The organism is Acinetobacter sp. R933-2, from assembly GCF_030325485.1.
GTDB classification, from domain to species: domain Bacteria; phylum Pseudomonadota; class Gammaproteobacteria; order Pseudomonadales; family Moraxellaceae; genus Acinetobacter; species Acinetobacter sichuanensis.
The window spans coordinates 115,344-165,340 of record NZ_JACAIJ010000001.1 but is presented as its reverse complement, the minus strand read 5'-3'; the positions used below and the strand labels follow the sequence as shown (position 1 = coordinate 165,340).

55 protein-coding genes (1 of these 55 only partly in view) are annotated in these 49,997 nt (G+C 37.6%); 22 read left to right on the top strand and 33 right to left on the bottom strand.

Annotated features, from left to right (window positions below; all coding sequences use genetic code 11):
- On the top strand, positions 1-266 hold a 266-nt coding region (locus tag HX005_RS00790; protein WP_286375953.1), incomplete at its 5' end, for a hypothetical protein.
- A gap of 3 nt (positions 267-269) precedes the next feature.
- Here HX005_RS00790 and HX005_RS00785 read toward each other — a convergent pair.
- On the bottom strand, positions 270-1,172 hold the full coding sequence (locus tag HX005_RS00785) for a hypothetical protein (protein WP_286375952.1): 903 nt from the start codon (positions 1,170-1,172) through the stop codon (positions 270-272).
- Between the two features lie 375 nt (positions 1,173-1,547).
- On the opposite strand from HX005_RS00785, the gene HX005_RS00780 reads away from it, so the two are divergent.
- The 5 genes from HX005_RS00780 to HX005_RS00760 all read left to right on the top strand — a co-directional run bounded on the left by HX005_RS00780 (position 1,548) and on the right by HX005_RS00760 (position 6,850).
- On the top strand, positions 1,548-1,997 hold the full coding sequence (locus HX005_RS00780) for a hypothetical protein (RefSeq protein WP_107006807.1): 450 nt from the start codon (positions 1,548-1,550) through the stop codon (positions 1,995-1,997).
- A gap of 29 nt (positions 1,998-2,026) precedes the next feature.
- The gene (gene topA, locus HX005_RS00775; protein WP_107006806.1) at positions 2,027-4,672 is read left to right on the top strand and encodes a type I DNA topoisomerase; all 2,646 of its coding nucleotides are present in this window, start codon (positions 2,027-2,029) and stop codon (positions 4,670-4,672) included.
- Positions 4,673-4,760: 88 nt separating this feature from the next.
- The gene (locus HX005_RS00770; protein WP_286375951.1) at positions 4,761-5,207 is read left to right on the top strand and encodes an NUDIX hydrolase; all 447 of its coding nucleotides are present in this window, start codon (positions 4,761-4,763) and stop codon (positions 5,205-5,207) included.
- Positions 5,208-5,309: 102 nt separating this feature from the next.
- Complete coding sequence (locus tag HX005_RS00765) at positions 5,310-6,068, top strand: hypothetical protein (protein WP_107006804.1); 759 nt, start codon at positions 5,310-5,312, stop codon at positions 6,066-6,068.
- Between the two features lie 218 nt (positions 6,069-6,286).
- Positions 6,287-6,850, top strand: a complete 564-nt coding sequence (locus HX005_RS00760) for an HdeD family acid-resistance protein (RefSeq protein ID WP_286375950.1) — start codon at positions 6,287-6,289, stop codon at positions 6,848-6,850.
- A 128-nt stretch (positions 6,851-6,978) separates the two neighbouring features.
- Here the strand turns inward: HX005_RS00760 and HX005_RS00755 are convergent, their stop codons facing one another.
- On the bottom strand, positions 6,979-7,428 hold the full coding sequence (locus HX005_RS00755) for a carboxymuconolactone decarboxylase family protein (protein WP_286375949.1): 450 nt from the start codon (positions 7,426-7,428) through the stop codon (positions 6,979-6,981).
- A gap of 93 nt (positions 7,429-7,521) precedes the next feature.
- Between HX005_RS00755 and HX005_RS00750 the strand changes: the two genes are divergently transcribed.
- The 3 genes from HX005_RS00750 to HX005_RS00740 all read left to right on the top strand — a co-directional run bounded on the left by HX005_RS00750 (position 7,522) and on the right by HX005_RS00740 (position 11,437).
- Positions 7,522-8,670, top strand: coding sequence for a glycerate kinase family protein (locus tag HX005_RS00750; protein WP_286376172.1), 1,149 nt, complete (start codon positions 7,522-7,524; stop codon positions 8,668-8,670).
- Positions 8,671-8,694: 24 nt separating this feature from the next.
- Positions 8,695-9,336, top strand: coding sequence for a hypothetical protein (locus HX005_RS00745; protein ID WP_286375948.1), 642 nt, complete (start codon positions 8,695-8,697; stop codon positions 9,334-9,336).
- Positions 9,337-9,445: 109 nt separating this feature from the next.
- Entirely contained in the window at positions 9,446-11,437 is a 1,992-nt protein-coding gene (locus HX005_RS00740) for an ATP-dependent helicase (RefSeq protein ID WP_286375947.1), read from the top strand.
- A gap of 53 nt (positions 11,438-11,490) precedes the next feature.
- Here HX005_RS00740 and HX005_RS00735 read toward each other — a convergent pair whose 3' ends face one another.
- Genes HX005_RS00735 through HX005_RS00715 form a run of 5 tightly spaced genes read right to left on the bottom strand, consistent with a single transcriptional unit; the run spans position 11,491 to position 15,523 of the window.
- Positions 11,491-13,515: a hypothetical protein gene (locus HX005_RS00735; RefSeq protein ID WP_286375946.1), complete on the bottom strand. Its 2,025-nt coding sequence runs from the start codon at positions 13,513-13,515 to the stop codon at positions 11,491-11,493.
- Between the two features lie 11 nt (positions 13,516-13,526).
- Positions 13,527-14,195: a PilW family protein gene (locus HX005_RS00730; protein WP_286375945.1), complete on the bottom strand. Its 669-nt coding sequence runs from the start codon at positions 14,193-14,195 to the stop codon at positions 13,527-13,529.
- The gene (locus HX005_RS00725) at positions 14,192-14,617 is read right to left on the bottom strand and encodes a PilW family protein (RefSeq protein ID WP_286375944.1); all 426 of its coding nucleotides are present in this window, start codon (positions 14,615-14,617) and stop codon (positions 14,192-14,194) included. Before HX005_RS00725 ends, HX005_RS00730 begins: the two co-directional genes overlap by 4 nt.
- Positions 14,595-15,086 carry a pilus assembly FimT family protein gene (locus HX005_RS00720; RefSeq protein WP_286375943.1) on the bottom strand — a complete coding sequence of 164 codons (492 nt, stop codon included), beginning with the start codon at positions 15,084-15,086 and terminating at the stop codon, positions 14,595-14,597. The genes HX005_RS00725 and HX005_RS00720 overlap by 23 nt, the downstream gene beginning before the upstream one ends.
- A complete protein-coding gene (locus tag HX005_RS00715) occupies positions 15,080-15,523 on the bottom strand; it encodes a type IV pilin protein (protein ID WP_107006793.1) in 444 nt (147 codons plus the stop codon). Before HX005_RS00715 ends, HX005_RS00720 begins: the two co-directional genes overlap by 7 nt.
- A 391-nt stretch (positions 15,524-15,914) precedes the next feature.
- Between HX005_RS00715 and HX005_RS00710 the strand changes: the two genes are divergently transcribed.
- The 3 genes from HX005_RS00710 (at position 15,915) to HX005_RS00700 (ending at position 17,256) form a co-directional block, all read left to right on the top strand.
- Positions 15,915-16,169 carry an RNA recognition motif domain-containing protein gene (locus HX005_RS00710; protein ID WP_107006792.1) on the top strand — a complete coding sequence of 85 codons (255 nt, stop codon included), beginning with the start codon at positions 15,915-15,917 and terminating at the stop codon, positions 16,167-16,169.
- A gap of 193 nt (positions 16,170-16,362) precedes the next feature.
- Positions 16,363-16,866: a DUF6586 family protein gene (locus HX005_RS00705; protein ID WP_107006790.1), complete on the top strand. Its 504-nt coding sequence runs from the start codon at positions 16,363-16,365 to the stop codon at positions 16,864-16,866.
- Between the two features lie 111 nt (positions 16,867-16,977).
- A complete protein-coding gene (locus tag HX005_RS00700) occupies positions 16,978-17,256 on the top strand; it encodes a hypothetical protein (RefSeq protein ID WP_107006789.1) in 279 nt (92 codons plus the stop codon).
- Positions 17,257-17,331: 75 nt separating this feature from the next.
- On the opposite strand, the gene HX005_RS00695 is transcribed toward HX005_RS00700, so the two are convergent.
- From HX005_RS00695 to HX005_RS00675, 5 genes are all read right to left on the bottom strand, one after another.
- A complete protein-coding gene (locus HX005_RS00695; protein WP_286375942.1) occupies positions 17,332-17,574 on the bottom strand; it encodes a hypothetical protein in 243 nt (80 codons plus the stop codon).
- Between the two features lie 150 nt (positions 17,575-17,724).
- Positions 17,725-19,443 (bottom strand): cation:proton antiporter, encoded by a 1,719-nt coding sequence (locus HX005_RS00690; RefSeq protein ID WP_286375941.1) that lies wholly within the window; start codon positions 19,441-19,443, stop codon positions 17,725-17,727.
- 147 nt (positions 19,444-19,590) lie between these two features.
- A complete protein-coding gene (gene rpmG, locus HX005_RS00685; RefSeq protein WP_003654787.1) occupies positions 19,591-19,746 on the bottom strand; it encodes a 50S ribosomal protein L33 in 156 nt (51 codons plus the stop codon).
- Positions 19,747-19,758: 12 nt separating this feature from the next.
- Entirely contained in the window at positions 19,759-19,995 is a 237-nt protein-coding gene (rpmB, locus tag HX005_RS00680; protein WP_000048256.1) for a 50S ribosomal protein L28, read from the bottom strand.
- 165 nt (positions 19,996-20,160) lie between these two features.
- Entirely contained in the window at positions 20,161-21,609 is a 1,449-nt protein-coding gene (locus HX005_RS00675; protein WP_286375940.1) for a coniferyl aldehyde dehydrogenase, read from the bottom strand.
- 112 nt (positions 21,610-21,721) lie between these two features.
- On the opposite strand from HX005_RS00675, the gene HX005_RS00670 reads away from it, so the two are divergent.
- The 5 genes from HX005_RS00670 (at position 21,722) to HX005_RS00650 (ending at position 25,492) form a co-directional block, all read left to right on the top strand.
- Entirely contained in the window at positions 21,722-22,414 is a 693-nt protein-coding gene (locus HX005_RS00670; protein ID WP_107006785.1) for a TetR/AcrR family transcriptional regulator, read from the top strand.
- A gap of 85 nt (positions 22,415-22,499) precedes the next feature.
- The gene (gene purU / locus HX005_RS00665; protein ID WP_107006784.1) at positions 22,500-23,366 is read left to right on the top strand and encodes a formyltetrahydrofolate deformylase; all 867 of its coding nucleotides are present in this window, start codon (positions 22,500-22,502) and stop codon (positions 23,364-23,366) included.
- A 214-nt stretch (positions 23,367-23,580) separates the two neighbouring features.
- Positions 23,581-24,435, top strand: a complete 855-nt coding sequence (locus HX005_RS00660; RefSeq protein ID WP_286375939.1) for an energy transducer TonB — start codon at positions 23,581-23,583, stop codon at positions 24,433-24,435.
- A gap of 32 nt (positions 24,436-24,467) precedes the next feature.
- Positions 24,468-25,088 (top strand): MotA/TolQ/ExbB proton channel family protein, encoded by a 621-nt coding sequence (locus tag HX005_RS00655; protein ID WP_107006782.1) that lies wholly within the window; start codon positions 24,468-24,470, stop codon positions 25,086-25,088.
- The gene (locus HX005_RS00650) at positions 25,088-25,492 is read left to right on the top strand and encodes an ExbD/TolR family protein (protein WP_107006781.1); all 405 of its coding nucleotides are present in this window, start codon (positions 25,088-25,090) and stop codon (positions 25,490-25,492) included. The genes HX005_RS00655 and HX005_RS00650 overlap by 1 nt, the downstream gene beginning before the upstream one ends.
- Before the next feature lie 104 nt (positions 25,493-25,596).
- On the opposite strand, the gene msrA is transcribed toward HX005_RS00650, so the two are convergent.
- The 5 genes from msrA to thyA form a co-directional block, all read right to left on the bottom strand.
- Positions 25,597-26,115, bottom strand: a complete 519-nt coding sequence (gene msrA, locus HX005_RS00645; protein WP_286375938.1) for a peptide-methionine (S)-S-oxide reductase MsrA — start codon at positions 26,113-26,115, stop codon at positions 25,597-25,599.
- 119 nt (positions 26,116-26,234) lie between these two features.
- Positions 26,235-26,663 (bottom strand): META domain-containing protein, encoded by a 429-nt coding sequence (locus tag HX005_RS00640; RefSeq protein WP_286375937.1) that lies wholly within the window; start codon positions 26,661-26,663, stop codon positions 26,235-26,237.
- A gap of 95 nt (positions 26,664-26,758) precedes the next feature.
- Positions 26,759-27,823, bottom strand: a complete 1,065-nt coding sequence (locus HX005_RS00635) for an Lnb N-terminal periplasmic domain-containing protein (RefSeq protein WP_286375936.1) — start codon at positions 27,821-27,823, stop codon at positions 26,759-26,761.
- Positions 27,824-27,851: 28 nt separating this feature from the next.
- Complete coding sequence (locus tag HX005_RS00630) at positions 27,852-28,364, bottom strand: dihydrofolate reductase (RefSeq protein WP_286375935.1); 513 nt, start codon at positions 28,362-28,364, stop codon at positions 27,852-27,854.
- 102 nt (positions 28,365-28,466) lie between these two features.
- Positions 28,467-29,309, bottom strand: coding sequence for a thymidylate synthase (thyA, locus tag HX005_RS00625; RefSeq protein WP_107006776.1), 843 nt, complete (start codon positions 29,307-29,309; stop codon positions 28,467-28,469).
- A 157-nt stretch (positions 29,310-29,466) separates the two neighbouring features.
- Between thyA and HX005_RS00620 the strand changes: the two genes are divergently transcribed.
- Both HX005_RS00620 and HX005_RS00615 read left to right on the top strand, forming a co-directional pair.
- Complete coding sequence (locus HX005_RS00620) at positions 29,467-30,267, top strand: YwqG family protein (protein ID WP_286375934.1); 801 nt, start codon at positions 29,467-29,469, stop codon at positions 30,265-30,267.
- A 306-nt stretch (positions 30,268-30,573) separates the two neighbouring features.
- Positions 30,574-31,116 (top strand): CHAP domain-containing protein, encoded by a 543-nt coding sequence (locus tag HX005_RS00615; RefSeq protein WP_286375933.1) that lies wholly within the window; start codon positions 30,574-30,576, stop codon positions 31,114-31,116.
- Positions 31,117-31,178: 62 nt separating this feature from the next.
- Here HX005_RS00615 and HX005_RS00610 read toward each other — a convergent pair whose 3' ends face one another.
- A complete protein-coding gene (locus HX005_RS00610) occupies positions 31,179-31,553 on the bottom strand; it encodes a hypothetical protein (RefSeq protein WP_286375932.1) in 375 nt (124 codons plus the stop codon).
- 2 nt (positions 31,554-31,555) lie between these two features.
- Positions 31,556-31,939, bottom strand: a complete 384-nt coding sequence (locus HX005_RS00605) for a hypothetical protein (RefSeq protein ID WP_286375931.1) — start codon at positions 31,937-31,939, stop codon at positions 31,556-31,558.
- Positions 31,940-32,040: 101 nt separating this feature from the next.
- Here HX005_RS00605 and HX005_RS00600 point away from each other — a divergent pair, with 101 nt between their 5' ends.
- Positions 32,041-32,871, top strand: a complete 831-nt coding sequence (locus HX005_RS00600) for a YwqG family protein (protein WP_286375930.1) — start codon at positions 32,041-32,043, stop codon at positions 32,869-32,871.
- Between the two features lie 62 nt (positions 32,872-32,933).
- Here HX005_RS00600 and lgt read toward each other — a convergent pair whose 3' ends face one another.
- Positions 32,934-33,752 carry a prolipoprotein diacylglyceryl transferase gene (gene lgt / locus HX005_RS00595; RefSeq protein WP_107006770.1) on the bottom strand — a complete coding sequence of 273 codons (819 nt, stop codon included), beginning with the start codon at positions 33,750-33,752 and terminating at the stop codon, positions 32,934-32,936.
- Positions 33,753-33,857: 105 nt separating this feature from the next.
- Here lgt and HX005_RS00590 point away from each other — a divergent pair, with 105 nt between their 5' ends.
- On the top strand, positions 33,858-34,622 hold the full coding sequence (locus tag HX005_RS00590; RefSeq protein WP_286375929.1) for an NRDE family protein: 765 nt from the start codon (positions 33,858-33,860) through the stop codon (positions 34,620-34,622).
- An 85-nt stretch (positions 34,623-34,707) separates the two neighbouring features.
- Here HX005_RS00590 and HX005_RS00585 read toward each other — a convergent pair whose 3' ends face one another.
- The 4 genes from HX005_RS00585 to tatA all read right to left on the bottom strand — a co-directional run bounded on the left by HX005_RS00585 (position 34,708) and on the right by tatA (position 38,537).
- Entirely contained in the window at positions 34,708-36,903 is a 2,196-nt protein-coding gene (locus HX005_RS00585; RefSeq protein WP_286375928.1) for a PhoX family protein, read from the bottom strand.
- A gap of 153 nt (positions 36,904-37,056) precedes the next feature.
- Positions 37,057-37,836 (bottom strand): twin-arginine translocase subunit TatC, encoded by a 780-nt coding sequence (tatC, locus tag HX005_RS00580; RefSeq protein WP_286375927.1) that lies wholly within the window; start codon positions 37,834-37,836, stop codon positions 37,057-37,059.
- Positions 37,833-38,297, bottom strand: a complete 465-nt coding sequence (gene tatB / locus HX005_RS00575; RefSeq protein ID WP_286375926.1) for a Sec-independent protein translocase protein TatB — start codon at positions 38,295-38,297, stop codon at positions 37,833-37,835. Before tatB ends, tatC begins: the two co-directional genes overlap by 4 nt.
- Positions 38,298-38,315: 18 nt before the next feature.
- Complete coding sequence (gene tatA, locus HX005_RS00570) at positions 38,316-38,537, bottom strand: Sec-independent protein translocase subunit TatA (RefSeq protein ID WP_107006765.1); 222 nt, start codon at positions 38,535-38,537, stop codon at positions 38,316-38,318.
- A 163-nt stretch (positions 38,538-38,700) separates the two neighbouring features.
- On the opposite strand from tatA, the gene HX005_RS00565 reads away from it, so the two are divergent.
- Positions 38,701-39,576, top strand: a complete 876-nt coding sequence (locus HX005_RS00565) for an AEC family transporter (RefSeq protein ID WP_286375925.1) — start codon at positions 38,701-38,703, stop codon at positions 39,574-39,576.
- Between the two features lie 110 nt (positions 39,577-39,686).
- Here HX005_RS00565 and rdgB read toward each other — a convergent pair whose 3' ends face one another.
- The 9 genes from rdgB to HX005_RS00520 all read right to left on the bottom strand — a co-directional run.
- Positions 39,687-40,313: an RdgB/HAM1 family non-canonical purine NTP pyrophosphatase gene (rdgB, locus tag HX005_RS00560; protein WP_107006764.1), complete on the bottom strand. Its 627-nt coding sequence runs from the start codon at positions 40,311-40,313 to the stop codon at positions 39,687-39,689.
- A gap of 163 nt (positions 40,314-40,476) precedes the next feature.
- A complete protein-coding gene (locus HX005_RS00555) occupies positions 40,477-41,652 on the bottom strand; it encodes a zinc-binding dehydrogenase (RefSeq protein ID WP_286375924.1) in 1,176 nt (391 codons plus the stop codon).
- Between the two features lie 219 nt (positions 41,653-41,871).
- Entirely contained in the window at positions 41,872-42,465 is a 594-nt protein-coding gene (locus tag HX005_RS00550; RefSeq protein WP_107006762.1) for a tetratricopeptide repeat protein, read from the bottom strand.
- Positions 42,462-43,055, bottom strand: a complete 594-nt coding sequence (metW, locus tag HX005_RS00545) for a methionine biosynthesis protein MetW (protein ID WP_107006761.1) — start codon at positions 43,053-43,055, stop codon at positions 42,462-42,464. Before metW ends, HX005_RS00550 begins: the two co-directional genes overlap by 4 nt.
- Positions 43,055-44,215 carry a homoserine O-succinyltransferase MetX gene (gene metX / locus HX005_RS00540; RefSeq protein ID WP_286375923.1) on the bottom strand — a complete coding sequence of 387 codons (1,161 nt, stop codon included), beginning with the start codon at positions 44,213-44,215 and terminating at the stop codon, positions 43,055-43,057. Before metX ends, metW begins: the two co-directional genes overlap by 1 nt.
- 379 nt (positions 44,216-44,594) lie before the next feature.
- Positions 44,595-46,292, bottom strand: a complete 1,698-nt coding sequence (leuA, locus tag HX005_RS00535) for a 2-isopropylmalate synthase (protein WP_286375922.1) — start codon at positions 46,290-46,292, stop codon at positions 44,595-44,597.
- 279 nt (positions 46,293-46,571) lie between these two features.
- On the bottom strand, positions 46,572-47,675 hold the full coding sequence (locus HX005_RS00530; protein WP_286375921.1) for an alpha-hydroxy acid oxidase: 1,104 nt from the start codon (positions 47,673-47,675) through the stop codon (positions 46,572-46,574).
- On the bottom strand, positions 47,672-48,355 hold the full coding sequence (locus tag HX005_RS00525) for a Fe2+-dependent dioxygenase (protein ID WP_286375920.1): 684 nt from the start codon (positions 48,353-48,355) through the stop codon (positions 47,672-47,674). Before HX005_RS00525 ends, HX005_RS00530 begins: the two co-directional genes overlap by 4 nt.
- A gap of 81 nt (positions 48,356-48,436) precedes the next feature.
- Positions 48,437-49,997 carry the 3' portion of a catecholate siderophore receptor Fiu gene (locus HX005_RS00520; protein WP_286375919.1) on the bottom strand. The gene runs 755 nt beyond the window's last position, so the window shows 1,561 of its 2,316 coding nt (coding positions 756-2,316); its start codon lies off the right edge, out of view — the gene reads right to left on this strand; the stop codon is at positions 48,437-48,439.

Sequence of the window (49,997 nt, the reverse complement as noted above, 5' to 3'; positions counted from 1 at the left end):
AAACTGCTGAAACTGCTGAAACTGCTGAAACTGCTGAAACTGCTGAAACTGCTGAAACTGCTGAAACTGCTGAAACTGCTGAAACTCAACAATTACTTCATAGTTACTTACAGAAAATGGGAAAGAATCGCCCTCAATATGTTTTAGGATTTAGTATGTATTTAGAACGATTTTTACCTCGCAGTCAAATTTATGAAACTATAAAATTATTAGAAAAATATCAATTCATTGAGGTTAATGATCGAAAAATTATTTATAAAAACTAGACATCAACTGCCCAGTTTTCCATAGTTTTGTCGGTCGGTAAAATACAAAACAATGGTCTTGTTTTGATAGCGGTATGGATAAAACAATTCATATTGACCATCATGCGCTTCAAAGTGAATTTGTTTTGAATTGTGCTGAAAAACTTGGTTAAGATATTCTTTTTGAGCTAAAGTTAATTGTTTTACATAGCTCTTTTTATTGACACTGATTTTGTTCCATACATTGGCTTGAGCAGAATTTTTATTTTTTATTTCAAAGGCTTGATCTTTATCAGTTTGTTCACTCTGATTGAGCTTATTTACTTGTTCCTGTGTCAAAATCATCTCATTTGAACTAAAAGTATTATATTGGTTAATACTTAAATAAACAGGGTTTTTGTCAATGGTGTCAGGAACAATCACCTGAACTTCATTAAATGAGCGGTCTAATAATGCTAAGAAATCTAAATTTTTTTGAGCTTGGGAAAGGTATGGAATAGAAAATTGATATTGACTCAATTGTTGTAAGCGTCCGTTTTGTGTTGAGATCATATTTTCAGCAGATTTTACAAAAATGTCTTGTTTTTTCTTAGAGCTTAAGTAGTCACCTGTAAATAAAATACCTGCGAGTAAAGGAAAAATCGAAATCAAACCTACAATGATTTTTTTGGTATTTTTATTATATTTTACTTCCGCTCCACGTTCAGCAATTCGAGTGAGATTTAACATGATATTTAATATTAATGCGCCTCCCATGAGTGCCAAAATACCTAAAATGCTAAATAAAAAAGTTTCTGTCATTTGTTGACGAAATACTTTTAAACCAAAGACTTCAATCAAAACAAAACTAAAAACCCAATACATTAATAAAATGATCGAAATTAAACCAATAATATTACTTATTTTTACGAGTAATTTTGTATCCATAATTTTTATAAAAAAGTAAAACGATGGGATGATTTTGCTGATGAAATTACCCCTTTACAAGGCTGAAAATGTCGCAATTTAGTCATAAAAAAGTATTTTTTAAATATGATTGTCATGGTTTTGTTATAGGTTAAATTTTTATATTTGTGGAAGTTGATTTGAATGAAATATAGAAAATCTGGGTATATTTTCCTTTATTATCTATTTCAATAATACTAAATTGTTCATGTAAAAAGGTTATCGATAATAAATAAATTATTTAACATGAATGATATAAAGAGAAAAAAAGCCCCTTTTCAATAGACAAATTAAATTTTAATCTTGCGTTTTATATTCAGCTTATGCAACTCTAATATAGGAATAAAAAGGTGAACTATGGAACACATTGGTCTTTGGGTTGCGCTCCTTATCGTTATTTTCATAATGGGTTCAATTTTGGGCTTGCGCGTCAGTCCTCGAGAAAAAGCTTTAGGTTTGATGCGTGAGAAAGCACGAAAAATGGGATTACATCCACGTTTGGTGGCAGCACCAGATTGGACAAAAGTCCCAATGGCAACAGAAAAACGTGCCAGTATGGTGGCTTACTATAGTGTGTTAATACCAGAAGCTCGCTTACCTTTAATGCGTGCCAGAGTAGAAGATCAAAAACTGAAACCTATTCAAGGTGATCAGAAATTTAATGATTTTCCCATTGCATTAAAAGGGATTTATGCTATTGATATGCAAGCCAACTGTGTAGGGCTTTATTGGGATGAAGAAACAGATCTCAGAGCAACGCAGTTAGATGAAATGAAAGCATTTTTACTTTCTTTGGCTGAAATTTAATTTATAAAGAATAGGATAAACGATTCATTATGGCGAAAGCTCCTCGGTCCACAACAAACCAAAGTACGACAGCAGACTCTCCTGATGCTGGAAAAAAACGTGCCTTAGTGATTGTGGAGTCGCCTGCAAAAGCGAAAACCATCAATAAATACTTAGGCTCAAATTACATTGTGAAGTCATCGGTAGGTCATGTACGTGATTTGCCAACAGGTGGCTCAAGCAAAACAGCAGAAAAAAAACCTGTTACACGTACTAAATTAACAGATGCGCAGAAGGCTGAAAAAGCACAAACAGCATTGGTTAATCGTATGGGTGTCGATCCAGAGCATGACTGGAAGGCACAGTATGAGGTACTTCCTGGAAAAGAACATGTTGTTGCTGAACTCAAAAAACTAGCCTCTCAGGTTGACGAAATTTATCTTGCAACGGATATGGATAGAGAAGGGGAAGCGATTGCTTGGCATTTAAAAGAAGTGATAGGCGGTGATGATTCACGTTATCAACGTGTAGTCTTCAATGAAATCACTAAAAATGCCATTCAGGATGCATTTAAACACCCTTCTCGCTTAGATACGAATAAAGTTAATGCTCAACAAGCACGTCGCTTCCTTGATCGTGTAGTGGGCTTTATGGTGTCACCATTACTTTGGGAAAAAATTGCACGTGGTTTGTCAGCAGGTCGTGTACAGTCGGTTGCAGTCAAACTGGTTGTTGAGCGTGAGCGTGAGATTCGTGCCTTTATTCCTGAAGAATATTGGCAAGTTTTTGCAGACACGAAATCTTCGAGCGATGACATTCGTTTAGAGGCAGTTAAACAAAACGGTAAAACCTTAAAATTAAAAAATAAAGTACAAACAGATGCTTTATTAAGTATTTTAAAACAAGCTGAATACAAAGTTGCAACACGTGAAGACAAGCCAACGAAGGTAAATCCAAGCGCGCCTTATATTACGTCGACATTGCAACAAGCAGCGAGCACACGTTTAGGTTTTTCTGTGAAGAAAACCATGATGTTGGCACAGCGTTTGTATGAGGCAGGTTTTATTACTTATATGCGTACAGACTCGACTTTTTTAAGTGATGATGCTGTGAGCATGGTGCGTGATCATATTCAAACTGAATATGGTGAAAAATACTTACCTGCAAAAGCCAATCGTTATGGCAATAAAGCAGGTGCTCAAGAAGCGCATGAAGCCATTCGACCATCTACTGTGAGTTTATCAGGTGATCAGCTTGTGGGTGTAGAGCGTGATGCTCAGCGCCTTTATGATTTGATTTGGCGTCAATTCGTTGCTTGTCAGATGACACCAGCAGAATATTTGTCTTCGACCATTTTAGTCGATGCCAATGGCGTTGAACTCAAAGCCAAAGGTCGTACTTTAGTTTTTGATGGTTTTACCAAAGTTCGTGGTCAAAACAAATCAGATGATGATGTATTACTTCCTGCTGTAAAAGTTGGGGAAATTCTCAAGTTAGAAAAACTTGATCCATCACAACATTTTACCAAGCCACCAGCACGTTTTACTGAAGCTTCTTTAGTGAAAGAGTTAGAAAAACGTGGGATTGGTCGTCCATCGACTTATGCTGCAATTATTTCAACCATTCAAGATCGTGGTTATGTTAAGTTAGATAACCGTCGTCTATTCGCTGAAAAGATGGGGGAAATTGTCACTGATCGTTTGGATGAGAATTTTAACAACCTCATGAATTACGCATTTACAGCGGATTTAGAAGGGCAGTTAGATAAGGTTGCAGATGGTGAAAGTAATTGGAAAGAACTATTAGACAGTTTCTATAGCGATTTCAAAAAACGATTAACGACTGCACAAGGTGAAAACGGCATGCGCCGTAATTTACCTGTGGAAGTGGAAGCGGTGCACTGTAAAGAGTGTGAGCGTCCTATGCAGATCCGCACAGGAACGACAGGCGTATTTCTTGGTTGTTCAGGCTATAACTTGCCACCAAAAGAACGCTGCAAAGGTACTCTAAATCTCACACCAGTTGAATCACTCGCAGTTTTATCTGATGATGATGGTGCTGAAACAGCTGATTTAATGTCGAAAAAACGCTGTCCTGTCTGTAGTACAGCAATGGATAGCTACGTGATTGATGGTGGTCGTAAGCTACATATTTGTGGTAATAACCCTGACTGTAACGGCTATGAACTCGAAGAAGGCGAGTTCAAAATCAAGGGTTATGATGGTCCAACCATTCCGTGTGACAAGTGCGATGGTGAAATGCAGTTGAAAACAGGACGTTTTGGTCCTTATTTCGCATGTACAAGCTGTGACAATACCCGCAAAATGTTGAAAAATGGTCAACCTGCACCACCACGTGTAGATCCGATTAAAATGGAACATTTACGCTCAACCAAGCATGATGATTATTTTGTATTACGTGATGGTGCAGCGGGTCTGTTCTTAGCAGCAAGTAAGTTTCCGAAAGTTCGTGAAACACGTGCACCTAAAGTTGCTGAGTTGCGTACAGTTGCAGATCAAATTGATCCAAAGTATCAGTTTATTTTACAGGCACCTGATCAAGACCCAGAGGGTAATCCAACGCTGGTGAAATTTAGCCGTAAAAACCAAGCGCAATATATTGGTTCAGAAACGCCAGAAGGCAAGCAAACCAAATGGTCATTGGTTTATCAAGATGGAAAATGGGTTGAAGCTTAAGTTTTAATTCATTTGAAAATGCTAACTTCGGTTAGCATTTTTTATGTTCGAAAAACTTAAATATTTTAAATATAAATAGAGATTTTCAATGATTCCAATTCGTTCTGTTGTTGTATCGTCAGTCTTACTTTCAAAAATTGAAGGTGAGTTTAAAATTTTATTGATGAAACGTGTGAAAGGCGGTTTTTGGTGTCATGTCGCAGGAAAAGTTAAACTAGATGAAACAGCAAGCCAAGCCATTCTCCGAGAAATAAGAGAGGAAACCAATATTCAGCCAAAACATTTATTTAGTGCCGATTATATTGAACAGTTTTATGAAGCCAGTCTTAATGTTATTGAAATGATCCCTGCCTTTGTAGCCATTTGTCAGGATGAGCAAACCGTTGTTTTAAATGAAGAGCATACTGAATATCGTTGGTGTAGCTTGCCAGAAGCGAAAGCTTTAGTGGTATTTTCAAACCAAAGAAAGCTTTATGATTTTGTGTGGGAAAATTTTGTTGAAAATAAACCTGAACTATTATTACAAATTTATTGAAATGAAAAATAAAAGAAATATTCATCAGATAGACATGTTTAATATAAAAGCAGAAATATTTAAAAATGCAGTGTGATATCAAAATTTGAGGGGAATAAAACGATGTGGAAAAAAATCCGAGTGGTCATTTTATTATTTGTTTTATTGGTTGTTGGAGTGAATACTTGGCGTGATATGAATCAAAACTGGAATAAAGCCATTATTGTGCTACTTCATCCGATTAATGCGGATGGGCAAACGGCAACTGAGCATTATATTCAGCAACTTTCGATTGATGATTTAGATGAATCAAAACAATATTTAATGGAACAGTCGAAACAATTTCGTGGACAGCCTATTCAAGTCTATTTTCAACTCGGACGAGAACTTAAAAATATTCCACCTAAAGTTCCAGAAAATCCAAGTCTGTTCAATAGTATTTTATGGAGTCTAAAGTTTAGGTTTTATGCTTGGAAACAACATGAAAATGGTGATGGTGCGCCTGCTGTAACGCTCTATTTAAATTATTATGATCCCCAAAATATACAAAGTTTAAAACACTCCACAGCACTAGAAAAAGGTCGTATTGGCTCAGTCAATTTATTTGCTTCCAAAAAGCAGAGCGAAAGCAATAAAGTCGTTTTAGTGCATGAACTCTTACATACCTTTGGTGCAAAGGATAAATATGATCTGAACACAGGACAGCCGATTTTTCCATTGGGATATGCACATCCTGAGCAAAATCCAAGATATCCGCAACAATATGCTGAAATCATGGGTGGCTATATTCCACTGAGCGCAACGAAAAGTAAAACTCCTGATAATTTGGAAGATACTATGATCAGTGATTTAACCGCTCAGGAAATTGGTTGGGTGAAATAAAAGTTATTCATTGCTCTTCAATTCTGGATAAGCTTTTGCTTTTTATCACTATGTTTGTTTTGCGCTTCGAATAAAGTAATGCATTTTTTTATTGCTACGCTAGTCTTACGCTTCGAACAAAGCGATGCTTTGTTCTCGCTCAAGATGCAGATTTTATACAGACAAAAAACTGAATTAGATCAACAATCAAATGAATGAATAACAACCAAGAGAAGATTATGCGTACAGTGGGTAATGATTTAGTCCGGCATCAGTTACATGAAAATCGTAAATGGTATTTGTTGTTGGGGGCGTTACTGGTCATTTTTGGTTTAATTTTACTCGCCTCTTTGGGGATGGCAACGCTAACGGTTGTGGTTTTATTTGGCGTACTGATGATGATCGGTGGTGTTCTGCATCTGATTGCTGCATTTAAAATCTTTGATGGTGGTTTGAGATGGCTATGGGCATTATTTGGTATTTTATATCTAATCGCAGGTTACTATGCTTTTAAATCACCCATCACGACAGCAGTAGTCTTAACCAATTTACTTGCAATTGCTTTGTTGATTGGTGGCTTTATTCGTATCTTTAATGCCTTTATGTTGAAACCCATGTCAGGTTGGGGCTGGACGTTATTTTCAGGGATTTTAACGTTAGTGACAGGTGCAATTATTCTTGCTTCACCTGATTCACCATTTTGGGTGTTAGGGTTATTTTTAGGTGTGGATATTCTATTTCAAGGGGTGAACTATCTGACTTTTGCAGCAGCGATTAAAAAGATTCCACCTGCGAGTTCTTGATGATTGAAATAAAAGAGAAGAATATATTTTCCCTCTCTCTAACTCTCTCCCATTGGGAGAGAGGATTTTAGGCTCTACACCACTTCGTTACGTCTTGCGCTTCACTTAAAGCAGTGCTTTAAACTCACTCAAGGCGCGACTTTATATTGGCTTGAAATGGCAATTCGGTTCCATGTATTAATCACAATCGCAATCCATTCAATCGCAGTTATTTCATCACTCGACAAAACTTTTGCTGCTTGTTCATAAGCTGCATCTGGGAAATGCTGCTGTGCAATCAGGGTGATTTCTTCAATCAAAGTCAAAGCAGCACGTTCTTTTGCAGAGAAATATTCACTTTCACGCCATGCACTAATCAACGCAATCCGATCAATAGATTCACCGACTTTAATGGCGTCTTGCGTATGCATACGTACACAAAAAGCACATTGGTTAATTTGCGAAGCTCTTAATTTCAGTAGATGTGAAAAACCAATTTCGATTCCTGCCTGTTGAACTTTTTGCATAGATAAATTTTCAAGCTCAATCACGGTTTTATAGAGCTCAGGTGCTGTTTTACTAAGGTTGATACGTTGCATAGTGATCACTTCTTTATTTTTTAAAGAAATAGTTTAATGCATAGATAAAAATGGTTATGTTAGATTTCAGAAAAGATGAATAAAAGTAAAGTGATGGTAAAAACCTTTGTACTCGCCCCTGACTCATTTAAAGAAAGTATGACGGCTGAACAAGCATGTCTAGCCATGCAACGTGGCATTCAAAAAATCATGCCCGATGCTATTTGCATACATGTGCCCATGGCGGATGGTGGTGAGGGAACTGTAGATGCTTTGATTTCAGCTCGACAGGGGCGTAAAGTCGAAATTGAAGTTTCAGGATCGCTGATTCATCAAAAAGTGAAAAGCTATTTTGGTCTGATTGAAAATGATCAAACTGCTGTGATTGAAATGGCACTCGCCAACGGTATTCATCTGCTTGAAAAGTCGCAACGAAATCCAATGCTCACTTCAACTTTGGGCACAGGGGAAATGATTCGTGCGGCATTGGATTTTGGGGTATCTAAAATCATCATTGGGCTTGGTGGTAGTGTCACCAATGATGCGGGTGCAAGTATGGCACAGGCGTTGGGGGTAAGGTTTTTAGATGAACATGATCAAGTTGTTGCTATAGGCGGTGGTCAGCTTAATCAAATCCAAAGTATTGATCTTTCACAACTGGATACTCGTTTAAAACAGACTGAAATCATCATCGCGAGTGATGTGAATAATCCTTTGTGTGGTGAAAATGGTGCGTCGTATGTATTTGCACCGCAGAAAGGCGCAAGTGCTGAAATGGTGGAAATATTGGATCAAAATCTGAGTCATTTTGCTGATTTGGTTGAACAGCAAGTTGGTGGGGATTTTCGAAATATTGCAGGTGCGGGTGCAGCAGGTGGTTTGGGTTTTGGCTTAATGGCATTTGCAGGGGCAACGATTCGTTCAGGTGTGGAGATCATCATCGAAGAAACCCAACTTGCTGAAAAAATTGCACAGGCGGATTATGTATTTACAGGTGAGGGCGGAATTGATTTTCAAACCAAGTTTGGTAAAACCCCGTATGGCGTGGCACAAGTGGCGAAGCATTTGAATAAACCTGTGATTGCTTTTGCAGGCTATGTTGGAGATGGTATTGAAGAACTTTATGAAGAGGGTTTTACTGCAATTTTTGGTATTATGGATGGTGCATGTGATTTGCCAACAGCTTTAAAAAATGGTGAGAAGAATTTGCAAAGAACGTGTGAAAATGTGGTGAGATTGATTTGTAATAATTCAGCATATTGAAAATTTATTAGAATGAGAAAGGCTGTGATTAACAAAACTGATTTAACTAATTTTTTAATAATAAATTGTTTAGAATCTCAAGGTGTTAATTGTGATGAGGTTGATTACTTTTTAAAGCAATATGATATAAATTTGAGATCAGATCATCGCAATTTTTTGATAAAATATGCAAACAATACATCGTTGTTAACAAGTATGTTTGCAGACTGTACTTTTGAACAATTTAAGAAATATTATTCAGCCTATTTATTTTCTGATGAATTACATGATGACGAAAAGATTCCATTCGGCACTTCTTATTTTGGTCATGACTTTAACGATGAGTTTTTATGTATAGATCATAATACAGGAGAAATTTTTGTTTATGGTTATGAGGAAAAATCATCGCCAGCTTATTATAAAAATATTGATAGTTTTTTGGTTTATAGTTTTTTTTGGCATCAAGAAAATGAACAATATTTTGAAATAGTTGAAAAAGAAATTCAGATCCAAGAGCAAAATAAGTTTAAAAGTAATTATGGAAAAAATGAAGTTAAAGATTTATATGGTTATTGTTTTCAGTGTTATATAAAAGATCAGGAGCTATATATTGCTGATTTTTCACGAGGATATTATAACTTATACAAAGGGGGCATTTTGAATTTATTGAATAGAGCTATCATTTAAGAAGTATAATAAATTGAACGTCATTTCATGACTTGATTCTAAGTCAAAGACACATAATTTATCTATAGCTCTGCTAAACTACCCATCATCCACCAAACGATGAGTACCCATGAGTTTAGCCAACCTGATCAATGAATTAAACCCTCAACAAAAACAAGCTGCTACGACTGAAACAAAGCATAGTCTGGTACTTGCAGGGGCAGGTTGTGGCAAAACCAAAACCATTGTGGCACGAGCAGCTTATCTTATAGATCAAGGTGTGCCTGCCAATCAAATTCAGATTTTGACTTTTACCCGCCGTTCAGCAAGTGAAATTGTGGCGCGTGTGGAGTTGGCTTTAGGTGATCAAGCCAAAGGTTTACGCGCATCAACATTTCATACATTTTGTATGTACCTCCTGCGCCGTGTGCCAAAAGCGTTTGGATTAGAACAATTCTCTATTATTGATCGTGATGATCAACTCATGTTGTTCCGCTTGATTCGGGGTAAAGATGATAAGAAAAATCCAAATGCATTACCAAAACCGCAACAACTCTGTGATCTATATTCTTTCGCTCGAAATACTCGTCAAAAACTCAGCTTGGCTTTAGAAAAACAATTGCCTGAGTTTTTAGAATATAAAGATCAAATTGCAGAAATCATGAAAGAGTACGAGACACGCAAACAGGCACGTCATTTTCTTGATTATGATGATATTTTGGCGGTGGTGGCTTCAGGCTTGGCGCAATCAGAAGGCTTGACGGACTATGTTGCAAGCTTGTGTCAGCATATGTTAGTGGATGAAATGCAGGATACCAATCCACTGCAATGGGCAATTCTCGAACCACTCAAAGACAAAACTTCATTGTTTTGTGTGGGGGATGATGCACAGTCAATTTACGGCTTCCGTGGCGCAGATTTTGAAAATATTCACCATTTTAAACAACGTGTGCCTGATGCACAGATTTTTAAACTCGAAAAAAACTATCGTTCAACCCAAGAAATTTTAGACTTGTCCAATTGGTTGCTCGATCAAAGTGCCATCAAATACGATAAAAAACTTGAAGCTTATCGCGGCGATGGCATAAAACCACGCATGCATGTCTTTCCCAATGAGTTTGATGAAGCCAAATGGATTGCCATCGATATTAAAGAGCGTCATTTACTTGAAGCCGCAGCGTGGAATGATCACATGGTCTTGGTACGTTCAGCTTTTGCGGCTCGTCATATTGAAGCCGCATTTATTCAAGCCAATGTGCCGTATCGTTTTATTGGTGGAATGAAACTACTGGAAACAGCGCATGTAAAAGATTTGCTGAGTTTACTGCGTGTGATCGCCAATCCATTGGATGATATTGCATGGATGCGCTTTTTAACGCTGTGGAATGGTGTCGGTGATGTCGGTGCAAGTAAACTCGCACAGCAACTTTTAACCGATCCTGCTATAGATAAAATTGTAGAAAAACTGGAAAAGTTTGGACGTATTCCTGACAACACCTTGCTGATCATGAAGCAAATGGCAGTCTTGAAAACTGAAGTTGAAGCCTGTGTTAAATTGGGCCTCGAAGCGATTATCAATCAACTCGAAGAAAACTATGCCAAGAAAGACTGGCATAAACGCGTAGGTGATTTTGATCTGGTAAAACAGTTGGCGTCTAAGCATTCTCAACTGAGTGAATTTTTAGAAGAATATGTACTTGATCCTGTCTCTATTTCCGAAATTGAGCGTCAGTCACAAGATGATGTGGTGACGCTGATTACCATTCACTCAGCAAAAGGCACAGAACAAAAAGTCTGTTATGTTGCCAATGTATCGGCAGGGCAATATCCACATGCCCGTGCGCAAGGCAATTTTGATGAAGTTGAGGAAGAACGTCGAGTACTTTATGTGGCGCTGACTCGTGCACAAAATGAACTGATTTTGACCAAACAAAATCTAAGTTTCTGGGCACAGAGCCAAATTGATGAACGAGGACGTAAAGTAGAAAGTTATTTTTTGAATGATTTAACACGCAATTTATGTACTACTGAAACGCATTATCGTCAGCGTGAACAAACAGTGAAAAGTGCTTTGATTGAACGTAAGTCGATTCATTTAGATTTTGGCATTGATCTGGATTAGTTAAAAAATTGCATATAAAAAAGGGTAGAAAACTACCCTTGATTTAATCTAGATTAAATATATCGTGACCATTTGATTTTAGCTTTTTCTGTATTGCTGGTGGTTGGTGGTTGTTCAACTTCATCACCTGGCAGCGTAATGGTTGTGTCATCCTCATCTTTGCCATCAAAATCAATATTGGTTGAACCCCCTAAAGATGATTTTTTATCAGATGTATGAGCAGCAGCCAGAATCGAGCCTTTAATATTAGTTGAGCCACCTGTAATGAGTTTATTTCCTGCAATAATATTCCCGTTAATTGTTGCAGAACCTCCCAGTGTGATATTGCCGCCAAAATAAGATGACTCACATGTTGTTAAAGAAGATGAGTCACTACAAGAGCCTGAAAGTAATGCAATATTGCCAATATTTGCAGGTATTAATTCTGATTTTGAACGGCATAAGTTTGTTGGCATTTTAAAGTAATTTGCACTACATACTTGAGCTGCACCCGCAGGATTTGGCGCATTTAATATAACACTACCACCATAATTGATGTTGCCTGTTGCAATGATCGTGTTGCTATATTTACCTTGAGGAATGCTCACATGCCCTTTAAATAAGATAACACCAGGTGCAATAGAAGAAATCTGCGTTTGATAGTCTTCTAATTTCCATGTTCCTGATTCATAGGAAATAATTTTTTTAAACCATGTCAAATTTTGATGTTGTAAGTTTGTAATACTTTCTGAAGAACACGTCACTTCAGTTTGTTTTTTACCAGAATCAGCCTCAACACTTTGACATAATGCTCCCCAACGATCATTTTTCTTTGCTAAAAAATATTGCCCATCTGCAATGCCATCAACATGACGTACATAGACGGTAATTCGATTTTGATTGTCTACATCAAATACATAGTTAGCTTGTTGCTCATAAACGTAAGCATTGACCAGCGGTTTACCTGTCATAGTAACAGTTGCTAAAGCTCCAGATGGAAAAGCGACTTGAGTACCTGTAGGAAGAAATTTCATTTTTTCAGGTAGGTTTGGGCAGTTAGAAAAACCAGTTGCTGAAAGCATTGAAAACTTATTCCAACTTGTACCGACACAGCTAAATACTCCACCACTTTGGGCGCTATTTAACTCATTCCAGACACTATATTTAATATCTGAATTTGCTACAGATTTTTGAATAGAACCATTGGTCACCGTAATTTTTTGCCCTACAGTGGCATTGTTAATGGTTGAATTTCCACTGACGGAGAGCGACATTTTTGTATCAATACTTTTGAAATTATTACTACTACCAATCGTAACATCTTGATCAGCATAGATATTGTCGGCTGCCCATGCACCGCTTGTGGTCACTTTTCCTTTTGCAGAAATGAGTTTGACTGTTCCGCTACCTGTTAAGTTGACATTACTATTGGTGAAAATGTTTTCTAAACCTTGAATACCTGCACCATTAATATTGACATCACCAATAACATTGAGTGTTTTGATGCCTGTAATAGAATTCGCTGTAAAATTTCCTGCAACGTTAATGACAGCACGTTCATTATCACCATTAGATAAGTAAATGCCTCCTTTGGCATCTAAGTCTCCATAAAAGTTCATTGCTTCTGGAAAGGATGTACTGCCATTGGGTTTATCTTCTCCAGGCGTTGCTGCGCCATCTGGTGTCACTTCATAGACTATACCAATGGTTGAGGATGCTTCAGATGTTGTACTCATATTTTGAATTTGAGCCGCAACTTGATAAGTTTCAGGATGTGTACTAACACGTGCTGTTTGAATTTGACTGACTGTTAATTCACGTCCTGCTTGAACATTTAAGTGTAAGGTCTGATTGTTTAAACTTAGAATTGTTTCACCATCTAAATCATTCAGATATTTCCGAAAAACTTCTACACCTGTCCATGCACCTGATTGAGCATTGGTTAAAGCATGACTTGCAACCAAACTTTTTTGTGAACTTTTTAGATAATAGGCAGTTCCAAGCACTGAAGCACCCAAAGCCAGCCCAACCAAGAGTACAACCAAAATGGTGGCAAAACCTCGTTGTGATGAGGCAAAATATTGTGAGGTCGAATTCATAAAATTTGCCTTTATGACGTAGAGATATTTAATAAACACACAGCAACATTTACAGGGCTTAAATTCGCACTGTGTTGTGTACTGGTTTTTGCAGATAGGGTGATGACAGCATGCGCTGTAGATTCATCAATTTTGCCTGAACCATAAGGTGTACATGGCGCGCTACTTTGAAGCCATGTAATTTGTACAGGGTTGGATTGATCTAATGAATAATCTTGTAAATTGGCAAGGCTACTCTGTACCGTCCATGTCAAGTTACTTAAATTTTGTGTTGCATCACAATGACTTCCATCTGTTGTACCTTTGAGTAATGCAAATTGACGTTGTTTATGGTTTGGATGTTCAAGATCAGCTAAGCCTTGGCATACAACTTCATTATCATCTTGATAACGCCAAACTATGGCTTTAATGGATTGTGTTTTGCCATCACTTTGCACGCGAATTGTCGCATTTGCATTAAAATGAGTATTGCCTTCTAAGCCAAAACTCGCACTTTGTAATAACATTTGTGCATTGGTTAAGCCCATTTGTAACTGAGTGTCATGGCTTGAAGCAACTCTAGACTCAGCACCTGTTTTTGCAACTGTTCGATAGGTCGTCAGTACCGCAATCATACATAACATTGCGATGACCAAACCAATCAATAAACTGATTAAAGTTACACCTGCTTGATGTTTCATTTTAATGCTTCACCTACAGTCAGTTTTCCACCTAAAAGAGGACTATTCACTTCAAATTTCACAGGTTGGCTTTCTAAAATAGTACGGTTATGCGTGGCATTGGCACTATTATTGATTGTCACATTGACGTCGTCACAACTGACCTCAATCTTTGTGACATCTTTTTCTTTTGGCAGCAAAATAGTGGGAATTTCTGTTTTGTTACACCAAGATTTTTTCTGTTCAACAGTGGCATTTTGTAAGCGAGCTTGCAGTTCATTAATGACAATGTATTGCAAATTTGATTGTTGCTGACTGGTGAGCATTTTCCCAGTGGCATAAGCAGCCCCTAAAATAACAATACTCGAGAGCGCAACAGAGACTAAGGCTTCGACTAATCCAACCCCACGTTGATTGTGACTAATTGAAGCTAAGCTTTTCATTTAATGTTCCATTGCTGATGGTTACAGCTACATGTGTTTTACAATTGCCCGTAATTTCAGAAATGACTTGACCATAATTGTTTAAGGCAAAACATTTAAATGGTGAACTTGTCAAACTATGCTGAATTTCAATTGAGCTTTTTAAAAATGCACTAAAAATTACTGGACTATTACAGCTTGCAGAACCTGTGCTTGAGGCTTTACGAACGGTGAGTTCACTGGTATTGGCATCGAAACAAAGCTGACTAATCGGTAAATCATGCTGTGTTGCATATTCATTACGAAGCGCAGTTGATTTGGCTAAAGCAATGGCACTTTTAAAGGACATTGTTGCTTTATCGAGTTCTGCTTGTTTTGCCCATTGCGCTGTAAAGGCAGAACCTGTAGTCGCTAAAATGGCAAGTAGGGCAATCGTAATCATCAGTTCAATGAGACTTATGCCTGTTTGAAACTGTTGCACTTTTACCATGTCACACCATGACAGTTATTGATGGTTCTTATGTTCTTTTCATTGATGCTAAAAGAACAACCATTTAAGTTACTTGAACTTTTTGCTGTCGCTGTGAGCGTGTAGCCTTTGTTATTTTCAGTATGCGCTGCTGAAAACTCAAAAACATCTTGCTTTGTTGGAGACCATTGTGGAAACCCTGTTGTTGCATTTGTTAATGCACTGGTAGAGCTATAGTCTGTACTTGGATAGCTTAAATTTCGTTGATAGAAATTTTCATAGACCAAGCCGAGTGCAACAAGGTCAGATTGAGCCGCTTTGATATTGGCGCGTTGGATATAATGGGTGTACGAAGGCATTGCAATTGCCGCTAAAATTGCGACAATCACCACCGTAACCATGACTTCAATAAGGGTGAAACCTGATTGAAAAATAAAAGGTTTTTTAACGGAGTACATATTACTTTGGGAGAATTTAAAAAAATTAAATAATAAGACTGAATTTTAACATGTACTAAACAAAGCAATGTTTTTCGTCTCTCAAAACTGGATTATATCGGTGAATTATTTGGCATTTTAAAGATTAAAATGAGGTATGAAATCCGACAAAAGGCGGATTATCAAGGATGAGTTGCTGATCAATAAACTGCTAAATAAAGTTCAAAACAGTATAAATTGACCGATTTTTAGAGAGAGTTAGTAAGATAAAAACCACAGCTTGATATGGATTTTAGAATAAAAAATTCAGTAAATGATTTGATGAAATGACTTGAATTAAAGATCACACGATTAATTTAGATTTTGAACTTGATCTAGATTAAACTATAAGGAAGATATTAAAGGTTTGATCATGAAAATTTTAGTGCGTAACTTAGAGCGTTCAGTAACTGAAGCAGAATTACTTGAATTGTTTAAACCTTATGGCACAGTAGAATCCGCTGTTGTGGTGATGGATGCTGAAACCAAAAAATCTAAAGGTTTTGGTTTTGTTGAAATGCCAAATGCACGTGAAGCCATCAAAGCGATCAAAGGTTTAAATACACTGAAAGTCAAAGGTGCTGGTATCCGTGTCAAAGCCGCGGAAGATAAGCCAAAAGCTGAGTAAAAGTGAAGAAGGAGCAAATAGATTGCTCCTTTTTTATGGGTCAATATGAAAAAACTATATCCTGCTTTATCTATTGTGAAGACGAAAAATCTATTTTATTGAGCTAGATCATTTATAAATATTGTTGTGCAGAAGGCAAAAGAAAGTTTACTCTTAGTCTCATAAAAGACGCCAAAATTTAGGAAATTATATCATGTCACGAGTTGCTCGCTTTCATGCAGATCGCACTAATCAAAAACTGTATTTCGCACGACTTTCATGCCAACAAGCAGAGCAAACTGAACATGTGCAGCAAGCACAAGCACATCGTGAAGCAGCCGTTTTTCATTTGCATGGAACTATTTTGGCATTTCTACAAGAATTAGTACGTTATTACCGTTTAAATGATTTAGCGCCAACACTTAAGTCTATTGAAGAACATATGGCTGCAAAAGGACAAGTTTCACCTGAAGTATTGGTGATGCAAAAGCTTGCTAAAGATGGATTTATTGCAGAGTTAAAAAGAGCCTATCGTTTATGCCAATACGCACCAGAACCAAGTACACCAGAGCCTGAAGCAGAAACATCGTCAAATTTAATTATTAAAGTCACTCAAACACCACAAGCTTGGCTGCCTGATACCAAAATTTTACGTGAATGGCATCGTGATTTAACGCAGCTTATTGATGGTTTTCGTAACGAAATGGTTGAATTCTGATCAATTTGATTGGTTTTACTTGAAATTTATTTTTAAATGACTATATACAATAGTTACAAGATGCAAAATGCATTCGGCATTTTGCCCCATGGTTGAGCATGGAGGGTTTTTATGTCTATTGAACAGTTAAAAGCATTATTTGGAAATCAAGAAGCCATTTTAGAGTTGGTTCAACTTGAGGGTGGGGAGTTAGCATTGCGTAATGCAGGATCTGAAAAAGAACCATTAGTCACAATTCAATTTAATGAAGAAGTGAAAGCATTATTAGGAGATCAAACGCCTGCAATTGCTCAACAAATGATTCAAGCTGCTCTATTTGCTTTATTAGAAAAACAAGCAGATGAATGGCATGCTGAAGTTGTTGATGAACAACCTAAATTTATGAGTTAAATGATTATATTTGTCAGTTTAATCTAGAATAAAACGCACTTTTAAGTGCGTTTTTTATACATGAGTTTTGAGGTTTTAATGCGTTGGTAGAGGCTGTGGTGCAAAAAAGTATCCACCTGCAAACATAATGGCTAAGCCAATCAGTTGTAGAAAAAATGGATTTTTAGCTTGATGCCAATGCAAGATGAGAAAAATCAGAGAAACTGGAGAAAGCAATAAACAGCCTAAGCCCCACCAAATACTTTCTTTGAATGCAGAGATGAGAAAGCCAATCGAAGCAATGACGAGAATGAGTAGCCCAAAATAAAGTAAAAACATGTTGTCCTCTTATTAATCTTTTATATTTCAATTACATTTATCATTAAAGTGTGCAGAGTAAAGCGTATTTTATGAAGTTGTGATTTCTGTTTATCATGGCTTTAATCAAGCAAAAACAGACTACCATATTTGATAGTCTGTTGGAATGAATCAATGTGTTGGTTCGTGATGATGCGCAATTTGAATCTGATTTAAAATATGATTACTCATATTTTTCGCCATTTCTTCTTTAGCAAAATAAACCTGACCAATCTGATCTCGACGAATAATTTCAGCTTCTTCTTTGCTTTCAGCACAAACTAAAACCTGAATTTGAGGGTTGAGTAGTTTGGCAGTATCGACAATTTTATGAATATCTAAGATATCCATTGGAGAAATAACCAACAAACGAGCATGTTGAATATGAGCTTGAATGAGTACACTGGGTTCAGTGGCGCGACCAGAAACAGCAGCAATACCTTTTTCACGCAGATTTTCAACAATTTCACGGTTTTCTTCAGCAATAACGACTTTAATACCATCATCCATTAAGGTTTTAGTAATACGACGTCCAACTTCACCATGCCCAACGATAACAACTTGATCACGTAGATAATCTTGATCTACTTCATCAGGTAACATCGCTAGAGGGTCGCCACTACGTTCTAGTAAACGAGCAAGATGCGAATGTTCTCGAATCCAAACTTGTACAGGTTCAATTGCTGAAAATAAAAATGAATTTAAAGTAATTGAAAATAAAGCCCCTGCTAAAATTAAATTTTGTGCTTCAGGAGTAAGCAAACCCAGTGACAATCCCAATGTTGCCAAAATAAAAGAGAATTCCCCGATTTGCGCTAAACTTGCACCGACGGTCAAGGCTGTATTCATTGGATAACGAAAGAATAAAACCAATGCCATTGCAGCGACGGTTTTACCAATCATGATGATGGCAATCACAGCTAAAATATGTAAAGGTTGCTCAATAATAATATGAGGATCAAACAACATCCCGACAGAGACAAAGAATAAAATAGAGAAAATTTCTCTTAAAGGTAGCGTTTCTTCTTCTGCTCGATGACTAAAATCAGACTCTTTAACAACCATGCCTGCAAAGAAAGCGCCAAGTGCCATAGATACGCCAAAAATCGCATATGAGCCATAAGCAATTGAAACGGCTGCTGCCACGACTGTTAGCGTAAAAAGCTCTCTAGAGCCCAAACGAGCAACGTATTGCATGATCAGTGGAACCAGACGTTTCCCAATGATGAGCATGAAAGCAATAAAGCCTGAAACTTTTAATAACGTGATGCCAAGGGTGAGCCAAATATTTTCATCTGATGCTTGTCCTGCAAGCGCATGTCCACCTAATAAAACCGCTGTCGCAGGTAAAAGTACCAAGACTAAAACCATTACAAGGTCTTCAACAAGTAACCAACCTACTGCGATTTTACCGTTGACGGAGTCAAGTAAGCCTTTATCTCCAAGTGCTTTAAGCAAAACGACAGTACTGGCACAAGATAAACTTAAACCAAAAACGAGAGATGAACCCCAACTCCAGCCCCAAAAATGCGATACGATCATGCCTAAGCATGTGGCAACAGTAATTTGTAAGATTGCACCCGGTAAGGCAATGCGGCGTACTTGCATTAAATCATTTAATGAAAAATGCATCCCAACACCAAACATCAAAAACATGACACCAAGTTCAGCAAGTTGGTTAGCAAGTGCCAGATCTGCCACTATGCCTGGCGTATTTGGACTAATAATAATGCCAGCAATCAGATAACCAATCAGAGGGGGGAGGCGTAATCGAGCAGCGATATAGCCAAAAATGAGGGCAATACCAAAACCCACGGCGAGTAAAATAATCAAGTCTACATCATGAGGCACTAAACACTCCTTGAAAGATGGGATAACGTGAATGAAAAAGAAAAGCACAAAGAGTGCCAAAAATAAAGTGAGACAATTTTAACAATTTGCATAAAAAAAAGGCAAAAAAAACGACCCAAAAGGGTCGTATTTTTTAGAAAACTAAAATTATTTAATTTTAGCTTCTTTGAAAATTACGTGTTGACGGATTTTTGGATCAAATTTTTTGATTTCCATTTTTTCCGGCATAGTACGTTTGTTTTTAGTTGTGGTATAGAAATAACCTGTACCAGCAGTAGAAACTAGGCGAATTTTATCACGCATGGTTCGGACTCCTTAGATCTTTTGACCTTGAGCACGTAGGTCAGCAACAACCTTTTCGATACCCAATTTGTCGATAATACGCATACCTTTAGTGGTTAAACGAAGACGTACAAAACGTTTTTCGCTTTCTAACCAGAAACGGTGGTGGTGCAGGTTCGGCTCGAACCGGCGTTTAGTTTTGTTGTTGGCGTGTGAGACGTTGTTACCAACGACTGGACGCTTGCCGGTAACTTGGCAAACCTTAGACATGGTGTAACTCCATTGATTTAGCCAACAGCAAATCTGTATGGCCAGTCAAAATAAAACGGATTGAATTCTTTCAAGGGGCGTTTTATACCAAAATTCCGCTTAAAAGACAAGCGGAATCGGTGAAAACACTGCATGATCTTTGACGATAGATCATGCCTTGATCATTTAGCGGATAAAAGTTTTCTCTAAAATTTTATGAACAGCGCCGCCAAATGGCGGTAGGATGAATTTTATGCTAAATAGTTTTGGCATAGACATCATAGAGCGTTCATGCGACAAGTTGAAAAAACCTTCTGGACCATGATATTTCCCCATACCTGATGCACCAACACCACCAAATGGTAGGTCATCTTGTGCAACATGGGTCAATAATGCATTTTGACCAAAGTGCCCTGAATGGGTACGCTGAGCGACATATTGTGCTCGCGCATCGTCAAAGTCGAAATAGTATAATGCAAGTGGGCGAGGTCTGCTATTAATAAAGTCAATCACATCATCAATTTGATCATATTCCATAATCGGTAATACAGGACCAAAAATTTCATTTTTCATAATGTCCATTTCAGTCGTTACACCTGTGACTAATGTTGGTGCAATTTTACGGACTTGGTTGAGGTCTTCATGTTTAGGATTGATTTCTACCAGTTGAGCACCTTGTGCTTGAGCATCTTCTAAGTAGCTTTGCACACGATTAAATTGTTTATCATTAATGATAGATGTGTAATCTTGATTGTGTGCAAGATGAGGATACATTGAACTGACAATAGTTTTGAATTGTTCAACAAACTCAGCAGTTGTGCCTTTAGGTAAGAATAAATGGTCAGGAGCCACACATGTTTGTCCAGCATTCCATAGCTTTCCAAAAGCTAAACGCTGAGCAACGTCTTTAAGATCGGTAGATGGATGAACAATAGCAGGTGATTTACCTCCAAGTTCTAAAATGACAGGCACTAGGTTTTCTGACGCAGCCGCCATCACAGTTTTACCGATATTGGTTGAACCTGTGAAAATAATTTTATCAAAAGCTAAATGTGAAAAGGCATCAGAAATAACGCCACCGCCTGTAACAACAGAAACCAATTCACGTGGAAATGCTTCTGAAAGTGCATTTTCCAACACATAACCAAAATGCATTGATGAACTTGAAATTTTGATCATGGCATGGTTACCCGCAGCCAAGGCACAAATGAGCGGACCAACGGAAAGAACTAATGGGTAATTCCATGGTGCAATAATACCAATGACCCCTAAAGGTTGGTATTGTACCCACGCTTTTGAAGGTTGATGCATGATGCCAACATGACGTTTAGATGGCTTCATCCATGTACTTAGATTTTTACTATAATATTTGATTTGTTCTAAACAGGTGATGAGTTCACCGATTTTTGTTTCAGTAATAGAGCGATTACCATAATCTTGATTAATTGCTTCTGCAATTTGATCTTGATATTTTAGTAACACTTTTTTTAGACGTGCTAAACGTTCAATGCGTTCTTTCGCAGTTGGAACGGGATAACGTTGATACGCTTGTTTTTGCTGAGTGAGCGTATCATGTAAATGTTGAACTTCAGGGGAATAAGAAGTCATTGAATTTGTTTTTGTTTGACTGTTCATCTCGAACACCTTTAGAGAGGAGCTGATTTATGATAATTTTTAGAGTAAAAGCTCTAATTAGTCAAGTCACTTTATATGTTAGCCTATGTTAACGCTGAAAGATGGTATTAGGATGTCGCACTCCAAAACGGTAAAAACCAAAGATCGAATTTTGCAAATCAGCTTGCAGTTGTTCAATGAACGTGGCGAGCGTTCAATCACGACCAATCATATCGCTGCTGAGCTTGGGATCAGTCCTGGGAATTTGTATTATCACTTTCGAAACAAACAAGAGATCATTAAAGAGCTCATGGAGCGTTATCAAAAAGAAACGCTAGACATGCTCGCATTACCCGATGACCGTGTAGTCAATGCCAACGATAAAATTCGTTATTTTCAAGTTTTGAGCAGTCAACTTTGGGAATATCGCTTTTTACACCGTGATGTTTACCATTTAATTGAAAATAATGGTGACTTTAGAAAAGTGTATCCACGTTTTGCAGGAAAAGTGATGCAACAAGGGCAAAAAATTTATCATGCCTTTGTCGACGCAGGTTTAATGCAAATGACAGCCTCAGAAATTGAAGCTTTAATTATTAATATTTGGATTGTTTTAACCAACTGGACAAATTTTTTATATATGTCAGGGCATTTGAGTAATTCAAATCATTTAGATGAAAAATGGATCTGGCAAGCATTACGTCAAATGGTATTTTTAGAAGGTCCATATTTACGGGGTGAAAGTCGAGAAACTTATGAGCGCTTATTAGAAAGTTTTGGTTCTTCTGAGCTATTTGCGAGTTTATCGACATTAAAACATGATTGAATAGCGCACAATCATTGAAAGCTTTTTAAAAAGCGTTAGAATATTTGGCTGTTTTTCAATTTAACGTATAAGTGATATCAATTAAATGAACATGACCACTGCCAACACAGCACGTCTCCTGATTACTTGTGAAGATAAACCAGGCATTGTGCAAGCTGTATCGAGCTTTTTGTATCATCAAGGAGCAAATATTACTGCGCTTGATCAATATGCAACTGAAGCTCAGGGCGGACGTTATTTCATGCGTGTTGAGTTTGAACTTGAAAATTTGCAAAGCCGTAAAGAAACGTTATTGCAAACTTTTTCGCAAAATGTCGCTGAACGTTATGAGATGCATTGGCGTCTTGCTTTTGTAAGTGATTTGAAAAAAGTCGGTATTTTGGTTTCAAAAGTCGACCATGCTTTACTTGAATTGCTTTGGCGTCATGCGCGAGGTGGTTTGGCTTGCCAAATTACACAAGTCGTTTCGAACCATGAAGATTTACGCAGCGCAGTTGAAAATTTTGGTATTCCATTCCATGTTGTACCTGTAAATAAAGAAAATAAACGTGAAGCTTATGCAAAAATTGATGAGTTAGTTCAAGGTGATGATTTACTTGTTCTTGCGCGTTATATGCAGATTTTAGATGAAGAATTTGTTTCTAAATGGGAAATGAAGATTATTAATATTCATCATTCTTTCTTACCTGCATTTGTGGGTGCAAATCCATACAAACAAGCACATGAAAAAGGTGTGAAATTGATTGGTGCAACGGCACACTATGTGACTGCTGACTTAGACCAAGGTCCGATTATTGAGCAAGATGTAGAGCGTGTAAGCCATGACTTTACAGTTGAACAATTGCGTGAATTAGGTCAAGACGTGGAACGTAATGTCTTAGCGCGTGCAGTAAAATGGCATTTGGAAGATCGTATTATTGTGGATGGAAATAAAACGGTTGTTTTCCAATAAATTGTCTTTGCTTTAATCAGTAAAAAGGATGCAATTAGGCATCCTTTTTGCATTTTTAATTTATAAAATCAATAAAAACTCTCTAAAAAGTAGTTGCAAATGAAAACACTTCTCATTTATTATTGTTGCACTTTAATTGTTCTATCCGATGAGTTTAATCTAAACAAGCCATCTTGTATGTGATTCTCTCAGAGATTTAGGTATTTAGATTCATATGAGTCAATCTTCCACTTCAAATATGCAGGCTCCAAATCCAATGAAGAAAAAGGTGATTACTGCTGTAATAGCCGTTCTTGTAGGACATTTGGGCGCTTTATGGGCATTGAGTCATCTAAAAACTCCTGAATTACAACCAATTGAAAAGAAACCTATTCAGGTCAAATTTGTACAGATTAAAGAGGATGTACCACCGCCTCCACCTCCACCAGTTAAACCTAAAGTTGAGCCTAAGCCTGTAGTGGAAAAAAAGGTGACACCTCCGCCGCCACCTATTGAAAAACCAAAATTGATTACTCAAAAGCAGCCTGTAGTTGAAAAGAAAGCAATTCAACAGCCTGAAGAAAAGATTGATCATGAAAAAATTAAACGTGAACAAGAACAGCAACGCCAGCAGCAAGAACAGCAGCGTCAAGAGCAATTGCGTCAGCAACAAGAACAACAGCGTCAAGAGCAATTGCGTCAGCAGCAAGAACAGCAGCGTCAAGAGCAATTGCGTCAGCAGCAAGAACAGCAACGTCAAGAGCAACAACGTTTAGAACAACAACGTCGTCAGCAAGAAGAAGCAAATCAACCTCGTAAATTAACAGCAGGTGAGATTTCTTGGAAAAATCGTCCAAGTTTTGAGTTTGACGACGACCTACTGAGAAATCAAGCTAGATCGTTGGTTGTACGTATTCAAATTAATCCAGCAGGTAAAATTACAGATGTCACTGTGATTAAATCGAGTGGATTGCCTAACCTTGATCGTGAAGTGCGAAGTGCTGTACGTTCTGCAAGAATGAATCCGTCAAATGATGGACGTGCCATGGTTGCTGACTTACCTGTAAATCTTCAAACCTCTGGGCAATAATTTAACCGGCTAACATAATTAGGAGTTCGAGTATGAACTTTTCCGTTTATTGGCAACATGCTGATGCCATCAGTAAAACACTGTATTTCGTGTTGTTGGCAATGTCTATTGCAACATGGACAGTATTCATTCTACGTTTGATGGGTACACGTCAACTTAAACAGCAAGCTCAAGCTCACCTTGCTCAGGCATTGAGCCAACTGAAAGCAAAATTAGCGCCTTTAGGTTTTGATCAACGTAAAGCTGTTGCAGAACAAGCTTTATTACGTCAAATCTCGGTTGAAAAAGCCAATGCTGAGAAAGGGGTATCTGTACTCGGTACAATCGCTTCAATCGCACCATTTGTCGGTTTATTTGGTACTGTTTGGGGGATTTTCCATGCTTTGGTTGCTGTGGGCAAAAGTGGTCAAGCAGGTTTAGCACAAGTAGCAACACCTGTAGGTGAAGCATTGATCATGACAGGTTTAGGTCTAGCAGTCGCGATTCCTGCTGTATTGGCTTATAACATTTGTGTACGTTTTAATCGTACTTTGTCAAATGAGCTACAAGATCAAGCACATGGTTTATTGATTGACACCATGTTACAACAAGATTCAACTGTGAAAGTTGAAGCGCAAACAACACAAAAAGGTTTAGTTGGAGGTCAAGCTTAATGGCTTTTCAATTGGGTGAAGACAACGATGCTGGCATGAATGAGATGAATCTCATTCCGCTCATCGACATTATGTTGGTATTGATGATCATCTTTTTGGTGACTGCAACCGTTGCTAACCCATCAATACCATTAACCTTACCAAAAACAACAGCAGAAATTATTGATCCTCCACCTGAAGCAATCACAATCAGTATTAATAAAGAGGGTGAAGTGGCTTGGAATGATCAGGTGATTGGTTTACCTGAACTAGAAAAGCGCTTTGGTGAAGCGGCTCAGCAAACTGTAAAACCTGCTGTGCAGTTACGAGCAGATCAAGATGCTCGTTATGACACAGTTGCTCAAGTCATGTCTCGTGCCAGTGAAGCCGGACTGAACGATCTTGCCTTTATGAGCGATAATTAAGCGTTAATTACGCATTAAAAATTTAAAAAGCGATCTTGATAGATCGCTTTTTTTTATAGCTTATTTTATGGTTTTTTCAATATTTTTTAATTTTACAATTCGCTTTATTTAAGCAAGTCTTTAAACTGACTTTGTAATTTCATTAATTTTGGTGGAATGGCAAAGTTACAATAACCTTGTGATGGGTTTTTTGCATAAAAATTTTGATGATATTCTTCAGCAGCGTAGAATGTTGGAGCAGGAGATAACTCTGTGACAATATCTAAGTCCTGTGCTTTTAATTCGCTAATCAGTTGTTCAGCTTGTGCTTTTTGTTCATCGTTAAAATAATAAATCACCGAGCGATATTGTGTGCCAATATCATTGCCTTGACGGTTGAGTGTGGTTGGATCATGTGTGGTAAAAAATACATGCAGAAGTTGTACATAGCTAATCTGACTGTCATCAAAATCAATCAGAATGACTTCAGCATGCTGAGTAGTACCTGTACAAATTTGTTCATAAGTGGGTTGTGGGGTATTGCCACCAGCATAACCGCTCGTTACTTTTTCAACGCCTTTAAGTTGAAGAAATACTGCTTCCGTACACCAAAAACAACCACCACCAAATAATGCTTGTTGCATCGAAGACCTCCTTTCTATTTTATTTTCTAGAGAAAAAACCATCTTAAAGTAAATCAATTGTATGAAATAAAAAACCTGAGATTTCAGGTTTTTATCTATTTTAAAGTAAATACAAGATGTTATGGCGTAGTTTTATATTGTAAAACAACATTACCATATTGATCGACTAGTTTGAGTGTACGATCATAGCTTTGATAGCCTGTGACTTTGTGCAAAGCAGTCGTATATTTTTCTACGAGTGTCATATCCTGACAGTACATTTTTGTAGATGCGAGTGAGCCTAAGTTTAGATGATGATCTTTAACTGCATAGTTGCCCATAATACGATTACAGCCATCTGAGCCGCTCACACGTAAGTCACTACTAAATTGAATCATCGGTGAGTTTGTTTGACTTGGATATTCTGTGCTACCAATATGTGTTAGCACCCACGTTTTATTTTGTAAGAGGTTTAAATTTTCTTGTTGTTTAACCGTTGGGGTTGTTGTACAGCCAACAACTGTAAGTGTTGCTGGAATTAAACCGATCAACAAAATATTTTTTAACATGACTTTCTCAAAAATATAAATTGGGTCTATATAAGCAAAAAATGATGCAAATCACTAGATTAACAATGTATCTAAGCATTAAAAAAATGCTTAAATCATAAACCGTTGTGGATATTTTCAGTTAAACCTTCACGAATGACTTTAGAGTAGTTTTCACTGCTTTGATATTCAAAATGTTTGAATTGGTCTGTACGAGGATTAACATGCGCACGTTGATACCATTGCTTGATTGTCCATTGCTGATTTAAAGCACCTAAATCATATAAATAGTTTGGCAGATAGCCAGAAGCCAATAAGCGATAGTCCAAAGGTAACTCATGCGGTGAAATCGCTTGTACCATGTCAAAAACTAGCGTTGTACAGTTGCTACTGAGTGTATTGTACCATTTGGCTTGTTGAGCAAGTTCATCGGTTTTTTCTAAGTATTCTGTAAATAAAGCCTTCATTTCAGTTTTTGGCATTTTGACAGGGAAGAAATACACTTGTTCATTTCGAATGTTACTGCGTGTATAGATCAAATCTTTTTCATCAGCAGCAATTAGACTTAATTCATATTTTCTAAAAAAGCCACCGATTGCAGAAAAACTTTCCGTTTTCTCTTTGCGAATTTCGATTGAAAATACTAAGGGTTTTTGATCAGAAAAATCAAAACTAACCAGTGTATGTGCAATTTGTGGTCCCATCCAATAAGAAGTAATAATATTGACGCCTGTAATATGCTCTAGGTTATAGCTGCGGGTATCCCAATGCACATCGTATTTATTTTCTGTATGCCAATTAAAGTTACGTATATTATGAATGGTGACAATATTACCCTGTTTTTTATAGGTAAAAAGGCGGTCTACTTCAGGGTTCCATTCACGGTCTTGTTTGGCAGGAATATTAAAGTACCAAAGTAGACTACACAAAAATGCAAGGATATAAATTAGAATATCTTTATGACGGCTAAAAAGATTTTGTTTGATATAAATGCCTAAAATGCTGAAAGCAAATAAAATCCAAAGACCAATCATAATACGACTGAACAGACCAAAAGGTGCTTGAAACCAAAGTGCACAGCACAGCCAAATAGAAGAAAAAATGACAAAAATGCTAAAAATGGAATGGATCAGCCCCATTCCAAGTGCATGAAAAAGCGATTTTTTTTTAATTTTTTGCATATATTTAAATTATAAACTGAGATCAAGCTTATTTTTGATAAGTTGCGAACTCAAAAGCAATCCCAGTTTTGTCATCAATATGTTGCTCAGACGCTATTTTCTTAAATTCATTTGGAATTTCTGGATAATGTGCATCACCTTGTACATTAAGCTCTACATGAGTAAGCTCCAAGCGATCAGCAATAGCAATGGTTTGTGTGAAAATTTCACCACCACCAATAATAAATAGAGTTTCAGGTTTTTCTGAAGCTTGAACATCAGCAATTGCTAAAGTTAAAGCCTGTTCAATACTGGTTGCTGTTTTAACACCCTCAAAAGACCAGTTTGGATCACGAGTAATGACCCAGTTAACGCGTTTAGGTAAAGCACGTCCCATCGATTCGAGGGTTTTTCGTCCCATCACCACAACACCGCCTTGAGTGATTTCTTTAAAGTGTTTTAGGTCGGCTGAAATATGCCAAGGAAGATCATTACCTTTACCAATACAGCGTTGCTGATCCATTGCAACAACATGAACAACTTCTAAATTTTTAAATGTCATAGTGAGCTCATTTTTTTAATTCCTCTCGACCTCTCCTTTTAAAGAGAGGCGAATATTTGAAAGGAGGAATTTAGGGGCTTTATTGAAAGTGGTTTTGTGAAATTAAACCGCAACAGGGGCTTTAATCGCAGGATGTGATTCATAACCTACAATTTCAATATCTTCAAATTTAAAATCAAAAATATCTGTGATTTCAGGGTTTAATTTAAGCTGACAAAGTGCTAAAGGTTGACGTGTTAATTGCAATTGAGCTTGTTCAAAATGGTTTGCATATAAATGTGTGTCACCACCTGTCCAAACAAAATCACCCACAGCTAGACCACATACTTGCGCGATCATGTGCGTCAGTAAGGCATAACTTGCAATATTAAAAGGGACACCTAAAAATACGTCCGCACTACGTTGATAAAGCTGACAAGATAATTTCCCATCTTGTACAAAAAATTGAAATAAGGTGTGACAAGGTGGTAATGCGACTTGACCTGCTTCTTGCGGGTTCCAACCTGAAACAATCAAACGACGTGAGTTTGGATTGGTCTTAATTTCATTAATGAGCCATTGAATTTGATCGAAACCATCATGTTCATATAAGCCATTTTCCAGTTTTGTTGCACCAAAATTACGCCATTGATGACCATATACAGGTCCAAGCTCGCCTTCTGGACGACCAAAACGTGCAGTTTGTTCAGCCGTAGACCATTCATCCCAGATACTGACTTTATTGTCTTTTAAATACTGGACGTTGGTGTCACCTTTTAAAAACCACAAGAGTTCAATCACAATTGAACGGAAGTGAACTTTTTTGGTGGTTAGAAGAGGAAAACCTTTGGACAAATCAAAACGCATTTGATGACCAAATACAGAACGAGTTCCTGTGCCTGTACGGTCGCCTTTATCGCCACCATTGTCGAGGATATGTTGTAGAAGGTCTAAATACGCTTTCATATTAATTCCAAATTAGGCTCATCATGTCCGTTTTGAAGTGACGTAGATCACGACATTTCATGACGTTTAACTTTGAGCGTGTCATATTTTTACTGAACTTCTCAGTTTATACTAAACACTGATTTATTTTAACTAGAGATAACAAGAGAGAAGGAAGATGCAAGTCAACTGGAATGAACTTTCTGAATATATTCAGCAATATAAAGCACAAATTTTAGCAACAAAAAAGTCAGCAATCGAGTTAAATTTGTCCCCTGCACAGACGTTATCATTGTGGCAAAGCAAAGTGGGGGGTGAGCCTTATTTACCTTTAACAAATAAATATCCACACAATGCTGAAGAGCGACCTTTGGTGCTTTTAGCACAGATCAATTTTGCTGAACTGCCTCAAAATGAGCTCTATCCAAGTACAGGAATTTTACAGTTTTTTATTGATATTGAAGATGATTTATGGGGTTTAGATTTTGATGAACCACAAAAGCAAAATAACTTTCGGGTCATTTACTATGATCAAGTGATTGAAGATACAACGCAGTTGCTACAAGCATTTCCTACACAAGATTTAGATCATGATATGAACCCTGTAACAGGGCAATATGCTGTGCAATTTGTTGCGTCAGAACGTTATATTTCTATGGGAGATCATGAATTTGCTGAGAAAATTTTTGATCCTTATGAAATGGAAGATGATGCCGCAGAAGACATCTATGATGAATATGATGATGCATTTTCAGCAAATGGGCATCATTTAGGCGGCTATCCATATTTCACGCAAGATGACCCTCGAAGCACGAGTCGTTTTAAGGACTATATTTTACTCTTTCAACTGGACAGTTCAGGGCAGGAAGATGTTGAAATTTTATGGGGTGATTGTGGTGTTGCCAATTTCTTTATTCACCCTGATGACTTAAAGAAAAGAGATTTTTCTAAAGTGCTTTATAACTGGGATTGTTCTTAAAATTAGATCATCTTATGAAATAAAAGACCCATTCGATAGAATGGGTTTTTTGTGATAGGCTTCACGTTATTAATCTATTGCATAAAAAATTATAAATATATAATTAAAAGTGATATTGATTTTTTATTTTAAAAATAAACCAAGAAAGAGCAACTTAAAAGATTCTCATTTACAATCACAAATTTTATTACATTTACGTTAAACAAATTTTAAGAATGTATGCTTAGTATTGCAACTTCGTAATTTATGGTAGCGGTACTTTGGTATGGTAAGACAGAGTTTAGTGAGTCAGTTTGGGGTTGAGCAATGATTGTTGATTTAAATACTCAACTTGTACAAGACGTCAATAGCGTATCTGTTAGTCAATACATTTTTCAAAATGAAAATGGATCTTTTTACCCAAAACAGGACTTTAATCCAACAGCGATTATTCAACAAAATAAATTAAAACAAGCCCAAGCCAATAATTTTTCTTTAACGAATGCTTTTCAAATTGATATTGATAAATTTATCAATAAATTAGATAGTATTTCAGCACGTACAAGCTCAGCACGTTGTGCACGTAGTATTCGTATTGCATTACAAACAGCAGGTGCAAAGTTTATTGATCATCCCATTGCAGCAGCAGATTGGGGCGAGACTTTAGAAGAAATTGGTTATAAACAAATACAACCTTCTTTTGATGCTCCACAAGAAGGAGATATTTATATTATTGACCGTACCCGTAAACATCGTTATGGGCATATTGCAGGTTATACAGGTTCAGAATGGGTTTCTGACTTTAAACAACGTAGTTATGATGTTTATAAAGATAGTAATGTCACTTATAAATACTATCGCTTAGGTTGATTTGTCTTCTATGTGTCAAAAGCAGACGATTAAAAAGGAAGCTTGAGCAAAAACCTTCCTTTTTAATCTGAGCATTTACTGCGGTTTTGATAATTTGAAATCAGCACAAGTCCAAGCATCATAAAGCCTAAAGCTTGAATGGCTAAATAGACAAAATTCGATTGTTTTAAAAACCAGTAAATGATCGTGATTTGAATAAAAATAGGGAGATAAACTGCTGCAATTTTCATCCATTTTTTCTGAGGATTTTGTGCTGCCTTTTGACTTGCAGCCCGATACAGCACATGTAATGCCATACCTAAAACTAAACCAATACCTACAAAAATTGGGCTGAGTTTTTCAATGTTAGAGCAATAAAAAATCACAATACAGAGCATGATGCTGACGATCAGCTTAACTTGACGAGTACAGCGTTCTGAATACCAAAAATCTAACATGATTAAGAGACTTGTTTCGTGTTGTTTTGATGAAGTAAAGACAACGGCGAAAATAAACAAACAGCCAATGCCATAAATCCGATACCTTGTGCTCCCGGAATTAAAATTTCACCTTGTGTCATATTTTTAAAAATCAACGCCAATAAGAGTGCGATGGGTACCCATGTCAAAATACGATATACAATTCCAGTTGGTTTTTTTGCTGCAAAATGGAGTTTGCAGTAACGACAAATCAGGAAGATCACACCTGTTGCGACAAACATTAAAATCGCGCTATATGCTAAGGGTTGCATGCGATATAACAAGATGGTTGCAATGGCAATCGCAATGAAGATAAATATCTTTTTGAAGATAGGTGTTTGTGGATCAAACCAAAATTCAAGCATAATGTTGGTATATATTCAAAGGATGCTTGCAGTATAAATGAACTTGTTGAAAAGATGAGTTTTAGTTACATAGTCATGCAAAATAAGATGGAAACATAATAATGTCAAAAATATCACAATTGCCAGAACAGTTTTTTCCCTTCATCCAAACCATCGAATCTACCTTACAAACCTGTGTTGAATTTGATCGGGAGTTAAAAAGTCATGTGGATTTATGGCAAAGTAATTTAGGTATGTCGCCTTATTTTCCTTTAGAGGGTGAATATCCTTGCTCTAAGCTGAGCAATGAACCTTTGCAATTTTTAGCACAAATCAATTTTGCTGAAATGCCGCATTTAACTGATTTTCCTGAACAAGGGATTTTACAGTTTTATTTGAATATGAAAGAGTTGGATTTGGGAGTGGATGAAAGCCTTGAACACATCCAATTTAATCATCGTGTGCTGTATTTTCCTGAAGTAAAAGAAGATGAAACTTTACTCAAAACTCGTGAAACATTGAAAAAAATTTCTGAAATTTCTGAGGATGAGCAGCAATTATGGGTTGAAGAATGTGGTTTAACTTTTAAAAAAGTTCAGCAATATATGACATTTCATGATTATCGTTTTGCACCCCTCATATTTGGGCGTGAGCAAGTTGCTTTAAGCCAAGATTATGATGATCTAATGTGGGCTTATACCGAATATGAAAAACCGTATACAGAACAATTTCAGTATGAAGGTGGGCATCGTATCGGAGGATATGCAAATTATCTACACTCTACAGATAACCGAACTGAATTTGGAATTAAAGACTATGTGTTGTTAATGCAGTTAGATACAGATGAGGGTTTGGAGTGGTGTGATGGTGGTGTTGCGCAGTGGTATATTGCTCCCCAAGATTTGAAAAAAAGAGATTTTTCTAAAGTTGTTTTTTTGTGGGCATGTCATTGAGTTAATTGAGAGCTTAAAAATAAAAAAGCGGATGAGTGATCATCCGCTTTGACAGGGTTTAATTAGGTATTTTTATGCGGTCCCCAATCGAAAATTTTCTTTTGATAAGCATACCAAATCATCCATAAACCAATCAAAATCATTGGAAAAGATAAAATTTGCCCTTTGGTCATCCAACCAAATAAGATATAGCCTTGATCTGCATCAGGTTCGCGGAAGAACTCCATAAAGAAGCGAGCACAGCCATAACCCATCAAAAATATTGCAGATACTGCATAACGTGGACGTGGTTTTGCACTATAAAACCAAAGAATAAGAAATAATAATAAGCCTTCGCACAGTGCTTGATAAATTTGTGAAGGATGGCGTATTAAATGTAATGGATCAGTTGGGAATATCATACCCAAAGCAAAGTTTGGATCGGAAACTTGACGACCATAAAGTTCACCGCCAATAAAGTTACCAATACGACCAAACATTAAACCTGTAGGGACACAAGGTGCAATAAAATCTAAAGTTTCAAACCATGTTTTCTTATATTTATGGCACCATAAAAGCATGGCGATCATGACACCTAAGAAGCCACCATGAAAGCTCATTCCGCCTGTCCAAACTTTAAATAACCAGATTGGATCTGCAAGGAACTTACTAAACTCATAAAATAGGACATAACCAATACGTCCACCCAATACCACACCCAAAGCACCATAAAATACAAGATCTGAAACCATTTCCGAATTCCAGTTTGTACGTTGTTTAGCACGATAAGTTGCAAGCCCCCAAGCACATAAAAATGCCAGAAGATACATGATTCCATACCAATGCACTTGGAGTGGTCCCAGTGATATTGCAACTGGGTCTATATTTGGGTAGGTCAGCATCGCTCTTCCTTTGTATTCTGTTTTGCACAGATTTTATCTGAAAGACATGAAAAATGTTGTACATTCAATGTGTAAACTTAAAGTAATAAGCTATGGAATAAAAATATGTGTATTGTGGCTTTAGCATGGCAAGTCTTGGAAGATGTACCACTGTGTTTAATTTCAAATCGAGATGAGTTTTATCATCGACCCGCATCGCAATTACATGTCTGGGAAAATAGCCCAATTATTGCAGGGCAGGATTTACAATCTGGGGGCACATGGATGGGGGTAACAGCACAGGGTCGCTGGGCAATTGTCACCAACTTCAGAGAAGGGCAGGATAAAAATTTATATCCAACTTCCAGAGGACATTTGATTCAGTCTTTTTTAGAATCTGAACAAACACCTATTCGTTTTGCACAACAACTTGAAGAAAAACAAAGAGACTATGCAGGGTTTAATTTATTTTTAGGTGATCGAGAACAGGCGGTATATTTAAGTAATCGTGGTGAAGCACCGCAAGTTTTAGCCAAAGGTGTGTTTGTTGTTTCTAATGGATTGATGTCTGAAGATTGGGAAAAGACCAAACATTTACGTAAACGTTTTACGCAAGAATTTTTACCGATGTTACAACTGCCATCTATACCTGAACAGGATTTAGAACACACAGCTTGGGATATTTTAGAAGATGAACGCAAAGTGATTGTTGATTTATTGCCTGAAACAGGAATCAATCAAGAGATGGAGCATTTATTGTCATCAACTTTTATTCAAAGTCCTGTTTATGGCACGCGATGTTCAAATTTTTTAAGAATAAGTCAGTCAGAAATTTCTTGGTTTGAGAAAACTCAGCAGGGTGAGCATGCGGGAGAAGTAGTTAAAATTTAGCTGTTTTATAAAAATGAAATGATAAAAAATCCACAAATGTTAAGAAACATTTGTGGATCATTGTTATACGATAAATAAGGTTGAATTAACCTGCAATCGTACCGCCATCTTTACGGGTGATGACAACTGTTGCTGAACGCGGACGTGCTGTTTTATTACTGCTATCTTTTTGCGTAGCTGGCCAATGACTTGTTGGTTTGTCATAGCTTTCAGAGTCTTCACCTGGATGTTGTACATTAATAAAGATTGCTTTGTGGTCAGGTGTCATCGTAACACCTGTGATCTCACATTCTGTTGGACCTGTGAGGAAACGACGTAGATTATCATCCGTCATTTTTGCACCAACAATGGTTTCTTGTCCTGTAGAGCTTTTTGCTTTGGTACCATCACCAACTTTACCTGGTAGTGCTGCAAGCATCATACAGTTGGTAACGTCAGTATAAGCGCCATCATCTGTTTGAATCCAAAGTACACCGCGTGGGTCAAACCACATACCATCTGGAGAAGACAAGTCATTATTGTCATTTAAGCCAGAAAGGTTGATATTGCTTGCCATTTTCGCTTCAGCACCAAAGAGATAAATGTCCCATTTGAATGTGGTAGCAGTTGTAGTGTCACCATCTTCATGGAAGCGAATAATATGACCATTCACATTACCTTTACCACCCTCAGGATCTTCATAGTTACGAGGGTTAGCGGCATCTGTTGGATAGGCTGTACCACGATTTGAGTTATTGGTTAAAGTCACATAGACTTCGCCATTTTCAGGGTTTACAGCAACCCATTCAGGGCGATCCATTTTTGTTGCACCGACTGCATCACCTGCAAGACGAGCAAAAGTTGTGACTTCTGCTTGTGATTTAAATGGATAAACTGTACTTGATGCATTTAAACCATTTTTACCATAAGCCAATTCAATCCATTGACCTGTACCATCACTATTGAACTTAGCAACATAAAGTTTGCCTGAGTTCATGTATTTATCACCTGCTTTATAGCCACCATTGATATCTTTTGCAGACCATTTTGCATCAGATACAAATTTATAGATGTATTCGCCACGTGAGTCATCGCCCATATAGAACGCTAAATTGTCATCTTCACGTAAACGACTTGCACGGCAGTCTTCATGCGCAAAACGACCTAAAGATGTACGTTTTACAGGATTTTGACGACCATCAAATGGGTCAATTTCAACGATCCAACCAAAAGTATTGGCACTGTTACGGTAGTCTTGTGTAGCAGAAGCACCCGTAACTGACGAGTTCCAGCGGTCGTATAAGTCTTGGCTTTCAACTTTGCCAAGCGCTGTTTCCCATTGGTAACGTGAGCTTGCACCATCTTTTAAACCATAACGTTTTAAAGCAATGATTTCTTCTGGTGTACGTTTTTCATCATCACCTTTGTTACGGATAAAGTAACCAATATAGTTTTCTTCAGTCGTTAAATAGGTTCCCCAAGGTGTATAACCATTACCACAGTTATTATGGGTACCACGTGTTTGCTTGCCCGCTGGTGAATACTTGGTGGTGACTAAAGCTGAGTTTGCAACAACACCTGCAAAATCCATCACTGTTGATGCTGTAATACGGCGGTTAAAGAGTGAATTTTTAACAATTTCAACTTTTTGTGTCGTTTTATCTTTTTTCAACTCAATGATTGAAACACCATGAGCATTCATTTCACGAATCACTTCATCTTCAGGGCGGCGACCATCAGCGGTTTTCGTTGGACCTTTAGGGTGTAAAAATGTCGGATTGATATATTCATGGTTCATCACCAATAAGCCATTTTCAGATGCTTTTGGATCATAGTTTTTATTTGTTGTATTTAAACCAAAATAACTCATACCATCATGGCAGTCACCTGAGCGATACTGGAAACTTGGACCAGAAGGCACAGCATTATCATTCCATTCTGCATAAGCAGGGTTAATCGAGTCACCCATTGCATAGAGTACAGTTGCTTCATACCCTTCAGGTACAGTCACAATGTCATTGAGGTTTTTAGCAACAGGTTTAAAGGTTAATTTTTCAGGTTTTTTATTTGGGTCTGTTGGTTCAGGAGTTGGTGTTGGTGGAGTGACATTATTTGATGAGTCTTTGTCATTGCCACAACCAGTCAAAGTTGACGCTAAAGCCAGAGCTGCTGCACCACTTGCAGTTTTTGCAATTAAGCTACGACGAGTAATATGTTGTTCTAAAATATCACGAAAATGTATATTGTCTGAAGTGTTATTATCAAGTTCTTGATCTTCATGATATGGCGTCAGCTCGGTCATGGAAGTATTCCCTAAAGTTAATTGATGGTTCTCAAAAGTTGTTATTAACTTAGATAATAAATATGACGAAGCTTTGACAGTAAGGTGACAGTCTGGTGAAGATAAAAAGTCAAAATGATGAAAATCACAATATAAGTCAAATAAAGAGCAACTTTATGTTGTTGCTCGTCTTTTTTCGATGACTTTGCCAAAAAACAAACCGAGTTCAAAAAGCAACCACATTGGAATAGCAAGCATAATCATTGAAATAGCATCGGGTGGCGTAATAAACATAGAGACAAAAAAACAGCCCACAATAATATAGCGACGTTTTTCGACAAGGTCTTGAGTTGAAACCACACCAATTAAAATCAGCAGTAAAGTGATAATCGGAATTTCAAAGGTTAAGCCAAAGACTAAAAATAGCTTTAAACAGAATGTCAGATAACTATTAATATCTGTCATGGGTGCTACTGTTTCAGGCGATACACTAATAAAAAAATGTAAAATCGAGGGCAAAGCCACAAAATATGCAAAAGCAATTCCTGCATAAAACAGGCTAATGCTACCAATGAGCAAGGGCAGTGCTAAACTTTTTTCTTTGGCATACAGCGCAGGTTTAACAAACGACCAAATTTGATAAATAATAAAAGGCATTGCCAACATTAAAGCAATGAAAAAATTCAACTTAAATGGTGCCATAAATGTTGCGGTGACATCTGTGGCAATCATGGTTGATGTTGCAGGCAGTTGTGCTCTTAAAGGCTCAGATAACGCAACATAGGTTTTATTGGCAAAGGGAAGTAAGCAAAAAAATAAAAGAATTAACAATGCCATGATTTTAAATAAATGACGTCTTAAAACGATCAAATGTTTAGTAATCGGCATGGACTCTAATTCAGGCTGAGGGTTAGGGTCAGGTGACTGAATTTGAGGGCTAAAAGAGCTGTTCATACTGCAACCTTTAAGATAGACGGCTCAAAAACTGGAGTTTCAAGTCGCTGAATGGGGTGTACGACAAACTTTAATTGTTTAATCCAAACCTCTGAGATATAAGGGCTTGGAATAGATGTTTTGACCAATTCATACGTACACATCAAACTTTTATTGTCTGTCATTGCTGTATGTTTTTGTTTTTCTTCAGCGGCTATAGATTGTTGTTGTAACTCTTGCATTTGAGTTTGCATTTTTTGCTCAAGTTCTTCAATACGTTTCATCTCGAGCTGCATTTGTTCTCGTAGTTCTGAGAGACGAAGTTCACGATCAATGTCATTTTGAACATTACTTACAGTACGTTTTATTTTGGAGTACCATTTTCCTGCAAAGCGTGCAGCCACAGGAAGCTTTTCAGGTCCTAAAACCAATAAAGCAATGATGCCAAAAACCAGTAATTCAGAAAACCCCACATCGAGCATGACTAATCTCTCCGCGTGTTAGTGCTTTACTGTAGAATTCACATCACTGGTATTTTGATGTTCTAAAGTACGAGGTTCAGCAATTGCTGCTTTGGTAGCATCATCATCTTTGATTGATTTTTTAAAATCTTTTACTGCACCACCTACATCTTTGCCTAAGTTTTTAAGTTTAGATGTACCAAACAATAAAATGACCACAATTGCAAAAATCAGTACGTGCCAAATCGATAATCCAGCCATGATAAAATCTCCTCTTTTATTACAGCCTATCTCAACAGGTATCTATGACAAAAAGGTGACGTCTATATTTCAATTTAAAGACAATGTGCAGTCTTGATATTTTCAAAGCTATGTAAAGCTTGTACGTGTTAATATTTTAGGAAATTATTTTAGGTGAATGCGTGTGTCGGCTTTATTACCGCTTTTAGGGTTTTTTAGTGGCTTAATTTTGGCAAACAGTTCATTTTCTCCTCAGCTTAGAGCTGTTTTTTCTGCTTTTTTATCACGTTTATTTATTCCTATTGTGATTATTTACAATATGGTTTTTTATCAAGCTGGCAGTTTAAGTTTGATGCTTTTTAGTTTTTTCTCTGCCATTTTATTATTTTTTATTTATTTTCTGTTGTCTAAGGATCGTTTACAGGCACTATGTTTTAGCTATACCAATATGGCTTGGCTAGGTTTTCCGATCGCGATTGCTTTATTTGGTGAAGAAATAAGTTCAGCAATGATTGCAATTTATGTAGGTGGCTCAATTTTTGGTAATGTTTGGGCAGTTGCTTCTGTGAGTACGACACCTTTGGCTTTAGGGGACATGTTCAAAAAAGTTTTAAAATCTCCTCCTGTTGTGGCTTTGTTACTTGCAGCTTTATTTCGTGTTCTACAGTTACAGACGTTAGAAGATCATCAATGGATTGATGCGATTTATCAGTTTTCTAAGTGGGGAATGGTTTTTACAGGAATGTCTGTTTTAGGCATGTGGTTACGTAAAACAAAAGTTCATTGGGTTGATTTGATTTATAGCTTTAAAATTGCATTATTAAAAGTTTTTTGTGGCTTGGTTTTTTGTAGCTTTGCTTATTATTTTTTAGCGATTGCAAATATTCACGAATATATTGGCGTGATGTTTTTATTATTTTGCTTACCTCCTGCTGCTAATATTGTTGCTTTGGAAACACATTATCAAGGCACTGGTGTTTCAGCTAAATATATTGCTTCAGGAACAATAGTCAGTTGTGTGATCTGTGTGTTGTATGGCGCCGTGGTGCATTTATCGTAGTTGTAGTCATTTACATCATCGTAAATCTTTTTTTGATCATAGATTTGAATCTTCCCTTTGCGGAATAAGTCCCTCACCTTTAAAAAAGAAGAGGGACTTCTTATAGGAACTTATTTTTCCAAACTTGCTTTAAATAATTGCATTGCTTGCCCACGATGACTGATTTTATTTTTTTCTTCTTTACTCATTTCAGCGCTTGAAATACCGAGTTCAGGCAACAAAAACAGTGGATCATAACCAAAACCATTTTCACCACGTGCTTGTTCTAAGACTTCACCTGCCCAAATCCCTTGGAAAATTTGTGGAAGTGGGTCATCAGCATGTTGTACCAAAGCTAATACACAAACGAACATACCATCAATTGGTTGACCATCTTTGCGCAAAGGTTTTAGGTCAGCTAATAGTTTTGCATTATTGGCAGCATCATCACCGTGTTCACCTGCATAACGTGCAGAATAGATGCCAGGAGCACCACCAAGAACAGGAACGCAAATGCCTGAATCATCTGCAATTGCAGGTTTGCCAGAAATACGGCTAGCATGACGTGCTTTGATGATGGCATTTTCAATAAAACTTAAACCATCTTCTATGGCATCTTCGATATTGAGTTTTCCTTGTGGAATCACTTCGACTGGTAGCTTTAACTCAGCAAACATTTTTTCAAATTCAGCAATTTTGCCTTTGTTATTACTTGCGAGTACTAGTGTTCCTTGGGATAACCAATCTTGTGCAGACATTGCAATTGCTCTGATTTTGAATATTGGTGGGTATTTTAACTGATTATGTACATCATTTGAGAAGATGAGTTTTATCAGTTTAATTTAATCGAGATTATTTTAATTTTATTCCCCAATAAAAAAAGCACCCGAAGATGCTTTGATCAAAGAGATTTAAAATAAGTTATTTTTTTATCATCGTAATATCAGTTCCAACTTTCTTTGGATCAATTAAAATTTTGGCATGTTGCTCAGGATCACGTAGTGCAGAAAAAGCATTCGTTACGCCATCCAAGCCAACAATTCCCGTAATGAGTGGAGAACAATCAATTTTACCCTCTGCAATCATATGTAAGGCATCACGAAACTCTAAAGGGGTATAACCTAAAACAAATTGCATTTCGATTTCTTTATTGATCGCAAGTGCAGGTTCAATGCGATCACTTTGCATACATACACCCACACCAATAATTTTGGAAAATAATGGTGCACCATCAATGATTTGTTGCAGAATTCCTGGTACACCGACACATTCAAAAATTACTGCACGTTTTGGTAATGCACCCAATTTATCTGCAACTCGCCATGCATGCCACCAAGGCATTCCAGTGGCTTGAATTTTGTCAAAAAGACTTAAACCATAATTGAGTGCATCGGCAGCATTGCCCAATAAGCCCAGTTCTTTCCAGTTTTCGAAAGGGGAGTTGCTTGCAGGATTAATGACACTGTCAGCACCACAGCGTTCAGCTAATTTTCTACGATTAGCAGAGAAATCACTGGCAATGACTTTCTTAACACCTGCTGCTTTTAGCATTAAAATAATGCCAAGCCCAACAGGACCACAGCCAATGACAATCGCAGGTTCATTGGTTTTGATCCGACTACGTCGAACGGCATGTAAAGCAACTGCCATAGGTTCAGTCATTGTTGCACTATCAACATCTAAACCATTTGGTACTTCAAACATCAGGCTAGATTGAACTAGAACTTGTTCTGCATAGCCACCAGAAGCATTGGGTGAAAGCCCTGTAGATTGGTAGCCTAAATCATCAAACTTTAATAAAGGCATCGCACAGACTAAGGTATCTTTTTTGAATTTTTTACGTGTCTTGGGACCATAATCCATGATTTTTCCACAAAATTCATGTCCCATAACAAATTGATCAGCATTCTTGGCGATACCTTGAAACCCAACTTTTGCTGCAAGATTATGCATATGGTCGCAGTTATGCTGCATATGTAAGTCACTACCGCAGATCCCACACCGAACAACTTCAAGTAGCACTTGACCTTTTGAGGGTACAAGTTCAGCTAGTTTTTCTATTCTTAATTCAGCATTTTGGCAAACTACAGATTTCATGAAATCTTCCCTGTTTTTATTTGACTCTTGTTGATCATTGCAGTTCTGGTCGTATAAAAATATGGCTGTGATCGTGGTTCTAAGCTGTAAAGATGCCAATAATTTTTTGCATCAAAGTAGCTGAATTAAAATCTCTTAAATTGTCATCATTATAGTTATATTTTCAAACAATAAAAAAAAGCACCTTATGGTGCTTCCTTATATAACGACAAATAAAACTTATTGAGTTTGAATCCAACGATCAGCACGGTCACGCGCAGTACGGATTTGTTCAGGTGTTAAGTTTGCAGCTAAAGCTGTTTTTTTAGTTTCAGACATATTAATGACTTTATTGTCTAACATGCCATCACGCGTTGAAAGTTCATACCACTGATAAGCACCAATGTAATTTTTCTTTTGCTCTTCCATCACTGCCAAATTAAAGCTAGCACGGTTATCACCATGACTTGCAGCTTTCTCAAAATATTGGCGTGCTGCTGTTTCGTTTTTAGATACCCCAAGACCATCAGCATACATACGACCTACATTTAACTGAGCCGCAGAAATACCTTGGTCAGCCGCAGATTTAAACAAACTAAAAGCATGTTTTAAATCTTTTGCAACACCTGTACCTGATTGATAACGTGTAGCTAAATAGAACTGAGCAGCAGCTTGTCCTGACTTAGCCGCTTTTTCTAAATCAGCAACGTTCATTTGTGCATATTGTGCTGCTAATGCAGACGTTGATTTTTGTTGTTGAGGAATATAGTCCGCATGGGCTTGAAAACTGAGCAGCCCAAAAAATAGGGTACTGCCTAATAAGATTTTCTTCATATAGCGCTCACTCTATAGATCGCGACTTCGCCAAACAAGTTTGGTACAGCTTTACTTAAAAAGCTGCCTTGTTGATTCCCATTTACAGCGAGTCGATCAATAATTTTAATCTGATTTTCTGCACACAGTGCTTCGAAATCACGGAAGGTGCATAAGTGGATATTGGGGGTATTGTACCACATATACGGTAATGCATCAGAAACAGGCATCATCCCTTTAAGCGCAAGGAAAGAGCGAGTCTTCCAATGTGCAAAATTAGGAAAAGTAATAATGGCTTGTTTCCCCACACGCACCATATCGCGCAGAAGCACATCAGGTGCATCTACAGCTTGTAAAGCTTGTGCCATAACCACATAGTCAAAAGACTGGTCTGCAAAGCGTTCCAAACCGAGGTTCAAGTCTTGTTGTATAATATTTAACCCTTTGCTTACGGCAATTGCAATCTTTTCTTGATCAATTTCTAATCCATAAGCGCGAATTTGATGTTTTTTGCTCATTTGTGACAATAATTCGCCATCACCACAACCCAAATCGAGCACACTTGCCCCAGGGCTAATCCATTTTTCAGCAAGTTGTTGGTCAATACGCATTAGATTGCCTCCTTCGGTGTGGTTTTAAGGTGTTCTTCGCCACCTAAAAATGCACGTAAGGACTTAACGTACAGCGGAATAGGGAATAGAAATGAATCATGACCTTGTTCAGCATCAATATCTAAATAGCTAACAGGTTTATGATTGGTAATTAAGGCATCGACAATTTCTTGCGAACGCTGAGGGCTGAAGCGCCAGTCTGTGGTAAATGACACCACCATGAAACGACATTTGGTATTGGATAAGGCTTTGGTCAGAGAGTGTTCATATTCACGGGATGGATCAAAATAATCCAAAGCTTTGGTCATGATTAAATAGGTATTGGCATCAAAGTTACGACTGAATTGCTCACCTTGATAACGCAAATAGCTTTCCACCTGGAATTCGACATCAAAGCCATACATAAATTTACCAGATTTTAAATCACGACCAAATTTTTGCTTCATCGCTTCTTCAGACAAATAGGTAATATGACCCACCATACGCGCTAAAATTAAGCCACGTTTTGGATAGCTGTCTTGTTCTAGATAACGACCATGATGAAAGTCAGGATCGGATAAAATGGACTGACGTGCCACTTCGTTAAAGGCAATATTTTGTGCTGAAAGCTTGGGTGCTGAAGCAATAATCACGCAATTTTTTAAACGGTCAGGATAATCCACCGACCATTGCAATGCCTGCATTCCACCTAGTGAGCCGCCAATAACAGCATACCAGACATCGATCCCTAAGCGATCAGAAAGCATAGTTTGAGTTTTTACCCAATCACGCACAGTCACCAAAGGAAAGTCTGGACCATAAGGACGATTTTCATTTTCAGGGTTGGGTGAGATCGGTCCTGTTGAACCACTGCATCCGCCAATATTATTGAGTGCCACCACAAAAAATTTTGAAGTATCAATGGCTTTTCCTGGTCCAATACAGGCATCCCACCAACCCGCTTTTTTATCATCTTCATGATGATAGCCTGCGGCATGGTGATGACCTGAAAGCGCATGACAGATTAAAATCGCATTGGATTTGTCCGCATTGAGCGTACCGTAGGTTTCCATCATGATTTCAAAACGTGGCAGTACTCGACCACATTCAAGTTCTAAAGGTTCTTCAAATTCAAACTTTTGCGGAGTAACAAGCCCCACAGAATCAGCTGGAAAAGACACAGGAAATGTTCGCCTTAAATTTTGAGGAATAGATAACTTTCATTAACCATTTTTTGATCAGAAAATGGCAGATTTTGATCATTTGAACTTCGCACTATTTCGCAAAAAAGTTTCCTCTCCTTGTAGGAGAGGGTTAGGGTGAGGTCAACATCAGAGATGTATCCTCATCCTCATCTTCTCCACTACGTTTTGTATTTCAACAAAGTAGTGCTTTGTTTTGCTCAGAGAAAAAGGACTTTTATAACGATTTTAATAGCACTTTAATCTGTAAAGCTGTTCATTTTTTGATGTGTGAAAGTGCTCTATTCAATAAATACATAAAAGAAAGGATACCACTTGGGGCATCCTTTCTAAAGTCTTTTATTTGCAAAGCAACTGTTTAAACAGCAGCGGCAATTACCTGATCTGTGCTTAATACGCCTTGATCAATCAAACGGTTGGTCGCGGCAATAATGGCTTCGATTGATGAAGTGACTATATTGTCATGAACCCCTGCGCCAAATGCGGATTTGCCTGTACCTTGAACCTGAAGTTCAATCAATGCCAAAGCTTTTGCATGCGCACCAGCACTGATGCTGCGTTCTTCATAGTTTAAGACATCAATCGGCAATTGAAGTGCATTTAAAATGGCTGAAATTGGACCGTTGCCTTCACCACGCAAATGCTGAGTTTCACCATTAACCACCACATCAAGTTCAATCACTTGGTTGCCATTTTCATCTGATAATTTATAGTTTTTTGCTGAATAATGCGCATCTTTTGCCGCAACATAAGTATCTTTAAACAAAGTCCAGATTTGTTGTGCAGAGACTTCTACACCCTCATCGTCAGCAACTTGTTGTACCACTTGTGAAAATTCAACCTGTAAACGACGCGGTAAAACCACGTTATAGTTTGACTCTAACAAATAAGCGATACCACCTTTACCTGATTGTGAGTTGACACGAATCACTGCGTCATAGTCACGACCTAAATCTTTCGGGTCGATTGGCAAGTAAGGCATATCCCAGATTTCTTGATCTTTTTGGAACTCAAAACCTTTTTTAATTGCATCTTGGTGTGAACCTGAGAACGCAGTAAAGACTAAATCACCTGCATACGGATGACGTGGGTGTACAGGCAAACCTGTACATTCTTCAACAGTGGCAATGATTTCGTTGATGTTCGAGAAATCCAATTCAGGTGCAACACCTTGGGTATACATGTTCAATGCAATTGCTGCAACGTCGACGTTACCTGTACGTTCACCATTACCAAACACACAGCCTTCAACACGGTCTGCACCTGCCATGATTGCCAATTCAGAAGCAGCGATCCCACAACCACGGTCATTGTGACAGTGAACAGAAATGATCACGCCATCACGACGTTGCAAGTTACGGTGCATCCATTCGATTTGGTCGGCATAGACATGCGGACCCGACACTTCAACCGTTGCAGGTAAGTTCAAGATCACTTTATTGTCAGGAGATGCTTCCCAGATTTCAGTCACAGCATCACACACATCTTTAGCAACTTCTAACTCTGTTGCGGTAAAACATTCAGGGCTGTATTGGAAAATAAAATCTGTTTCAGGCTGTTTTGCTGCATATTCTTTGACTTTAGTTGCAGCATTGATTGCCAATTGTTTGGCACCCTCAACATCTACATTCAAGACTTTCTGACGGAATGTTGGAGAGTTTGAGTTGTAGATATGCACAATGGCACGTTTTGCACCTTGTAAAGATTCAAAGGTACGCTGAATCAAATGATCACGTGCTTGAACCAAAACTTCGATATACACATCTTCAGGAATATGATTTTCTTCGATCAATTTACGGGTGAAGTCAAAGTCCACCTGAGATGCAGAAGGGAAGCCAATTTCAATATGTTTAAAGCCAATTTTCACCAACATTTGGAACATTTTAAATTTTTGTTCAATGTTCATCGGCTCAAAAATTGCTTGGTTACCATCACGTAGGTCGGTACTCATCCAGATTGGTGCTTTATTGATTTCTTTATCTGGCCATTGACGGTCAGGCAAGTCTACACGTTGATACATGCGACGGTATTTTTTACTTGGATCAGCCAACATCATGAGGTAACTCCTTGTGTAGTTGTCGTTGCTCGTTTCTTGGATAAAGGCAACTTACTACAAATATAGATTGTGTCTATGCATTCTATTTACAAGTCGTTTTTGGAGTATATTCGCCTAAAGTGGCATTAAATTATGTGTGGATGTAACACGACATAAAGTCAGCCTTTGACGCTTGTAAATGGATTAACTTAAGACTAATTCTAAAACAGAGCTTCTGGAAATATTTTCCTTAATTTGCATCAATTTATAACAATAAGAAAAATATTTTCATAAAAACATCTATTTTTGAGAAATATAATCTTTATTAATCTCGGGGATGGTAGATGTTCCCATTAAAGCCATCGTAATCTCAAATTCTTCCTTTAAAATTTTAATGACATGCGCTACACCTAAAGCCCCTGCTACAGCCAAACCATAAATATAGGGGCGTCCAATGAGTATTGCGGATGCACCCATTGCCAAAGCCTTAAATACATCTGTACCACGCCGAATGCCACCATCAAGTAACAGTGGAAATTCATTTGGCACAATCACTTTAATATTTTGTAAAGCATGCAAGGGGCAAATGGTGGTATCTAAAACCCGTCCGCCATGATTGGAAATAATTAACCCTTTGACACCAATTTCCACTGCTTTTTTTGCATCCAACGGATGTAACACACCTTTTAAAATCACAGGTAAATCAGTGTTGGCAATAATAAATTCGATATCTGCCCATTTCGGTGCAATCTGCATTAAACCTTCAAAAACAGGGTGTTGATCTGCTCTGAGTTCAGGTAGGGGAATGTGCGTTGGTGTATGTGGATGTTGCATACCTTCAGGCAGTTGAAAATGTACACGACGTTCACGGTCGCGAATGCCTGTATGTGGTGAGTCAACTGTAATCACAATGGCTTGAAAATTTTGCTGTTCTGCAAGTCGTACCAAAGCCAATGATTTTTCACGATCGCCTTGCCAATATAACTGAAACCATTTCAATAGATTTTCTTTTTTTAACTGGCGCATGTCAGTATTGGTAAAGGTACTGAGGAGTAAGTTACTGCCTAGAACTTCAGCAGCAAGTGCAGTTGCTGCTTCTGCTTCAGGATGGAATTGTTGTTGGTGCCCAATCGGTGCCAGAAAAATCGGATGTGGAAATGTTTGCCCTAAAATTTCAACTTGAGTTGAACCTTGTGTGAGGTCATTGAGCAATCTTGGTACGAGCTGAATATCATCAAACTGACTTAAATTGTTGCGGACACTTTTTTCATCCATGGCACCACCTTGTAAGTAGTGCCAAGTATTTTCAGGCAAATGTAATTCAGCCTGTTGTTCATAATCTGCAATGGTTTGCAAATGAGGAGGAATTTGTGTGAGTGCTGTTAATGGTGGTTTATTGATCATAACTCGCCCCATTGACGTAATAGGTTATGATAATGGTTGGTTAAACTTAACACTTCTTCAGAATCACCAAGCTGTTGACGTAGTTTAATGATGGTCATATCTAGGTTAAACATCGTATTACGTTGCCAATCATCTTTGATCATGCTTTGCATCCATGTAAATGCAGCTAATCTTTTTCCTGAAGTCACAGGTTCGACACGGTGTAAACTTGTTGCAGGGTAGAGAATAGCATCGCCTGCATCCAGTTTAACTTCGTGTGTTCCATAATGATCTTCAATGACTAATTCACCGCCTTCATATTCTTCAGGATTTGATAAAAATAAAGTAAGAGATACATCTGTACGAATAAGTTGCCCTGTGTCTGAGCATGTTTGGATCGCGTTATCAACATGATTGCCATAATTGCCTGCATCTTGGTAGCAGTTAATTAAAGGTCTTAAAATATGTTTAGGCAGTGCTGCGGATTGAATTAATAATTGTTGTTTTAATGCCTGTAAAATGGCATTTGAAATATCTCGGTATTGCTCAGTATTCACATCAAGTTGTAAATTATTTTTTATTTTTTGGGCTTGCGCACCTGCGCTATGACGACCATTTTTCCAGTGTTCTGTACTGTCTAAATACTGGAGGATTTCTGCGACTTGGGCAGCATTCAAAACTTGAGGAATATGCAACAACATGGGTTCTAAGACATCCTTTAAAAAATAAAAAGTCGTGCATGACTAGCATACACGACATTTGTTGCTCAAAAGAAAGAGGAATTAAAACTTATAGTTTAAACTTAAAGTTGCAGAGCGAGGTTGACCTAAAACCATACGACTACCGCCATTATTTAAGGTACTGATATATTCTTTATCAGCAAGATTATAAATATTTAAGTTGACAGAAGCGTGTTTATTAAAGGTATAACCAGCCAGCGCATCAAAGACAATATAGTCAGGGATGCTTGGCATTGTAGCAAGTGCAGTACTGTCAGTAATGACACGCTTTTGTTCATCTACATAACGAGCACCTAGACCAACTTTGAAGCCTGCATAGTCATAAGTTGTCCAAAGTGATGCAGTCCATTCAGGTGACCAACGTACCAAATTGGTTTTTGTAATCGCACCTGTTGTCGCATTAACACTGAGTTGATTTTCTTGTTCTGTTTTCATGTGGGCAACACCCGCAGAAATGTTCCATGCATCAGTGATTTTGCCTACAGCACTTAATTCAATACCTTTTACTGTGGTTTTACCTTCTTGAATGGACTCAAGTGTGACTGCATCTTGAGTAAATTGATTTTCATTTTCTGTGTAGTAGGCAGCAGCATTAACTGCTAATTTATCATTGAGTAAATCCCATTTTGTACCAACTTCATAATGATGAGTTTCTTGTGGTTTTGCAGCAGAGCTATTGATCCCTTCATCAGACAAAGTAAAGTTTGCACTACCTGGTGGCGTTAATGATTTGGCATAAGACGCATAGATACTGCTTTTTTCAGTTGGCTTAAATAACCCACCGAGTTTCCAACTGATTAAAGTGTCATGTGCACCTAATAATGTTGGTTTTTTGGTGACGGCTAAAGTTTTAGCGTCAGTTGAAACAGTAAGCGAGTCAAAGTCGGTATCATAATAGTCAATGCGAACACCGCCATTTAACTGTAGACGACCTTCTAAAAATTTAAGTGTGTCAAATAAATAAGCAGCAGCGGTATTGGTTTCACCGTGACTATATCCACCATTGTAAAGTGGATTGGCTAAGACTTGATTGCGGTCAGGATTGTACATGTTGGCAGTAATTACAGGGTTGGCTTGTCCCGGAATTTGCGCTGACATTGTCTTAGTATTTTGTTGCTCTTGTAAGAGTTCTAAGCCTGCAACGAAATTGTGCTCAATGATGCCTGTTTGAGTATTAAAGTTTAAGGTTGTGGTATTTGCTAAAATTTTATTTTCCTGATCAACACCTTGACGAGAACGTGTGATTAACCAACTATTTGGATCTTCTGCTTTGGTTAAATCGGTGATTACTAAACTATTGATACCTGTTAAAACACGCTTCATTTCAGTTTTGCCAAAACGTGAAATATTAGTTAGTTTTAAATTATCTGCTAAATCACTCTCTATTTTTGCAGTAATCATATTGGCATTAACATCTTCATGATCATCGACATGACCATAAAAATTTTCACGATCTACAGGAGAGGCAGCATTCACGGCTTTATTTAATGCATCTCTAAATGCACTTGGAAGTTTTTCATCTGTATTGTTGTAATAAAAACCTTGCATGCCAATTGTTGGAATACCACCATCAGGAATATTACGTTGCTGTACATGTTGTGAA

Bases quoted from the DNA above. Each gene is read 5' to 3' on its own strand.
- HX005_RS00785 (WP_286375952.1), bottom strand. From the start codon at position 1,172: ATGGATACAAAATTACTCGTAAAAATAAGTAATATTATTGGTTTAATT.
- HX005_RS00780 (WP_107006807.1), top strand. From the start codon at position 1,548: ATGGAACACATTGGTCTTTGGGTTGCGCTCCTTATCGTTATTTTCATA.
- topA (WP_107006806.1), top strand. From the start codon at position 2,027: ATGGCGAAAGCTCCTCGGTCCACAACAAACCAAAGTACGACAGCAGAC.
- HX005_RS00770 (WP_286375951.1), top strand. From the start codon at position 4,761: ATGATTCCAATTCGTTCTGTTGTTGTATCGTCAGTCTTACTTTCAAAA.
- HX005_RS00765 (WP_107006804.1), top strand. From the start codon at position 5,310: ATGTGGAAAAAAATCCGAGTGGTCATTTTATTATTTGTTTTATTGGTT.
- HX005_RS00760 (WP_286375950.1), top strand. From the start codon at position 6,287: ATGCGTACAGTGGGTAATGATTTAGTCCGGCATCAGTTACATGAAAAT.
- HX005_RS00755 (WP_286375949.1), bottom strand. From the start codon at position 7,428: ATGCAACGTATCAACCTTAGTAAAACAGCACCTGAGCTCTATAAAACC.
- HX005_RS00750 (WP_286376172.1), top strand. From the start codon at position 7,522: ATGGTAAAAACCTTTGTACTCGCCCCTGACTCATTTAAAGAAAGTATG.
- HX005_RS00740 (WP_286375947.1), top strand. From the start codon at position 9,446: ATGAGTTTAGCCAACCTGATCAATGAATTAAACCCTCAACAAAAACAA.
- HX005_RS00735 (WP_286375946.1), bottom strand. From the start codon at position 13,515: ATGAATTCGACCTCACAATATTTTGCCTCATCACAACGAGGTTTTGCC.
- HX005_RS00730 (WP_286375945.1), bottom strand. From the start codon at position 14,195: ATGAAACATCAAGCAGGTGTAACTTTAATCAGTTTATTGATTGGTTTG.
- HX005_RS00725 (WP_286375944.1), bottom strand. From the start codon at position 14,617: ATGAAAAGCTTAGCTTCAATTAGTCACAATCAACGTGGGGTTGGATTA.
- HX005_RS00720 (WP_286375943.1), bottom strand. From the start codon at position 15,086: ATGGTAAAAGTGCAACAGTTTCAAACAGGCATAAGTCTCATTGAACTG.
- HX005_RS00715 (WP_107006793.1), bottom strand. From the start codon at position 15,523: ATGTACTCCGTTAAAAAACCTTTTATTTTTCAATCAGGTTTCACCCTT.
- HX005_RS00710 (WP_107006792.1), top strand. From the start codon at position 15,915: ATGAAAATTTTAGTGCGTAACTTAGAGCGTTCAGTAACTGAAGCAGAA.
- HX005_RS00705 (WP_107006790.1), top strand. From the start codon at position 16,363: ATGTCACGAGTTGCTCGCTTTCATGCAGATCGCACTAATCAAAAACTG.
- HX005_RS00700 (WP_107006789.1), top strand. From the start codon at position 16,978: ATGTCTATTGAACAGTTAAAAGCATTATTTGGAAATCAAGAAGCCATT.
- HX005_RS00695 (WP_286375942.1), bottom strand. From the start codon at position 17,574: ATGTTTTTACTTTATTTTGGGCTACTCATTCTCGTCATTGCTTCGATT.
- rpmG (WP_003654787.1), bottom strand. From the start codon at position 19,746: ATGCGTGATAAAATTCGCCTAGTTTCTACTGCTGGTACAGGTTATTTC.
- rpmB (WP_000048256.1), bottom strand. From the start codon at position 19,995: ATGTCTAAGGTTTGCCAAGTTACCGGCAAGCGTCCAGTCGTTGGTAAC.
- HX005_RS00675 (WP_286375940.1), bottom strand. From the start codon at position 21,609: ATGAACAGTCAAACAAAAACAAATTCAATGACTTCTTATTCCCCTGAA.
- HX005_RS00670 (WP_107006785.1), top strand. From the start codon at position 21,722: ATGTCGCACTCCAAAACGGTAAAAACCAAAGATCGAATTTTGCAAATC.
- purU (WP_107006784.1), top strand. From the start codon at position 22,500: ATGAACATGACCACTGCCAACACAGCACGTCTCCTGATTACTTGTGAA.
- HX005_RS00660 (WP_286375939.1), top strand. From the start codon at position 23,581: ATGAGTCAATCTTCCACTTCAAATATGCAGGCTCCAAATCCAATGAAG.
- HX005_RS00655 (WP_107006782.1), top strand. From the start codon at position 24,468: ATGAACTTTTCCGTTTATTGGCAACATGCTGATGCCATCAGTAAAACA.
- HX005_RS00650 (WP_107006781.1), top strand. From the start codon at position 25,088: ATGGCTTTTCAATTGGGTGAAGACAACGATGCTGGCATGAATGAGATG.
- msrA (WP_286375938.1), bottom strand. From the start codon at position 26,115: ATGCAACAAGCATTATTTGGTGGTGGTTGTTTTTGGTGTACGGAAGCA.
- HX005_RS00640 (WP_286375937.1), bottom strand. From the start codon at position 26,663: ATGTTAAAAAATATTTTGTTGATCGGTTTAATTCCAGCAACACTTACA.
- HX005_RS00635 (WP_286375936.1), bottom strand. From the start codon at position 27,823: ATGCAAAAAATTAAAAAAAAATCGCTTTTTCATGCACTTGGAATGGGG.
- HX005_RS00630 (WP_286375935.1), bottom strand. From the start codon at position 28,364: ATGACATTTAAAAATTTAGAAGTTGTTCATGTTGTTGCAATGGATCAG.
- thyA (WP_107006776.1), bottom strand. From the start codon at position 29,309: ATGAAAGCGTATTTAGACCTTCTACAACATATCCTCGACAATGGTGGC.
- HX005_RS00620 (WP_286375934.1), top strand. From the start codon at position 29,467: ATGCAAGTCAACTGGAATGAACTTTCTGAATATATTCAGCAATATAAA.
- HX005_RS00615 (WP_286375933.1), top strand. From the start codon at position 30,574: ATGATTGTTGATTTAAATACTCAACTTGTACAAGACGTCAATAGCGTA.
- HX005_RS00610 (WP_286375932.1), bottom strand. From the start codon at position 31,553: ATGTTAGATTTTTGGTATTCAGAACGCTGTACTCGTCAAGTTAAGCTG.
- HX005_RS00605 (WP_286375931.1), bottom strand. From the start codon at position 31,939: ATGCTTGAATTTTGGTTTGATCCACAAACACCTATCTTCAAAAAGATA.
- HX005_RS00600 (WP_286375930.1), top strand. From the start codon at position 32,041: ATGTCAAAAATATCACAATTGCCAGAACAGTTTTTTCCCTTCATCCAA.
- lgt (WP_107006770.1), bottom strand. From the start codon at position 33,752: ATGCTGACCTACCCAAATATAGACCCAGTTGCAATATCACTGGGACCA.
- HX005_RS00590 (WP_286375929.1), top strand. From the start codon at position 33,858: ATGTGTATTGTGGCTTTAGCATGGCAAGTCTTGGAAGATGTACCACTG.
- HX005_RS00585 (WP_286375928.1), bottom strand. From the start codon at position 36,903: ATGACCGAGCTGACGCCATATCATGAAGATCAAGAACTTGATAATAAC.
- tatC (WP_286375927.1), bottom strand. From the start codon at position 37,836: ATGAACAGCTCTTTTAGCCCTCAAATTCAGTCACCTGACCCTAACCCT.
- tatB (WP_286375926.1), bottom strand. From the start codon at position 38,297: ATGCTCGATGTGGGGTTTTCTGAATTACTGGTTTTTGGCATCATTGCT.
- tatA (WP_107006765.1), bottom strand. From the start codon at position 38,537: ATGGCTGGATTATCGATTTGGCACGTACTGATTTTTGCAATTGTGGTC.
- rdgB (WP_107006764.1), bottom strand. From the start codon at position 40,313: ATGTCTGCACAAGATTGGTTATCCCAAGGAACACTAGTACTCGCAAGT.
- HX005_RS00555 (WP_286375924.1), bottom strand. From the start codon at position 41,652: ATGAAATCTGTAGTTTGCCAAAATGCTGAATTAAGAATAGAAAAACTA.
- HX005_RS00550 (WP_107006762.1), bottom strand. From the start codon at position 42,465: ATGAAGAAAATCTTATTAGGCAGTACCCTATTTTTTGGGCTGCTCAGT.
- metW (WP_107006761.1), bottom strand. From the start codon at position 43,055: ATGCGTATTGACCAACAACTTGCTGAAAAATGGATTAGCCCTGGGGCA.
- leuA (WP_286375922.1), bottom strand. From the start codon at position 46,292: ATGATGTTGGCTGATCCAAGTAAAAAATACCGTCGCATGTATCAACGT.
- HX005_RS00530 (WP_286375921.1), bottom strand. From the start codon at position 47,675: ATGATCAATAAACCACCATTAACAGCACTCACACAAATTCCTCCTCAT.
- HX005_RS00525 (WP_286375920.1), bottom strand. From the start codon at position 48,355: ATGTTGTTGCATATTCCTCAAGTTTTGAATGCTGCCCAAGTCGCAGAA.